This window comes from Stenotrophomonas sp. STEN009 (assembly GCF_056760395.1).
Genome location: NZ_JBRRES010000005.1, coordinates 57,305 through 114,975 on the forward strand (window position 1 = coordinate 57,305; position 57,671 = coordinate 114,975).

Below are 57,671 nucleotides of genomic sequence, written 5' to 3' on the forward strand. Positions count from 1 at the left end.
TACCAAGGGCTCCATGGCTTCCGCAACAGAGCGCTGGAACGCCGGATCCTTGTCGGCATGCTGGGCCAGCAGCCAGGCCGCGTCCGCCCCGTCCTGGCCCACCTGCGCCACGGTCGGCCAGCCATGGGCCGCAACGATCGCCTTCAGCCGAGCGGTATGCACCGCATCGACGGCACTGAGCACCCTCTCCTCGCCCTCCGTGGTCAGCGGAAGGTCCCGGACCGCCTGATCGGCATCCTTCATCCGCAGGAGCTCGCCGCGCAGCTCCGGGTCAGCAGGCGTCCCACCGCTGGCTCCCAGCGGCGCGAAGAGGATCGCAATCACCCACAATGGACCGAATCGCCGCGTCACAGCTCCACCTCCTGCGTGATGTGTCAGCCGATGATGCCCAGTTGGCAGATTTGCCGGTAGGTCAGCTTAAACTTGATGCGTCGGCGGCGCCGGGCATCTGCCTGCGTCGCAACAACCGTATCCATGGTCGATCCGCTGTGTGCCTGTCGCGCCATCAATGTGATCCTGTTTGAGTCACTGCCGCCGGCGTGGCCCCGGATCGACCGCTACAACCGGTAGGAAGCTCTCTTGCAAACCACTGATTCAAAAGCGAAACCGTCTGCATCGAAGGCCAGTGCAGAGCACACGCCCCTCATGAAGCAGTTCTTCGCAGCGAAGTCCGAGTACCCGGATCTGCTGCTGTTCTTCCGCATGGGCGACTTCTACGAGCTGTTCTACGACGATGCACGCAAGGCTGCACGCCTGCTCGACATCACCCTGACCCAGCGCGGCAGTTCCGGCGGCGCCCCGATTCCGATGGCCGGTGTGCCCGTGCATGCCTACGAAGGCTACCTGGCACGGCTGGTGGCGCTGGGCGAATCCGTGGCGATCTGCGAGCAGATCGGCGACCCGGCCCTGGCCAAGGGGCTGGTCGAGCGCAAGGTGGTCCGCATCGTCACCCCCGGTACGGTCACCGACGAAGCACTGCTCGACGAACGCCGCGACACCCTGCTGATGGCCCTGTCGCGCACCCGGCAGGGCTACGGCCTGGCCTGGGCCGACCTCGCCGGTGGCCGCTTCCTGGTCAACGAAGTCGACACCGACGACGCGCTGGAAGCCGAGCTGGCGCGCCTGGAGCCGGCCGAGCTGCTGGTGCCGGACGAGGAGAACTGGCCGGACTTCCTGCGCCAGCGCAGCGGTGTGCGTCGCCGCGCGCCATGGCTGTTCGATGCGGACAGCGGTCGTCGGCAGCTGCTGGCCTTCTTCAAGCTGCATGACCTGAGCGGCTTCGGCATCGACGACAAGCCACGCGCCACGGCCGCCGCAGGCGCCCTGCTCGGCTATGTCGAAGAAACCCAGAAGCAGCGCCTGCCGCACCTGACCTCGATCGCGATGGAAACCGCCGGCGAGGCGATCGCCATGAACGCTGCGACCCGCCGCCACCTGGAGCTGGATACGCGGGTCGACGGCGATACCCGCAACACCCTGCTGGGCGTGCTCGACAGCACCGTCACGCCGATGGGCGGCCGCCTGCTGCGTCGCTGGCTGCATCGCCCGTTGCGCCTGCGCGAGGTGCTGGTACAGCGCCACCATGCGGTAGCGACGCTGATCGATCGCGGCAGCGATGGCGACATCCGCGAACAGTTCCGTCGCCTGGGTGACCTCGAGCGCATCCTCACCCGCGTCGCCCTGCGCTCGGCACGCCCCCGCGATTTCTCGACACTGCGCGATGGCCTGGGCCTGTTGCCTGCGGTGCGCGACGTGCTGGCGCCGCTGGACTCGCCACGCCTGCAGGCGCTGTACGCCGCGCTGGGCGAGCATGACGACTGCGCGCAGCTGCTCGCGCGTGCCATCGCTGAAATGCCGCCGCTGAAGCTCAGCGATGGCGGCGTGCTGGCCGATGGCTTCGACGAGGAGCTGGATGAGCTGCGACGCCTCTCCACGAACGCCGACCAGTTCCTGGTCGACCTTGAGCGGCGCGAGCGCGAAAGCAGCGGCATTGCCACACTGAAGGTCGGCTATAACCGTGTGCACGGCTATTACATCGAGATCAGCAAGGGCCAGGCCGACCGCGCACCGGTGCACTACACGCGCCGCCAGACCCTCACCAACGCCGAGCGCTACATCACCGAAGAACTGAAGGCGTTCGAGGACAAGGTACTGTCCGCGCGCGACCGCTCGCTGTCGCGCGAGAAGTTCCTGTATGAGCAGCTGCTGGACACGCTGGGTGCACAGCTGGAGCCGCTGAAGCAGTGTGCCGCCGCGTTGAGCGAACTGGATGTGCTGGCCGCATTCGCCGAGCGCGCGCAGGCACTGGACTGGTCGCGCCCGGAACTGGAAACGGCACCCTGCCTGAAGATCGAGCGCGGCCGTCACCCTGTCGTGGAAGCCGTGCGCGAGCAGCCCTTCGAGCCGAACGATCTGGACCTGCACCCGGACCGCCGGATGCTGGTCATCACCGGCCCGAACATGGGCGGTAAATCCACCTACATGCGGCAGAATGCACTGATCGTGCTTCTGGCCCACATCGGCTCCTTCGTACCGGCCAGCCGCGCCGTGATCGGCCCGATCGACCGCATCCTGACCCGCATCGGCGCCGGCGACGATCTCGCCCGCGGGCAGTCGACCTTCATGGTCGAAATGGCCGAGACCAGCTACATCCTGCATCACGCCAGCCCACATTCGCTGGTGCTGATGGATGAGATCGGCCGCGGCACCTCCACCTATGACGGCCTTGCCCTGGCCGACGCGGTGGCCCGCCACCTCGCCTACGAGAACCGCTGCTACACGCTGTTCGCCACCCACTACTTCGAGCTGACCGCGCTGGCCGACGAGCAGCACGAGGGCGGCCGCAGCGGTATCGCCAACGTGCACCTGGATGCGGTCGAGCATGGCGAAGCGCTGGTGTTCATGCACGCTGTGAAAGACGGCCCGGCCAACCGCAGCTTCGGACTGCAGGTGGCCGCGCTGGCCGGCCTGCCTCGATCGACCGTGGCACAGGCGCGGCGGCGCCTGGCCGAACTGGAACAACGGGGCAGCGAGAGCCACGCGGCGGAGCTGGCCCCTCAGGCGCTGGATGCCCCGCAGCAGTTCGGCCTGTTCAATGCCCCGTCCAGCAAGGCGCAGGAGGCGCTGGCCGCCATCGATCCGGACGAACTGACGCCCAAACAGGCGCTGGAAGCGCTGTATCGGCTGAAGTCACTGCTGTAACCGGCATGGGACCGGCGCAACGCCGGCCCCCCTCCCGCCCCCGGTCAGAGCGAGCCTGCGCCCGGCAGCCTTCGCATTTCCGTCGTGCAGGCGGCGTTATGCTCGGGCGGTCCTTCCTTCACAGAACGGAGACCGCCATGAACACCGAATCCCTCGCCGCATCCCTCTTCCAGCAGCTGCAGCAGGGGCAAGGCCTGCAGCAGGTTTCCCAGCAGCTCGGCCTGGACAGCAGCCAGACCACCCAGGCGGTGGGCAGCGCCTTGCCGCTGCTGCTGGGCGCAATGGGCCAGAACGCCAGCGAGCCGCAGGGCGCGCAGTCCCTGCTCAATGCGCTGCAGCGTGACCATCTGGGCAGTGGTGGGGGTGGCGGCTTCGACCTCGGCAGCACCCTCGGCGCAGTGATGGGGGGCGGTGGCAGCGGCGCCACCGATGGGGCCGGCATCCTCGGCCACATCTTCGGTGGCCAGCAGCCGCAGGCCGCGCAGGTGCTTGGCCAGAAGACCGGTCTGGACAGCGGCACCTCCGGCAAGCTGCTGGCGATCCTTGCGCCCATCGTCATGTCCTTCCTGGCCCAGCGCTTCGCCCAGCAGGGCAACGCCAGCGAACTCAGCAGCGCCCTCGGCCAGGAGGCGCAGCAGTCCGGCGGCATCGGCAGCATGCTGGGCGGTGTGCTCGATCAGGACGGCGACGGCCAGTTCGGGGCCAGCGACCTCCTGAAGCTCGGCTCGGGGTTGCTCAAGCGCTGATCGCACACACCCGTACAAGCCCCGGACCTAATAGACAGCCACTATCGCATTGGTTGAATCAATCGAATTTACCGATCCACAGGCGCCACCTAATGTGGGTCGGGCCTCCCCCGATTCCACCTTTCGCCAGTCCACAGGTAGAGACCCATGAAAAGCGAAGCGAAGTGCCCCTTCAACCATGCCGTCGTCGGTGACGCGACGACCAACCGCGACTGGTGGCCGAACCAGCTGCGCGTGGACCTGCTCAACCAGCATTCCGCGCGCTCCAACCCGCTCGATGCCGGCTTTGATTACGCATCGGCGTTCAAGAGCCTGGACTATGCCGCGCTGAAGGCAGACCTGAAAGCACTGATGACGGACTCGCAGGACTGGTGGCCGGCCGATTTCGGTCACTACGGCGGCCTGTTCATCCGCATGGCGTGGCACAGCGCCGGCACCTATCGCATCGGTGATGGCCGCGGTGGCGGCGGCCGCGGCCAGCAGCGCTTCGCTCCGCTCAACAGCTGGCCGGACAACGTCAGCCTGGACAAGGCGCGACGCCTGCTGTGGCCGATCAAGCAGAAGTACGGCCAGGCCATCTCCTGGGCCGACCTGCTGATCCTGACCGGCAATGTCGCGCTGGAGTCGATGGGCTTCAAGACACTGGGCTTCGCCGGTGGCCGTCCCGATACCTGGGAACCGGATCAGGATGTGTACTGGGGCCGCGAAACCACATGGCTGGGCGGTGACGTGCGCTACAAGCACGGCTCCGAAGGCGTGGTGGAATCCCACGGCGTGCTGGTGTCCGATGACGATGCCGATGGCGACGTGCATTCGCGCAAGCTGGAGAACCCGCTGGCCGCAGTGCAGATGGGCCTGATCTATGTGAATCCCGAGGGCCCCGACGGCAATCCTGACCCGGTACTGGCTGCACATGACATCCGTGACACGTTCGGCCGCATGGCGATGGACGATGAAGAAACGGTGGCGCTGATCGCCGGCGGGCACAGCTTCGGCAAGACCCATGGCGCCGGCCCGGCAGACAACGTCGGCAAGGAGCCTGAAGCGGCCGATCTGGAGAGCCAGGGCCTGGGCTGGGCCAACAGCTTCGGCAGCGGCAAGGGCGGCGACACCATCACCAGTGGCCTGGAAGTCACCTGGACCCGTACTCCAGCGCAGTGGAGCCATGACTTCTTCGAGAACCTGTTCAAGTACGAATGGGAACTGACCAAGAGTCCGGCCGGCGCGCATCAATGGGTGGCCAAGGATGCCGAGGCGGTCATTCCCGATGCGCACGACGCCTCGAAGAAGCACCGCCCGACCATGCTGACCACCGATCTGTCGCTGCGCATGGATCCCGCCTACGAAAAGATCTCGCGCCGCTTCCTGGCCGATCCGCAGGCGTTTGCCGATGCGTTCGCGCGCGCCTGGTTCAAGCTGACCCATCGCGACATGGGGCCGCGCGCGCGCTATCTGGGGCCGGAAGTGCCGGCCGAAGAGTTCATCTGGCAGGATCCGCTGCCGGCCGCAAAGCACCCGCTCATTGATGCCAGGGACGTGGCCACGCTGAAGCAGGCGATCGCCGCAAGCGGCCTGAGCGTCCCTGAACTGGTCTCCACGGCCTGGGCATCGGCCTCCACCTTCCGTGGCTCGGACAAGCGGGGCGGCGCCAATGGTGCGCGCATCCGCCTGGCACCGCAGAAGGACTGGCCGGTAAACCAGCCCGCCCGTCTGGCCAAGGTGCTGGCCGCGCTGGAAAAGGTGCAGAGCGGGTTCAATGCCGGCAGTGAAAGGCAGGTGTCGCTGGCCGACCTGATCGTGCTGGCCGGTGGCGTGGGCATTGAACAGGCCGCCAAGGCCGGTGGGTACGACATCAGCGTACCGTTCACTCCGGGCCGTACCGACGCCAGCCAGGAGCAGACCGACGTGGAATCGTTCGCGGTGCTGGAACCGGCTGCCGATGGGTTCCGCAACTACCTCAAGGGCGCCTACAGCGTTCCGGGCGAAGCGCTGCTGATCGACCGGGCGCAACTGCTGACGCTGACCGCCCCGGAGCTGACCGTGCTGGTCGGTGGCCTGCGCGTACTGGGTGCCAATGCCGATGGCAGCGCGCACGGCGTCTTCACCGATCGGCCCGGGACACTCAGCAACGACTTCTTCGTCAACCTGCTGGACATGGGCACGCAGTGGAAGGCCACCGGTCGTGAAACCTACGAAGGCCGCAGCCGCAACGACGGCGCCGCACGCTGGACCGCCACCCGTGCTGATCTGGTGTTTGGATCCAACGCGGTGCTGCGTGCGCTGGCAGAGGTCTATGGCAGTGCAGACGGCGAGAAGAAGTTCGTGCAGGACTTCGTCGCGGCGTGGACCCGGGTGATGGAGCTGGACCGCTACGACCTGCACGGCTGATCACCGGCAGGCCCGGCGCTGCTGTCGGAAGGCCCACCGGGCATGGCCCGGCGCTACCACTGAAGGGCTCGCCGGCATGGCCCGGCGCTGCCTTGGGGGCGTTCGCGTTACAGCGCGTCGATGTCGCCCAGCGCGCGGATCAGACGCCGCGCGCGCTTGTCCGGCTTGTGCTCCGGTGGCTGGAAGCCGTCGCGCGCGGCGATGCGCAGTGCGCGCTGCTCGGCGCGCCGTGCCTTCGAGGCCTCGCTCTCGGCATACAGCTGGTGCGCGACCGGGGCAGGCCCGCGCTGGTCGCTCAGGCCCATCACCTGGATCTCGAAATGCTCCTCGCCGCGATCGACCTGCAGGTGCTCACCCACGCGCACCGCGCGCGAGGACTTCGGCCGCTGACCGGCCACGCTGACCTTGCCGGTTTCGATGGCCTGCTTGGCCAGGCTGCGGGTCTTGAAGAAACGGGCCGCCCACAACCAGATGTCCAGACGGACACTGGGCGACAGCGGGGAAAGCTCAGGCATCGGCAGGTACTACTCCGTTCGCTTGTTCAGGGGACGCGGATTGTCGGGGTCGGTGCGGCAGCCGCTGCCCCCGATCAGGGTCGGTGCTCCGGCAGCGAGATCCTGGCGCTGGCTGCCGACCAGACATTCGGGGCGGTCGGTCGGCCGCACCTGGGTATCGCCCAGCCGGTCTCCCGACGAACATGCGGCCAACAGGCCGCCAATCAAGGCCAACGTCATCGACCTCACCTGCTGTCGTTGATGCATTGCCACATCCCGCGAACCGGCTTGGTGCTAGTGTGCGCCTCCCGGGATTCGATCACCACCCCATGGCCAAAGCGCCGCTTGACCTGACCGCCGGCCCGATCGGCCGCAATCTCCTGCTGTTCTCGCTGCCGATCCTGGCGGGCAACATCGCGCAGTCGCTGAACGGTTCGGTGAACGCGGTATGGGTCGGGCGCTTCCTCGGCGAAGCGGCACTGACCGCCACCGCGAACGCCAACAACATCATGTTCTTCCTGATCGGTTCGGTGTTCGGCTTCGGCATGGCCTCCACCATCCTGATCGGCCAGGCCATCGGTGCACGGGATATCGCCCAGGCACGGCGCGTGGTCGGCACCAGTGCCACGTTCTTCATCGGCCTGTCGGCGATCATCGCCATCGCCGGCTGGTTCATGGCCCATCCGCTGCTGGCGGCGATGGGCACGCCGGCGGCCTCGCTGCCACTGGCCGAGGCCTATCTGCGCATCATCTTCCTGGCAATGCCGACGTTGTATGCCTTTGCCTTCCTCAGCGCCGCGCTGCGCGGTGCCGGTGACTCGCGTACGCCGTTCCGCTTCCTGCTGCTGTCGGTGGTGCTGGACATCGCATTGAATCCGGTACTGATCTTCGGCATGGGGCCGTTCCCGGAGCTGGGCATCGCCGGTTCGGCCTGGGCCACGCTGGTGTCGCAGACCCTCTCGCTGGGCGGCCTGCTGCTGTACATGCGGCACAAGCGCCACACGCTGTGGCTGGGTCGCGCCGACATGCGCCTGTTCAAGCTGGACCTGACCATCCTCAAGGCACTGGTGGTCAAAGGCGTGCCGATGGGCCTGCAGATGGTGCTGATCTCGCTGTCGGTGATCCTGCTGATGACCATGGTCAACCAGTACGGCACCGAAACTGCAGCGGCCTATGGCGCCTCGTTGCAATTGTGGAACTACGTGCAGATGCCGGCGATGGCGATCGGCGCGGCCTGTTCCACGATGGCCGCACAGAACGTGGGTGCCCAGCAGTGGGATCGCGTCCGCGGCACCGCACGCAAGGGCGTGCTGTTCAATTTCCTGCTGACCGGTGCGTTGATCCTGCCGCTGGTGCTGCTGGACCAGTACTCGCTGGCCCTGTTCCTGCCGCAGGGCAGCGAGTCGCTGCAGATCGCGCGCCACCTCAACCATGTGGTGATTGGCTCGTTCCTGTTCTTCGGCGTGAGCTTCGTGATTTCCGGCGTGGTGCGCTCGACGGGTGCGGTGATTCCACCGCTGCTGATCCTGGCCGCGTCACTGTGGGGCGTGCGCGTTCCGTTCGCCGAACTGCTGCAGCCCTATTGGGGCGCAGATGCAATCTGGTGGAGTTTCCCGGTCAGTTCTCTGGTGTCGATGCTGCTGTCGCTGGCGTACTACCGCTGGGGGGGATGGCGCAAGGCGAAGATGATCAGCACACCCGCGAAGGCCGAGGCGATTGCCACACCGTCGGAGATTCCCGCCTGCCCGCCGTCACCGGTGGCGGACCCGGATGCCGTGACCCGGTAGCGCCGGGCATGGCCCGGTGCTACCGCTTGTTCTTCGCGGCGTTGTGCTTGGCCGCCGCGCGCATCAGGGTCTTGAACGCCGTGGCATCGGGCATGGTACCTTCATGGATGTCGATCGCGCGCCGCGTGTTGCCTTCCAGGCTGGCGTTGAACAGGCGCTTCGGGTCCGGCAAGGCCGCCCCCTGGGCGAAGGTCAGCTTCACTGCCTGCTTGTAGGTCTCACCGGTGCACAGGATGCCGTGATGCTCCCATACCGGTGTGCCCCGCCACTTCCAGGTTTCCTGCACCTCCGGCAGCGCTTCATGGATCAGCGCCCGAACGCGTGCCAGCGTTTCACCGCGCCAGTCACCCAGTTCCGCGATGCGCGCATCGATCAGTGCGGCCGCGGGTGTTCCGGCGTCGTCGGGGTTCGGTGCATGCGTGGTCATCGTGTGCTCTCGTCGGCGGAACGTCCGGAATGGCGGGCTTACATGCGTTCGCCGGGCAATGCAGCGGCCTGGCGGACCCACTCGAGGAACTGCGCTTCATCCAGCATGCCCTCCTGCGTGATGTGCAGGTAGCGGGTATCGGCGCTTCTGGACGGCTCCGGTGGCATCGGTTGCAGGGCCGCGCCGCGGAAGAACGCAACCTTGATGTAACGGGCGAAGCAATGGAAGCTGAGGAACCAGCCGGCATCGGCGGCCACCGCGTACATCGGCGAGTTCCACTTCACCGCCTTGTGCACGCCGGGCACGGCTTGGCCGATCAGTGCGTCGAGGCGTGCGCCGATGGGCTGCTTCCAGTCCGGCATGGCGGCGATGTACGCCTGCACCGGCGCATCACCCTCGCCCTTGGCGATCTGCGGATTTCCCCCGGACAGGAGCCTGGGTGCAGTGGAAGGTGCGGCTCGCTTGGAAGGCATCGCACGGCGCATGCATGGGAATGAAGCCGCAGACTAGCGCCATCGGCAGCCTGCGGTCACGGCGCACTGCGCCATCGCTTCAGTCCGCCAGCGAGGCCAGGAACTGGCGCCATTCGGGCAGCTGTCGTTGGCGTTGAAGCGAGCGCATCAGGAGCGCCATCACCACACCGAACAGGCCGCCCGCCAGCAATCCGGCACCCAGCAGCAGGCCGAGTGGACGCTCACCGCCCTGCCACAGCAGCAGCCACATCAGGGCGCACCAGAACAGGCCGAACAGCAGCCCCTGCACCAGCGCGTTGATGCGGAAACCGGCCAGGATCGGCGGCGGCACAGCGACGCCCATCCGCCACAGCATCCGATGCAGCAACGGTGCGGACTGCGCGCGCGGCAGCCCCTTGTCGTCCAGCAGACGAAGCGCCGCGCGGATGCGGTCGGGATAGCGCAGGTCGTTCTTGTTCATCGCACGAACCTAGCGGATGCAGGAGCACAAACGCAAACGGCCGCCCGAAGGCGGCCGTCGCGGCAACAACCGGAGTTGTCTATCAGGCCTTTTCGGCCAGACGGGCAGCCTTGGCCTGCGCAGCGGCAGCCAGGTCTTCCTTGATGCGGGCAGCCTTGCCTTCCAGGCCACGCAGGTAGTACAGCTTGCCGGCGCGGACCTTGCCGCGGCGCTTCACTTCGACCGAGTCGATGATGGCGCTGTGGGTCTGGAAGACGCGCTCGACGCCGTAGCCGTGCGAGATCTTGCGGACGGTGAACGAGGAGTTCAGGCCGGCATTCTTGGTGCCGATCACAACGCCTTCGTAGGCCTGCACGCGCTCACGGTTGCCTTCCTTCACCTTCACGTTGACGACAACGGTGTCGCCCTGGCTGAACTTCGGCAGTTCGCGGGTGATCTGGGCGGATTCGAATTCCGCGACGATGGACTTGTTCAGCTTGCTCATGGGTTACACCGATTCTTGTTCGGGTGGGCGTGTCGATTCGACAACATAGGCTCATGCAGTCACCGGACTGTGCTGCACGTTTGTTTTGGGTACTGCGCACGCCAGCCGGGGCCGGCGGGAATTGGCCATGATAGCCGATAACGCCAGCCCTGCGCTAGGGGCTGGCCTTTTGTTTCCGGGCCTGACGGCCCTGCTCCAGCAGTTTGCGGTCGGTCTTGCCCAGCGCCTGTTCATCCAGCAGGTCCGGGCGCCGCTGGGCGGTACGGACCAGGGACTGCTGGCGGCGCCAGGCGGCGATGGCCGCGTGGTTGCCCGAGCGCAGCACCTCCGGCACGTCCCCCAGCGGGTGCTGGGCCGGCTGGCTGTAATGCGGGCAGTCGAGCAGGCCGAGGTCGCCCTCGAAGCTGTCCTGTGCCGCCGATTCAGCGTCGTTCAGGGCCCCCTCCTGCAGGCGGGCCACGGCGTCGATGATGACCGCTGCGCCCAGCTCGCCGCCGGACAGCACGTAGTCGCCGAGGGAAATCTCCTCGTCGACATTGGCTTCCAGGAAGCGCTCGTCGATGCCTTCGTAGCGCCCACAGAGCAGGACCATGCGCGGCAGCGCCGCCAGTTCACGGACCTTGGCCTGGGTCAACGGCGCCCCCTGCGGGCTGAGGTAGATCACCCTGGCCGGGGTCGGATCGGCATTGCGGATCGCCTGCAGGCAGGCCTGCAGCGGTTCGATCAGCATCACCATGCCCGGGCCACCGCCGAAGGGACGGTCGTCCACCCGGCGGTAGTTGCCTTCGGCGTAATCACGGGGATTCCAGCCGTGAAGGCTGAACAACCCTTTCTCCTGCGCGCGTCCGACCACGCCCAGTCCAGCAGACTGGGCGAGGAACTCGGGGAACAGGGTGATGACGTCGAAACGCATGCTCAGAACTCGGGATCCCAGTCGACCACGACCAGGTTCGCCTCGAAGTCCACCGAAACGACGAAGTCCGGCAGCACGAACGGGATCATCCGCTCGCGGTCGCCACGGACCACCACCACGTCGTTGGCACCGGTGCTGAACAGGTGCGAGACCTGGCCCAGGGCAACGCCCTCGGTCGTCTTCACGTCCAGGCCTTCCAGGTCGACCCAGTAATATTCATCCGGATTCGGCGGCGGCAGCGCGCTGCGCGGCACGTAGATCTCGGTGCCACGCATGGCTTCGACCGCGTCACGGTCCTCGACGCCGGGGAAACGCGCGACCAGGTGCTTGCCGCTGTCGCGACCCCGCACACCTTCAATCGTGGTTTCCACGCCGGACGGACTGCGCACGATCCATGGCTGGTAACGGAAAATGGCGGAACGTGGCTCGGTCCAGGACTCGAGCTTGATCTCGCCGCGCACACCAAAAGCGCCGACAATCCTGCCCAGCAGGATGCGGCGCTCGATATCTTTCATCTGCTTCAACCAGGAGGGCCACGCCGGAGCGTGGCCCGTCAGGATCAGGCCGCAGCGGCCTGGGACTTGGTCGCTTCCTTGATCAGGTTGCGGACCTTGTCGGTCGGCTGGGCGCCGTTCTTGACCCAATGGTCAACGCGGGCCAGATCCAGCTCGATGCGCTTCTCGGCGCCCTGGGCGACCGGGTTGTAGAAGCCAACGCGCTCGATGTTGCGGCCGTCGCGCGCGCTGCGCACGTCGGTGACGATGATGTGGTAGAACGGACGCTTCTTGGCGCCGCCGCGGGTCAGTCGAATCTTGACCATGGTGTGTTTTCCTATTGCCCAGTCGCCAGGATGGCGAGGTAAGCGGGCGATTATAGCGGCAGAGCGTGGCCGAGCCAACCCCACGCGTCACGGTAGCGCCGGGCCATGCATCCGTTCAGGAAAGCGGCTGCCAGGGCACACCGGCCAGTACCGCCCTGCCCTGTTCAGCCAACGCCAGCGAGCCACCCAGGGCCCGCCCATCAATGCTCTGCAGCGCCCAGAGTCCGCTGGCGTTGCAGGCAAACGCAGCCTGCACGCCTTGCAACGCGCCTGCCGGCAAGGGCCGGCACACCTGCGGTCCGTTCCAATGCGCACGCAGCAGGGCCTCTGCGGTACCCCGCAGCGCGGCGGCGCGTGGCCAGATCAGCTGGTGCCCATCATGCACGGCCACGTTCCAGGTCGTGCCCTCGCTGACGTGCCCCTGCGTGTCCACGAAAAGCGCGTCGTCAAACCCGTCGGCCATCGCCGCGCGCCGCTGCGCGAACAGGCCGAACGTGCCGACGTGCTTGATCTGCGGCAGCTCCCGCTGCCAGGTGACGCTGCGCACGCGGCGCGGCGTGGACAGCGATACCGGCGCGGATACCGCCACCAGCACATCGACCGCCACGCGGGCCAGTGGATCGCGGAAGTCGAAGTGACGCGAGAACACCGTCACCCGCAGCGAGGCGTCGGCAAGACCGGCCCTCTTCAGCGCCTGCGCCATCCAGCCCCGCACCTGCGCCGTGTCCAGCTCGCTGCCGAACAGGTCTCGTGTGGCCTGCGACAGTCGAGCCAGATGCAGGTCCAATCCCTGCACTGCTCCGCCACGCACCTGCAGCGAGGTGAAGTGACCGTAATTCACCAGCGCCGGCAGCAGATCCTCCACCTGCGCCGGCTGGCCGTTGCAGGTCAGCATCATCGCAGCAGCGCCTGCGCCTGTTCCCACATGCCGCGCAGCACGTCAGCGGCCGGCCGCGCCGGTGCCATCCACGCCGACTGCCCGGCCCAGGCCTGCATCGCCGCCAGCCGGTTCTCGCGTGTGGCCTGCGCGCGCATCGGCCCGGTCAGTCCACGCTGTACCGGGTACGGGCGCGGAGCCGGCGCACCGGCCGCCGCAGCGGCGCGTACATAGGGCGTTGCCAGGCCGCGGCCCAGTCGGCCACTGAACGCACGCGTCGGCCAGGTATCCTCCGGTTCCGTGATCGCCAGCGCGTCGGCCCAGGCCGGCGCCAGTGCTGCCTCCGGTGTGCGCAGGAACGCGGTGCCGATCTGCACCGCGCTGGCACCCAGCGTCAATGCCGCGGCGATGCCACGCCCGTCGGCGATGCCACCGGCCGCGATCACCGGAATTTGAAGATGGTCCGCAAGCCGCGGCAGCAGTGCGAACAGGCCGACCAACTGGCGTTCGGCCAGCGCCGGATCGAAGGCCCCGCGATGGCCACCGGCTTCAGCCCCCTGTGCCACCACCGCATCGGCCCCGGCGTCCTGTGCAGCCCGCGCTTCGGCCAGCGTGGTGGCACAGGCGATCCAGGCAATGCCGGCGTCCTTCAACCGCTGCACATGCGCGGGGGAAAGCACGCCCATGATGGTCGAGGCCACCGCCGGGCGCGCGGCCAGCAACGCAGCGAACTGGTCCTCGAAATCGGCTGGCGTGGCATCGGCCGCACTGGCCGGCACCTCCGGTCCCCACTGCGCGAGGAAGGCACGGCTGGCGGATTCGGCGACCACGTCGCGCGTCGGCGCCGGGTCCGGCAACCACAGGTTCACCTGCGCCGGGCCGGTGGAGATGGCCCGGAACTCATCCATCCACCGCCCGATATCGGCGGCCGAGGAGAGCACCGCGCCCATTGCGCCCATGCTGCCGGCATTGGCCAGCGCCGCCGACAACGGCACCGGACAGGCACCGGCCATGGGGGCGAGGAGGATCGGAAGCTGCAATGAAAAACGCCGACAGAAGGCGTCGGCGCGTTCAAGAATCGGCGATGCGTTCACGCGACATACCTGCGGGAGAGGTCGCCGCCCAGCATACGCCAGTCGTTGCAGGCGGGGTCGGATCCGAACAGGTTCCGCCCCCGATGTTGATCAACGGAACGGCATGCCGCGGCCACCCATGGCGCCCATCATGCCTTTCATGCTGCGCATCATGCCCTTCATGCCGCCGCCGGCCATCTTGCTCATCATCTTTTCCATCTGCATGTACTGCTTCATGAGCTTGTTGACGTCGGCCGGAGTCACGCCCGAGCCCTTGGCGATGCGCGCGCGGCGCGAGCCGTTGAGCAGGTTCGGATTGCGCCGTTCCTTCTTGGTCATCGAACTGATGATGGCGATCATGCGTGGCACTTCCTTGCCCTGGCTGACCTGCTGCTTGAGGTGGTCCGGGATGTTGCCCAGGCCCGGCAGCTTGTCCATCAGGCCGCCGATGCCGCCCATGTTCTGCATCTGCTCCAGCTGGTCGCGCATGTCGTTCAGGTCGAACTTCTTGCCCTTGGCGACCTTCTCGGCCAGCTTGGCCGCCTTGTCCTTGTCGACCTGCTGCTCTACCTGCTCGACCAGCGACAGCACATCGCCCATGTCCAGGATGCGGCTGGCGATGCGGTCCGGATGGAACACATCCAGGCCGTCCGGCTTTTCGCTGACACCGACGAACTTGATCGGCTTGCCGGTGATGTAGCGCACACTCAGGGCGGCACCGCCACGGGCGTCACCGTCGGTCTTGGTCAGCACCACGCCGGTCAGCGGCAGCGCATCCCCGAAGGCCTTGGCGGTGTTGGCCGCGTCCTGGCCGGTCATGGCATCGACCACGAACAGAGTCTCGGCCGGGTTGACCGCTGCGTGCAGGGCCTTGATCTCGGCCATCATCGCTTCGTCGATGGCCAGGCGGCCGGCGGTATCGACCAGCAGCACGTCGACGAACGACTTGCGCGCATCGTCGATGGCGGCGCGGACGATGGCTTCCGGCTTCTGGTCGGCGCTGGACGGGAAGAACAGCACGCCGACCTGTTCGGCCAGGGTCTTCAGCTGCTCGATCGCCGCCGGACGGTAGACGTCGGCCGAGACCACCATCACCTTCTTCTTGCGCTTTTCCTTCAGGTGCTTGGCCAGCTTGCCCACGGTCGTGGTCTTGCCGGCGCCCTGCAGGCCCGCCATCAGGATGATGGCCGGCGCCGGCACGTTGAGGTTCAGGTCGCTGGCTTCAGCGCCCATCACCGCGGTCAGCTCGTCGCGGACGACCTTGATCAGCGCCTGGCCGGGGGTCAGCGACTTCAACACTTCCTGGCCAACGGCGCGCACCTTGATGCGCTCGATCAGCGCCTGTACCACCGGCAGCGCGACATCGGCCTCGAGCAGCGCGATGCGGACCTCGCGGGTGGCCTCGCGGATGTTCTCCTCGGTCAGGCGGCCACGGCCGCGCAGGCGCTCGATGGTGCCGGAAAGGCGCTGGGTCAGGGACTCGAACATGCGGTGCGACCTGTCTGAAAACGGGGGACAATAAGGCACACAGTATAGCCGGTCCGCCCCTGCTCCCGGGCTGCGACACGGCGGCCGTCGCCAGCACCCCGGGGGTATGCGAAACTGCCACGATGACAATCGTTCTCATCGCCGTCCTGCTCTACCTGGCCGCCAGCGTCCTGCTGGTGCGCGCGCTCGGCCGCGATGGTGCCGTAGGTTCGCCCGCCTGGCTGTGGCCGGCGCTGCCAGCCATCGTGCTGCATGGCGGCTATCACGTGATGGTGGCGATGCGCACGAACGGCGGGCCGGACATGCATTTCTTCGCGGCGCTGTCGCTGGTCGGCCTGGGCATGGCCTGGCTGACGTCGCTGGTGGGTGCACGCGGCCGCATGTCCGCGCTGGGCGTGGTGGTGTTTCCGCTCGCGGCACTGTTGCTGCTGGCCTATCACGGCTATGGCCACGAGCCGAGCAAGGTGCTGGGCTGGCGGTTGGCCAGCCATGCCTGGCTGGCCCTGCTGGCCTACGCCACGCTGAGCATCGCGGCATTGCTGGCGATCATGCTGTGGCTGCAGGAACGCGCGCTGCGCCGCCGCGAATTCCGGCCCTGGCTGCGCGCCCTGCCCCCGCTGGCCGATCTGGAAGCGCTGCTGTTCCGGGTCATCGCGGTGGGCTTCGCCCTGCTCACGCTGACCCTGGTCACCGGCGTCCTGTTCGTCGATGACCTGCTTGCACAGAAGCTGGTGCACAAGACCGTACTGAGCGTGCTGTCGTGGATCGTTTTCGGCGTGCTGCTGATCGGCCGCCGCCGCTACGGCTGGCGCGGGGTGAAGGCGGTGCACTGGACATTGACGGCCATGCTGTTGCTGCTGCTGGCCTTCTTCGGCAGCCAGTTCGCTATCGTGGGGTTGTTCGCCCACCCCCGTTCACCGTATCACCGGCCCGCGGGGCAGGGCCCGGCGGCGCAGAGCAGTAGCGCCGGGCCATGCGCGGCGAGCGAGGCGTGCCTACAGGCCGTACCGCTCGATCACGTCCAGATGCGGCTGGCGATCCTGGTCGCAGGCTTCGGCCAGGCGCAGCCAGCACAGCGGATGTGCCCAGCCGGCGGTGGCCTGCTGCAGGAACCGGTGCAGCGCGAGCGGTGCGTGATCCTGAGGCTGGGCGATGGTGAACAGCAGCCCCGGCAGCGTGCCATCCTCGGCCTCCGGGTCGGTCACGGTGTAGTCGGGGCGGCTGTGGGCCCAGATTTTCCAGCCCTGCGCCTCAACCGCCTCGACCAGGGCATTCCAGGCGTCCTCACCCGGATGGGCGCCGTCGATCAGCCAGCTGCGGGCGAAGCCGCCCCGCTCCAGCACATGCACCTGTGCGTAGGTCGGGATGAAGTGCTCGCGTGCCTCCTCGTCTTCCGGTGCCGGATGCACCAGCGCTGCGTCGAACACCACCCAGTCACCCACCTGCTGGGCGCGGTTGGCCGGCGCGTTCTCGACGATGCGGGCGGTCACCGGGCCACTGCGCCGGGCGTAGTACTCCATCGGCTCGCCCTCTTCCTCGCTGCGGATGATCACCCAGCCCCACGGCTCTTCGACCACACCCTCGGTGCTGGACAGTTCCATGCCGATCGCCGCCGCCGACCGCCGCACGGCGTCCCAGTCATGCGCGGCGCTGGCGGCACTCATGTGGTCCCAATGCGCGGCATTGGGCTCCTCCAGCAGTTCGATCAGCTGCGCGTAGCAGGCCTGGGCATCGCTGAAGCGTCCGGTCTCCATGTACATGCGGGCCAGCGTGCCACGCGCGCCATGCGATCCCGGCGACAGCTCCAGCAGTGCCGTTGCCGCCTGCTCCAACGCCGGCCAGTCGGACACCCGGCGCGCGCGCTGCACCTCGCACCAGTGGGCGAACACCGGCACGCTGTCGCGGAAGACATCCGCCAACCGGCGCAGGCCGGCGTCATCGCCCTGTTCGGCCAGCCACCGCATCAGCGTGTAGGCCGCGGCACCATCGTGCTGCGGATGCGCCGCCACGAAGTCCCACAGCAGTGCGCGTGCTTCGGCCTGCGCGCCGCAGGCATTGAGCGCCGAAGCCGCCGTGTCGGCCAACGGCTCATCATCGGGACACTGTGCGTGGGCCTGCAGCAACCATTGCGCCTCCTGCTCGGGATCGCGCGAGTGGTTCTGCTCCCCGCGCGCTTCCAGCCACGCCAGCAGCTCCGTGGCCGGCACCGGCAACGGCGCGACCTCCGGCAGGCTTGCCACGCGTGCAGCCAGGGCGGCCACCAGCGCGGACGCGCCGCGGTCCTGGCGCAGCTGCGGAAGGTGGGCACGGGCCAGGCCCAGCTGCCGCTGCGCCACCCAGCGCGCGCCCCGCTGCAGCGCCAGCTCCAGGCTGAGTGCAGCCACCTCGATCAACAGCCGGTGCGAACCGACGCGGGCGAAATGTTCGATGATGGTGTTGAAGCGCGTACCCAGGTCCCAGGTGTTGCGCGCCGGATCGCGCCGGCACAACGCGGCGGCGGTGTTCGCCCACAGTCGCCAGTAGTTCGGCGTCAGCTCGCTCCACGGCACCATCTGCTGCAGCGCTTCTTCGTCGCGGCCCAGCTGTGCCAGCGCCCAGGCCTTGGACAGGCGGCGCGGCACGGTGCAGTTGGCCGGCTCATACTCGCCCGAAGCGACCACCTCGGCCTCCCGCTTTTCGATCAGCGCCAGCGCTTCCTCAGCGCGGCCCAGGCCCAGAAGGATCTTGATCTGCATCTCCGGGAAGCTGTCGAACACCTCCTTGCCGCAGGCCTCGATCGCGTCGGCCTGTGCCTGCAGGTAATCCAGCGCCTCCTGGCCCCGATCGTCGTCCAGCAGCGCGTCCGCCTTCTCGCAGCTCAGGCACTGGAAGCAGGCCCAGCTCGGATCGATGCGTGCCAGGGTCTCGTCGCAGACCTCGACCCGTTCGGGCACCCAGCCGGGGCCGTCGATGTTGCCGTAGCAGGCGGCCAGATCCTGGGTCACGCAGATCGACTGCGGGCACTCCAGGGTGTCCTCGCGATGCGCACGCTCGAACAGCGCGACCGCCTCGCCCAGTGCACTTTCACCTTCGACGCGGTTGCCCACGCGGTTGCGCAGCGCCCAGTGGCCGACGTAGACATCGACCCAGGGATTGTCCAGCGCCTTGCCCAGCGCACGCGCCTCGGGCAACAGCGCATCGACGCGGTCGACCTGCAGCTCGCTGACGTCGTCTGCAAGGCGGTTCAGCAGGTGCGCGTTCTGCGCCTGCCCGGCCTGGCGCAGGTCGCCCTGCAGTTTTTCTACCCAGTTCCAGATGTCCATGAGGGGATTACGTGCTCCTGTCTAGCGAAGGCTGGATGAGAGCGGGCGTCAGCGCAGCATCTGCTGCAGCGCGCCCGCGATGTCGGTGAAGGCTCCATTGAGGTCGGGGCCTGCGGTTGCCGTCGTCCGCGCCAGGGGCCTGCCCTGCGCGGCGACGATGATCTTCAGGGAGCGCAGCAGGCGTGCGGCCGCTTCGGCCTGCGGGTGGCCTTCGCGCTGTGCGCGCAGCAGCGTCTGCACTGCGGTGTTGTCGAGGTTGAGATACAGCCGCGACGGTGCACGCGATTCGATGCGTGCAGTGAACTGGCGGGCCAGCCGCAGCGCGGCCATCGACACACGCTTGTCGTTCTCGTCGTCCTCCAGCCGCTGCTTCAGTTCGGCCTCGCGGTCGGGCACCACCACCACCGGCAGTGCCTCCGGACTGAAGCGCGCCGGCAGCAGCTGCTCACCATCGCCCAACTGCTCACGCAGCCAGGCCAGCTGCGCCTCATCGAGGCTGTCATCGGTACGGAACAGCGCGCGGTTGCCCTGCTCGGTGCCCAGTTCCACCAGGCGCAGGCCCTTGGCCTGGGCCCAGCGACGCAGGAACGGAACCACCGCATAACGATGGCCATGCGCGACCGGCACCCCCATCGCACGGAACAGCATCTCTTCGAAACCGCCACCGTTGTCGAGGATCACATGCACGGCGCCGCGTGCCGGCAGCGCGCTGGCCGGCAGATCGCCCTGCGAGGTCGGCACGCGCACGTGCTCCACCAGCAGTTCGAACAGGCGGTCATCACACAGCGCCGCGCCCAGCAGCGCTTCGTTGTGGCGGGCCAGCACCCGGCGCCAGGCTTCAGGCTGCTGCCGTGCGACCTCGGCCAGGCCATCGATCAACGCTTCCAGCAGGGCGTGCTGCACGGCGCGGTAATGATCATCGCGCTGCAGATCCTCACGACTGGCGGTGGGCGTCAGCCGTGAGGACTCGATCACGCCACCGATGAAGCCGGCCCAGGGCGGCAGCAGGTCACGTGCATCGTCGTCCAGCAGCATGCCGCGCACGAACACCGACAGATTGCGGTTGTCACTGGTGCCATAGGTGGCGCCATCCTGCACCCACAACAGGCCCGTGGCGTCGCTGACGCCATCGGCGCGCAGCGGCAGGGTGACGATGGGCTCGAAGTCATGCTCGAAACGCGCGGCGAACTGCAGGGACTGCCGGCGCGCCTGCACCGGGTGCAGCGCGACCTCGCCCTGCGCCCGCCACGGCGGCGGCTCCGGATTGATCGCCGAGGTGGCGGCACCGATGAAGATTGGTTCGGACAGCAGCGCGCAGTACCGCCCCAGCACCTCGTGCAGGCGTGCTTCGTTGGCCAGCGGCAGGAAGTCGGGGTGCAGTTCCAGCTCCACTTCGGTTCCGATCTCGCGCGCGGGCACTTCGCTGACCGTGTACTGCTCGGCATTGCTGGACACGTACAGATGGCCGAGTTCCGGCGTCTGGTAGGAGGTGGTGCGAACGCTGACCCGACGCGCCAGCACGAAGGCGGACAGGAAGCCGAGACCGAACATGCCGATCAGGCCATCCTCGTCGGCGCCGCCCTGGCGCAGGCCACGGGTGTAGCCGACACCGACGGTCGCCAGGTAATCGTGGATCTCCTGGCGGGTCAGGCCCGCCCCGGTATCGCTGATGCGCAGCACGCCGGCGGTGGCGTCGACCTGGACGGAGATCCGGGAAGGCACGTCCATGCCCGGCTGCTCGATGCGACGGCGGATGATCGAGTCATGCGCGTTCTGCACCAGCTCGCGCAGGGCCACCATCGGCGTGGAGTACAGGTGCTTGCCCAGCACCGTCATCAGTCCATTGAGGTCGACGCCCGCACGGCGGATTTCGGCGGCGGGGGCGGTAAGCGCGGGGTCCTGCATGTAATCGTTTACTCCTGGGCGCGGAAAGGCGCCACAGGGCGCCTTCGTCGAGCGGGAAAAACTAGCACAGCGAGGCTGACCGTAGCCGCATCTGACGTCTGCAGGGTCTGGCCCATGCCCGGCGGTCCTTCGCCGGTGAAGCAGACGCGCGGGGCCGGCTCAACAGGATCGCGGCCGCCGGCGCGCCTCCGATGGAATCACGCTGCGTCGATCGCCTCGGACAGGCGCTCCACGGCGATCACCTCCATGCCCTTGACCGAGCCCCCCTTGGGCGCATTGGCCTTCGGCACGATCGCACGCCTGAAACCATGGGTGGCCGCCTCGCGCAGCCGGTCCTCACCATTGGGCACCGGGCGGATCTCGCCGGACAGGCCCACTTCGCCGAAGGCGATGGTCTTCTCGGCCAACGGCCGGTCCTGCAGCGACGACAGCACCGCCAGCAGCACCGGGAGGTCGGCGGCCGTCTCCTGCACGCGGATGCCGCCGACGACATTGACGAACACATCCTGGTCGCCCACCAGCACACCGCCGTGCCGGTGCAGCACCGCCAGCAGCATGGCCAGACGGTTCTGCTCCAGGCCTACGGCGACACGGCGCGGGTTGGACAGCGGCGACGCATCGACCAGCGCCTGTACCTCCACCAGCAGCGGACGGGTTCCTTCACGGGTCACCATCACGCAGCTGCCGGGCTGATGCGTACTGCCACCGGACAGGAAGATGGCCGACGGATTGGAGACCTCCTTCAGGCCCTTGTCGCCCATGGCGAACACGCCCAGCTCGTTGACCGCGCCGAAACGGTTCTTGAACGCACGCAGCAGCCGGAAGCGGCTGCCGCTTTCGCCTTCGAAGTACAGCACCGCATCGACCATGTGTTCCAGCACACGCGGGCCGGCGATGCCACCTTCCTTGGTGACGTGGCCGACCAGGAACACGGCGGTGCCGGTTTCCTTGGCGAAACGCACCAGCCGTGCGGCACTCTCGCGTACCTGGCTGACCGACCCCGGTGCGGCGGTCAGGCTTTCCGTCCACAGCGTCTGCACCGAGTCGGCCACGATCAGGCGCGGGCCGGCCTTGGCCGCGTGCTGGAGGATGGACTCGACGCCGGTTTCAGCGAGCGCGTTGACGCCATCCAGGGGCAGTTCCAGCCGATGCGCGCGACCGGCCACCTGGGCCAAAGACTCCTCGCCGGTGACGTAGAGCACCGGCAGCTCGGCCGCCATCCTGGCGACCGCCTGCAGCAGCAGGGTCGACTTGCCGATGCCGGGATCGCCGCCGACCAGCACCACCGCCCCCTCCACCAGGCCGCCGCCGAGCACGCGGTCGAACTCGCCGATGCCGGTGCTGACCCGGCGATGCTCGGTCTGCTCCACGTCCTTCAGGGCGGTGATCTTCGGCGGATCGACCTTGCCCGCCCAGCCGGCCCGCCGCGATGCCGGCGCCTTGGCCGCCGCCGCGCTTTCCAGGACGATTTCCGACAGCGAATTCCAGGCATTGCACTCGGTGCACTGGCCCTGCCATTTGCTGTACTCGGCGCCGCATTCATTGCAGACGTAGGCGGTGCGGGCTTTTGCCATCTGGGAATTTCCTGCGGCGGGGACGGGCGTGGCAGGATAGCCGAGCCCGGTCGCAGGTGCTGCGACCGCTCAAGTACCGCCCACCTGCGCCGATAGGGGTCGCGGGCGTGCGCCTTGCGGGCGCCCCTCCCTTTCCCACTGGATTCAACATGACTGGAAGTTACAGTCAGAGCCTGGTCGCCATCTCTCTGCTGGTGGCCATTCTTGCTTCGTACACGGCCCTGGACATGGCCGGGCGTGTCGCCAGCGCGCAGGGACGCGTCGCCCGCTGGTGGCTGGCTGGTGGCGCCGCCGCGATGGGCCTGGGCATCTGGTCGATGCACTTCATCGGCATGCTGGCGTTCGACCTGCCGATCCCGATCGGTTACGACCTGGCCATCACCCTCTACTCCCTGGCCGTGTCGATCGGCGCATCGGCCTATGCGCTGTGGCTGGTCTCCCGCCCCAGCCTGCCGCGACGGCGGCTGCTGGCCGGTGCGGTGCTGATGGGCACCGGCATCGCCGCCATGCATTACCTGGGCATGGCCGCCATGCGCATGCAGCCTGGCATCGACTACCACCCAGGATGGTTCGCGACATCGATCGTGGTGGCCATCGGCGCAGCCGGCGCTGCGCTGTGGATCGCCTTCCGCCTGCGCACCGAGCAGCGCAACACGCTGCGCCTGCGCCTGCTCGCCTCGCTGGTGATGGGGCTGGCCATCGTCGGCATGCATTACACCGGCATGGCGGCCGCACGCTTCGCGGACGGCAGCATCTGCGGTGCCGTGGTCAACGGCGGCATCGATGCCCGCTGGCTGGCGGTACTGGTCATCGTCACCACCGTAGCGACGCTTGGCATCGCGCTGGTGGCCTCCCTGTTCGATCGCCAGATGCGGGTCCGCACCGGGCTGCTGGCCGATTCGCTCGCGCACGCCAACAACCGGCTGATCCAGGCCGCGCTGCACGACCCGCTGACCCAGCTGCCCAACCGCATGCTGCTGCAGGACCGCATCGAACAGGCCATCGAGAAGGCCTGCCGGCACCAGCACGCGGTGGCCGTGATGTTCTGCGATCTTGACGGATTCAAGGCGGTCAACGACGCCTACGGTCATCAACTGGGTGATCGCCTGCTGGTCGCCGTCGCGCAACGCATCGGCGGCCTGCTGCGACCGCAGGACACCTTCGCGCGCCTGGGCGGGGACGAATTCGTGATCGTGCTGGCGATCGACATCCCGGATGACGCCGTGGTCGTCGCAGAGCGCATCATCGCCGCGGCCAGCGAGCCTTTCATTCTCGACGCGGCAGAGCTGCAGGTCAGCGCCAGCCTCGGCATCGCCCTGTACCCGGATGACGCCGGCAACGAACGCGAGCTGATGGCCCACGCCGATGCAGCCATGTACCACACCAAGGACACCGGCCGGAACGGCTACACGTTCTTCACCCCCTCGATGCAGCTCAGTGCAAACCGCCAGCTGCGGCTGCTGCAGGATCTGCGCAAGGCCATCGCCCGGGACGAACTGGTGCTGCACTACCAGCCGAAATTTCCCGCCGCCGATGCCCCCGCCAGCGGCGCCGAAGCGCTGCTGCGCTGGCAGCACCCGGAACTGGGCCTGCTGGCACCGGACGTGTTCATCCCGATCGCCGAGCGCAGCGGGCTGATCCTGCCGATCGGTGACTGGGTGCTGGATCGCGCCTGCGCCCAGCTGCGTGCGTGGCATGATGCCGGCCATCGCGGCTGGACGATGGCGGTCAACCTGTCTCCCCTGCAGTTCGCCTCGCCGACGCTGCTGGCCAGCGTGCGTGCGGCACTGGAACGACACGCCATCGATCCGCCTCTGCTGACGCTTGAGATCACCGAAACGACTGCGATGAAGAATGTCGACGCGAGCCTGGCGATTCTCAACGATCTCACCGCGATGGGCGTGCACATCGCCATCGACGATTTCGGCACCGGCTATTCCAGCCTGCTCTACCTCAAGCGCATGCCGGCCACCGAGCTGAAGATCGACCGGGCCTTCGTGCACGACCTGGAACGCAATGCCGAAGACGCCGCGATCGTCTCCTCGATCATCGCCCTGGGCCGTACGCTGCAGTTGCAGGTGGTGGCCGAGGGCGTGGAGACCCAGGCCCAGCGCGAGTACCTGAGCGAACTGGGCTGCGACCAGCTGCAGGGCTACCACCTGGGTCGGCCGATGGATGCCGAGGAGTTCCTGCGCAAGGTGGGGTGAGGCCCGTCGTGCGAGGTCGGAGCCCTCGCCTGCGACATGGGGTCCGACCCCATCCACCCGACAACAGAAAGGCCGCCCGGGGGCGGCCTTTCTGCGTGGCAACGTCGCGGGGACGTCAGTGCATCATATGCACGTTCATGTTGTGCATGACCCACAGGGTGCCGACCACGATGATGCCGATCACCACGATGGTGAAGGCAGCAGCGTTGACGTTCCAGCGGCTCTCCGAGGAGCGGTCCAGGTGCAGGAAGAACACCAGGTGGACCAGCATCTGCAGCACGGCGGTGATCGCGATCACCACACCGTTGACGGTGCGGGAGAAGTCGCCCGACATCACCATCCAGAACGGGATGACGGTCAGCACCACTGCCAGCACGAAGCCGATCAGGTACGACTTCACGCTGCCGTGGCTTTCGCCACCGGTGCCATGATCGTGTGCGTGGTTGTCATGTGCCATTACAGCGCTCCATTGAGGTAGACGACGGAGAACACGCCGATCCAGATCAGGTCCAGGAAGTGCCAGAACAGGCTCAGGCACGCCATGCGGGTCTTGTTGGTCGGGGTCAGGCCGTACTTCTTCAGCTGCACGAACATCACCAGCAGCCACAACAGGCCGGCGCTGACGTGCAGGCCGTGGGTACCGACCAGGGCGAAGAACGCCGACAGGAAGGCACTGCGGTCCGGACCATAGCCCTGGTGGATCAGGTGCTGGAATTCCCACACTTCCATGCACATGAAGCCGAAGCCCAGCAGCCAGGTGATTGCCAGCCACAGGTACATCTGGCCCACCTGCTTGCGGTGCAGGGCGATCATGCCCAGACCGAAGGTCAGCGAGGAGGTCAGCAGCAGCGCGGTTTCCCAGGCCACGAACGACAGTTCGAACAGGTCCTTCGGACCGGGGCCACCATCGGTGCCGCCGGCCAGCACCACATAGGTGGCGAACAGCGACGCGAAGATGAGGCAGTCGCTCATCAGGTACACCCAGAAACCGAAGACGGTGTTGCCGCCGGTGTCGTGATGCTCGTGGTCGTCATGGCCATGGGCCGCCGCATGCGCGGCGTGCCCGTGGCTCAGGGTCGAGGTATTGGTGCTCATGCCTTCAGCTCCGACTTCACCAGGCCCTGGGCTTCCAGGTGCTTGCGGTGTTCGTTCTCGATGCGTTCCACCTCGGCGGCCGGGACCCAGTAGTCCACGTCCTGGTCGAAGGTGCGGTAGATGAACGTGGCGATCATGCCGACGAAGCCGACGATGGCCAGCCACCAGATGTGCCAGATCATCGCGAAGCCGAACACCAGGCTGAAGGCACCGATGACAACACCCGTGCCGGTATTGCGCGGCATGTGGATGTCGGTGTACTTCGCCGGCTTCGGCCAGGCCTCACCGCGCTGCTTGCGCTCCCAGAAATCGTCCAGCTCGGTGACGTCCGGCAGCGTGGCGAAGTTGTAGAACGCCGGCGGCGAAGAGGTTTCCCACTCCAGCGTACGGGCATCCCACGGATCGCCGGTCAGGTCGACGGTCTTCTTGCGGTCGCGGATCGACACGGCCACCTGGATGATCTGGCACAGGATGCCGGCACCGACGATGAAGGCACCTGCAGCAGCAACCAGCAGCAGCGGCTCATAGGCCGGATTGACCGTGCTCTGCAGGCGACGGGTCATGCCCATGAAGCCCAGCACGTACATCGGCATGAAGGTCACGTAGAAGCCGATGAACCAGCACCAGAACGCACACTTGCCCCAGAACTCGTTGAGGCGGAAGCCGAACATCTTCGGCCACCAGTAGGTGATGCCCGCGAACATGCCGAACACCACGCCGCCGATGATCACGTTATGGAAGTGCGCGATCAGGAACAGGCTGTTGTGCAGCACGAAATCGATGGCCGGGATGGCCAGCATCACGCCGGTCATGCCGCCGATGGTGAAGGTGACCATGAAGCCGATCGTCCACAGCACCGGCGTGGTGAACTGCACGCGCCCGCGGAACATGGTGAACAGCCAGTTGAAGATCTTCACGCCCGTGGGAATGGAGATGATCATCGTCGTGATGCCGAAGAAGGCATTGACGTTTGCACCCGAACCCATGGTGAAGAAGTGGTGCAGCCACACGATGAACGACAGCACGCCGATGCAGGCGGTGGCGTAGACCATGCCCTTGTAACCGAACAGGGCCTTGCGCGAATACGTGGCGATCACTTCCGAGAACACGCCGAACGCCGGCAGGACCAGGATGTACACCTCCGGGTGGCCCCAGATCCAGATCAGGTTGATGTACAGCATGGCGTTGCCGCCACCGTCATTGGTGAAGAAGTGCGTACCCAGGTAACGGTCCAGGGTCAGCAGCACCAGGGTGATGGTCAGCACCGGGAAGGCAGCGACGATCAGCACGTTGGTCACCAGGGCAGTCCAGGTGAACACCGGCATCTGCATCAGCTTCATGCTCGGCGTGCGCATCTTGAGGATGGTGATGAAGAAGTTGATACCACTCAGCGTGGTACCCAGACCCGCCACCTGTAGACCCCAGATGTAGTAGTCCATGCCTACGCTTGGACTGTATTCGATCCCCGACAAGGGCGGGAATGCCAGCCAGCCGGTGGCGGCGAACTCACCGATCCACAGCGACAGCATGATCAGCACCGCACCGGCGACGAACAGCCAGAAGCTGAGCGAGTTGACGAACGGGAACGCGACGTCGCGCGCACCGATCTGCAGCGGCACGGCCAGATTCATCAGGCCGGTGATCAACGGCATCGCCACGAAGAAGATCATGATCACGCCGTGGGCGGTGAAGATCTGGTCGTAGTGGTGCGGCGGCAGGTAACCCTCGGAGCCACCGACGGCGATGGCCTGCTGGGTGCGCATCATGATCGCGTCGGAGAAACCGCGCAGCAGCATGACGAAGGCGACGATGAGGTACATCACGCCGATCTTCTTGTGATCCACCGAGGTGAACCACTCCTTCCACAGATAGCCCCACAGCTTGAACTTGGTGATCAGGGCGACGACGCCCAGGCCACCCAGCACCGCACCGACCAGTGTGGTCAGCACGATCGGATCGTGGGGGATCGACTCAAGAGAGAGTTTTCCCAGCATGTTCATTCTCCCGAGCCCGCATGACCGGCGTGGCCGGCGTGCTCGTGTTCAGTGGCATCCAGGTTTTCCCCGGACTCCTTGGACTTGTGCTCTTCGCTCGGGGCGTGGCCTTCGTGCCCTTCATGGCTGGCAGCATCGGCGGCAGCGGCGCCCGCATGGGCGTGCTTCATGCCGTAGTGCTTGTTGTCGCCCATGTGCTTGGCGATGACCCAGTCGAACAGGCCCTCCTCGGACCGGCCGTAGTAGGTCACCGGATACCACTCGGCATTGCGCGCTTCACCCAGGGCCTTGAACGAAGCCTTGTCCAGCGTCTGCTCACCGGCGCGGACCTGGTCCAGCCACTGGCGGTACTCGGCATCGGTGACCGAATAGGCAGTGAAGTGCATCTTGGCGAAGCCCGCACCGCTGTAGTGCGAGGACATGCCCGGGAATTCACCGGTTTCGTTGGCGATCAGGTGGAGCTTGGTCTCCATCGCCGCCATCGAATAGATCATGCTGCCCAGGTGCGGGATGAAGAAGGCATTCATCACCGTGTCGGAGGTGATCTTGAAGTTCAGCGGAGTGTTGACCGGGAACTTGATCTCGTTGACGACCGCGATCTTCTCTTCCGGATAGATGAACAGCCACTTCCAGTCCAGCGAGATCGCCTCGATGGTGACCGGCTTGACGTCCGATTCCAGCGGCTTGTACGGATCCAGCGCGTGCGAGGAGCGCCAGGTCAGCACGGCCAGCACCAGCACGATCATGCAGGGGATCGACCACACCACCACCTCGATCGCCGTCGAGTGCGACCACTTCGGCTCGTAACGGGCCTTGGTGTTGGAAGCGCGGTACTTCCACGCGAAGGTCAGGGTCATGATGATGACCGGGATGACGACCAGCAGCATGAGCACGGTGGCCGTGATCAGCAGGGTCTTCTCATCCTGGCCGATCTGGCCCTTCGGACTGAGGATGGCCACGGCATCGCAGCCGGTGAGCATCACCAGCACTGCGAGCAGCAGGCCCGGGCGCAGCCAGCGCCCAAGGGTTTTCAACGGAATCATCGGTCGATCCAATTGCGAGGGAATGCCGTTCCCCGTCCTGCCCGCTCCGGCCAAAGCCGGTCCCACCCGTCCGGAGACAGGCAGGGAGGTGGGGTCGAGTCAGCCTTGCAATTTTAGGCCGTCACCCACCATTTAAGAAAGGCATTGACAATGATCCTCCGCAGGAAAGGCCCCATTCTGGCTGCGACACGTTGTCGCACCGTGCGCGCAATGGGGCGCGGAGCATCGCAGCCGCAGGTGTCGCCACGCCGGAATCCCTCGTTCGGCAAAGTCGAATGAACGCATTCAGGAACTGTGGCATGCTGACGCGCGTGCGATGCTGTCCGTCTACTGGAGATCTCCAATGGGCAAAGTCGATTTCAAGACGCTTGACCGCACCCTGTACCGGGCGCCGACCGGCGACTTCGTCCTGCTCCAAGTGCCCTCCCTGCCGTTCGTGATGGTTGACGGCCGCGGCGACCCCAACACGGCAATCGCCTACGCCGAGGCCGTACGCTGGCTTTACTCCGTCAGCTATGCGTTGAAGTTCGCCCTCAAGGCGGTGGGACAGGACCATGTGGTTGCGCCGCTGGAGGGGCTCTGGAGCGCTGAGGATCCGGGCAGCTTCGTCGCCCGCCGCAAGGACGAATGGACCTGGACCCTGATGATCCGCACCCCGGATGCCGTCGACACGCCGCGGTTCGCTGCAGCAACGGAGAAGGTGAGGGCGAAGCTCGGTGCGCCACCCTCCAGCCTGCGCCTGCAGCGGCTGGAGGAGGGTCTCTGCCTGCAAACGCTGCACGTGGGCCCCTATGAGGATGAAGGCCCGACACTCGCGAGGCTGCACCAGGAGGTGATGCCATCGCTGGGCTACACGTTTGCCGGCCCGCACCATGAGATCTATCTGAGCGACCCACGGAAGACCGCTCCTTCGCGACTCAAGACACTCCTGCGCCAACCTGTGCGGGCGGTAGAGGCGGATGAGCCGCCGGTGGACGCCCCCGCCCGGCGGGCGAGGACGTCCTCCCTGCATCAGAACCGGTAACCCAGCCCCAGCTGCACGCCATTCTGCAGCTGGCCGTCGCGGCGCTCGCCCACATAGTCGACCATCACCGACAGCCGCTCGCTGGCCCGGCTGGTCACACCCAGGTTCCAGCTCAGCACCTGCTCCCCCACCGTCTGGCTGTTGCTGCCGAACATCATCCGCATGGGCCAGATACGCAATGACGTCCGCCTCAATCGGCGGGGGAACCGCGGATGAAGGCAGTCAGCGAAGCACGGGGGGCTCGCCACCCGATGGCAGGAACTCGACTGCCACCCCTCGCCGCTCCCCGCCAGCCGGTACCTTGACTGCGCTGCGCCAGCGCGCCGCCGCCGCCCGCGCAGCCTGGTCCAGCGCCAGGACGCCGCTGCTCCTCTGCACAAGGACCGAGGTCACCTGCCCGTCCTCCCAGACATCAACCACCAGCAACACACGCACGTTACGGGCAACGACGGTGCCTTCCGGCAAAGGCGGCAACGGCTCGGGTGTGAAGCCGGCCGCGGCCAGATCCACACGTAGCGTTCCCCGATCGCCCTCCGCCGTATTGGGCGGCCCGCCGTCTTCCTGCGCAGGGGCTGCGGGCGCCCGGGGCCGCGGCGGCACCCACAACCCTGTGCCATCGGCCAGCGTTCCGCGTGGCGGCAGCGCTCGCTCTGCGTCGGGCTCATCCGAGGGCGACGTCACCGACACCACTGGCACGCCCGGCTCTGCCATCCCGCCAGGCGAGGCCGCCGTGTCGCCGCCAGCGTCATCACTTGTACCCTCAGAAACCTTGTCGGCAGCCGGCCCGAGCAGCGCCGAGGCCCGCGCCTCCAGAATGCGGGAGCGCTCCCTGCTGCCGCGCGACATCATGATGGCCCCCAGGCGCACGTCGCTGCCCAGCAGGATGTTGCCGGTATTGAGGTAGTCACGCGAGTCCACGCCGCTGCGCAGCCGTCGTTCCAACTGGCCGGCTACCACGCGCGCGCCCAGCGCCAGTTCCTCGTCCTGGTCGGCCATCACTTCGCTGTAGGCCTCCCATACAGGAACTTCGTTGGGCGCATAGGCCAGCGCCTGTTCCAAGAGGGTCTGTATCCGATACAGGCGCTCCTGCAATGACAACTCGTCCAACGCAGGGGGCAGCTGCCGCCTGCCGAAGAAGCTGCGCACCGACAGCGCTCGCATGTCCTCGGTCAACAGCGCCAGAGCAATGGCCGGGCGGCGTGGCGACGCAGCCCACATCTGCCGAAGCAGTTCGGTCGATTCCGCGTCCAGCGCCCTGTATTCCGGGCTCCTCCTTGCCTCCAGCACACTGCGATCGATGGCACCGGTACGGCTGGGCGGAGAGAGCGCGTTCATCTTGCCCACCACGGCGCTGTACTGGTCGCGCAGGCGCGCGAACTCGCGCGTATGGTCAGACGTGCGCGGCCAGAGCCGAGCAGATGCCTTCAGCTCGCTCAACAGGTGATCGACCTGCGCCACGTCTCTGCGGGCACCAGCGCGCATCGCCGCCTCCACTGTCTGCAGCGAGTCCTGCTCGAACGCCTCGCGCGAACTCCATTGCCGCTGCCCGCGCGCCAAGTCGTTCGCCGCTATGTAGACCTGGCGCGGTGCGTCGCGATCAGCAGAGCCTCCGCCACCAGAGATCACTACCACCACGACGAAACCCAAGCCCAGCATCAGAGCCGCCACCAGGTAATTGCCGGACCGATCCAGCCAGGCCACGCGCAGCAGCGACAGCACCGAAGCCGTGCCGCCCAGCATCACCGCCGCGCGGAAGGCAGCGCGGCCATCGCTGATGGATGGGCGAGCACCCAGATGGCCCAGGACATCAAACGTGGAGTAAACCAGACCGCCCAGCCACGCCCACAACGGCGTCAGGCCAATCAGAACCGCCAGCAGCACGGCAAGCCAGCCCAGCCACTTCACGGCCGCCTACTCATGATCAAGCCCGGCACGCACAGGATGTAGAACAGCACGCCCAGCAGGAGCATGCCGGACTGCACGGCCAGCTCAAAGCCATCCCACCAGCCCGGCGAGGGCAGCGCGTCGTAGGCACGCCAGGCCGGCATGCCCCAGCCGGCCACCCAGCCCAGCACCAGGGTGCCGACCGCCGCCATCGTAACCCGCGACCCCAGGCCGGGAAGCTGACTGGTTGTGGCAGCAGCGCCCGGAGCGGCCGGCCTTGCCACCGGGCGGGCGGCTGCCGCCTGCCGCAGTGGCTGGGCCGTGCGGGTACGTTTCCGCTTGCGACCGCGGCCCTTGCCGCCGTTCGTCTGCTGTGCCACGCGCGCACTGCGTGCGACCAGGCCGGCGCGCGCGCACGCCGCGCAGGGTAGCCCGGCAAAGTGCTGGTGGCTGGCATCCTGACTGCACGCCACCAACTGGCCGCCGCTTCGCTGCGCGTAGCCCATCAGCAGCGACGACCACTCCTGCGCCGATGGACGGCGCTGCGGCTGCGCCGAGAACGCGCGATCAAACAGATCGCGCAGAGCCGGCGGGAACATTTCATGGCCACTGACCGGTGCGGGCAGCAGGCGGCTGATGCCGCGCCGGCCGTAGGGATACAACCGCGCAGCGATGCGCCCAGGCAGGTCGTTGGGCACGTCGCCCCCCTGGGGGCGCCCGGCGTACGGATGCAGGCCCGAATTGAGCAGCTGGAATACGATCACCGCCAATGCGAAGCGATCCTGCGCCTCTTCCTCGCCAGGCGTGACCCCACGCTGCTGGAACTCGGCCGCCAGATAATCGGTGGTCACCTGGCCGGCCGGGAAACGCTCGTCCTTGCCCTGGATGCTGAAGCCATCGCAATCAAGCATGGCGATGAACAGCGAATCGCGGTAGAAGCGGACATTCAGCGGCTTGAGATCGACCACGTAGTGCTGACAGCGGTGCAAGGCAGCCAAGGTCGCCGCCAGATTCGCAGCCAGGGTCATCTTCGCGCCCAGACCGGTGGGCAGCTTTTCAACGCGTGCCTGCCGTTCCTGCAGTACATGCTCAAGATCGGTGGTGGCCGACACGTCCAGGATCGGCATGCTGAAGCCGATGAAGCGCCCGCCACGGTCACGGAGCAGACCGGTCGGCCATGCGATCTGCACACGTTCGCGCCCACCCTCACGGAGCGTCGGCAGATCCGGCTGCAGTTCCAGCATTGCCCGCAGCTTGCGCTCGTAGAACGGCACGTCCTTGGCCGAGTGATACAGCTTGGCGACCTCGCGCGGACGCTCCTTCAGAGTGAACACACTGCCGGCGCCACCACTCTTGAGAAGGCGCAGCAGGGTCAGCGGCTGGCGCCGCTGGTCGAAGATGATTTCTCCACTGCGGCCAGGCATGTGCTCAGCCCGGCAATGCGATCAGCAGCGTCTTGTCATCGCCGGTAATGCCATCCGTGCGCGGGTCGGACAAGGTCGCCTGCAAGGCCTGGCTGCCATGTGCTTCATCCACGGCAGAGAGATAGCGCAGCACCGGCCCGAAAAACGGCTGGAACAAGGTGTCCCCTCTGCGTCCCATCGCAAAGGGCTGCACGCCGTCGGACATCAGCACCAGCGCCTGCACCGCCCCTTCGAAACGGGTCAGCCGCAACTGTTGACGCCAATTGGCTCCGGTAACGAACCAGGTTTCGTTGGCGTACTCGCCGTTGGCCGGCAGCGACACTGCATCGGCGGTGCCATCGCTGAACGCGCAGGCGGCGACCCCATCGCCGATATGGAGGAACCAGCCACCACGCGCATCGGCTACTACCCCCACAAGGGTGCAGGCATGGTCGGACAGGCGCAGGCCACGTCCGGCGGCCAACAGCGCCAGTTGACCGCGCGCGTCATCGATGGCCGTTTCGATGATCGGCCGCAGCGCGTCCACGGGCACCGTCAGCGGTGCGTCGCCCAACGCCATTGCCGCCGCCAGTGCAGCGGCGACGCTGCACGACATGTGTTGCGCCCCGACATCGCTGTGCGAGGCCGAGCCGGCACCATCGCAGACCACCGCCACCAGCAGCGCACCGCTGCATACCGCGGCATGCGCGTCCTGGCAGGGCTGCCCGCGATCCACGTGCGACCGCCCCGTAGCCGAGGCAGCCATAACGCGCCAACTCACGGTCAGACCGGCACGTGCGACCAGCTATCGGTCGCCGGCAACTGGACCTGCCCGCCGGGCGTCGAATTGGACACCACGCGCATGCTCGCGCTGAGCCACAGGAACAGCTCCTTGAACTGCAGGCCCTGCAAACGCTTCACCCCGCGCTCGCCATTGCGGCTGAACCGGGCAAGCACACCGAGGTCGGCATTACCCACTGCAATTGGAAACACCGCCACCCTGTTCTGTTCCTCGGCACTGCGGCACTGTTCGGCCACCGCCTCCCAGGCATCGGTCGGTTGGCCATCGGACATCAGGAACAACCATGGCCGCGTGTAGGCCACGCCAGCCTGCCGGAAGCGCTGCTTCTCATCTTCGATTTCCTGCAGGGCAAGCTCCACCGCCGCGCCGGTGGGGGTGGTGCCGTTGGCCTTCAGGGTGGGCGCAGTGAAATCCATTGCATCGCACCAGTCACCACGTACGGCGGCAGTGTCCATGCCACCGTATTCCACCAGCAACACGCGCACACGCTTGGCCGCTATCACATCGTCCTTCAGCTCCTTCTCCAGCAGCTTCAGACCAACGTTGAGCTGTTCGATCGGGCTACCATCCATGCTGCCGGAGCAGTCCAGTACCAGTATCAGCGGTGTGCGCTGTTCGCTGTTATCGACCAGAGAAACGTCAGGAATCGCGCCAATGGACATCGTGGTAAGCCTCCGTGCTATGGATCGGGCCGCTGTATGCGTTGCATCGAGTATAGGCACAGGGGAGAAGGGAAACCATGAGCCGACTTCCGACCCCCCGTGGCAATGCTTGCCACATTTGCCGACGTGCCCGGAATCCGACTCTGTCCAGGGATTATGGAGAGCCAACCGACTCCCTGCCGATACCGTCGTTCTGGAACATCTGTTCAGCAGCAGGAGGGTCTTTTCGGTGCAAATGCGACACTGGCGTGGGATGTCGCATGTGCTGAAGCAGGGCCATGAAGGCTTCGCTCAGCAATCAGGACTGCCAGCCGTGGGCTGGCACTACTGGGGAATTCGCATTCCGCCGGGCATGGCCCGGCGCTACCAGACCAGGCTACACGTTTGCCGGCCCGCACCATGAGATTCCATCTGAGCGATCCACGGAAGACCGCTCCTTCGCGACTCAAGACACTTCTGCGCCAACCTGTGCGGGCGGTAGAGGCGGATGAGCCGCCGGTGGACGCCCCCGCCCGGCGGGCGAGGACGTCCTCCCTGCATCAGAACCGGTAACCCAGCCCCAGCTGCACGCCATTCTGCAGCTGGCCGTCGCGGCGCTCGCCCACATAGTCGACCATCACCGACAGCCGCTCGCTGGCCCGGCTGGTCACACCCAGGTTCCAGCTCAGCACCTGCTCCCCCACCGTCTGGCTGTTGCTGCCGAACACCAGATCCGGCGCCGCCGCAAAGCCGGTGCTGTAGCGGGCCTGCGTATCGCCCAGCTCCTTCTGCCACACCACCCGCGCCCGCGGGGTGATGCGCTCGCCGTTGTTGCCCTCGAAGGTCTTGAACAGCTGCAGGCCCGCACCGACCCGGATGCTCTCCAGGCTGCCGCCACGCCCGGCCAGCGCCGCCACGCCCTGCCCTTCGTTGAACCGCGTCGCGGAGGTGCGCGCATAGTCCACCACCGGCAGCAGCGGCTGGATCACCACGCCCTTGCCGCTGGTGAAGGAGAACGCATGTTCCACCCGCGCGGAGATCGCATCGTTGCTGTACTTCGCACGCAGCGGGTCCTGCAGGCCCTCGATGCCGGCGATGCTGCGCCGGGTGTCGTGGCGCAGGTCGGTGTAGCGCACCGCCGCGGACAGATAACCGCGTGCGTAGATCGCGTCCAGGTAACCGCCCACATCCAGCGCACGCACGTCGCCGGTGAAGCTGGAGGCGCCACGGGCCTTGGTCGACATATCCGCGGCCGCCACGCTCACGCCCAGGCCGACACGGTCATCGGCCAGGCGCGTATCGGCACCGACCACGATGCCGCCCACGGTATGGCTCATCCCGGCCACGCCAGCATCGGCATCGATGCGGCCATGGCTGGCGAAGCCGCGTGCCCACAGACCGTGGCCACGCTGGCCATCACCGCTGGCCCCCGCACCTGCTGCCGTCGGCTCGACCAGATGCATTGCCAGCTGGTTGAACAGGGTGCCATGGCGCATGCCCGGCTGTGCCGACATCGACTGCGCGACCTGCGCGGCCAGGCCATCGGCATCGCCACCGGCACTGCGCATCGCCGCCTGATGCTGCTGGACCACGTTGCCGATGCTGCCCAGCAGGGCGTTGTCGGCCAGGCGCAGGGTGGCGTGCGCATCGCCACGCAGCGCGCCGGCCTGCTGCGCGACCACGTCGCGGTCGGCAAACTGCAGTGCGCCCAGCAGCGGCTCCAGCGCCGACGCCGGCTGCGACGCGGCCGTCCTCAATGCCTGGCCGAGGCCCGCGCCCGACGCCACGTTGGCGAACGGAGACACGTCATCGAAGGCCGGATTGGCGACCGCCCAGATGCCGTCGCCGGTCTGCACGATATTGAACGTGAGCAGCGAGTTCTCGCGCGGATGGAACCTGCGCTGTGCCGTGTCGGCACTGGTCAGATCGGCACTGTAGCCCGAGCCGTCCTGCCGCTCGGCACGGGTGAAGGCGACCTGTCCGGCTTGCAGCTGCGGCACGCTGGCGTCGAACTCGCTGTCACTGTCGTTCAACAGCGCGGTGGTCAGCTCGTTGCCTTCCTTGCTGCCATAGATACGTCCCTGTACCAGCGGGATCGAAAGATCCTGGCGGTAGTAGCCCGGTGCGATATCCAGCGCGAGCTTGCCGACCGTGCCGCCGATCAGGAAGCCCGGCGCCGTGGTGGCCGCCCCGTTTCCGCAATAGTAGTAGCTGCCTTGGCTGTCGCAGCGATGGACTTCGAATGCGTCCAGTACAAGGCCCGCCTGGCGCGTCTCCGGGGTGATGTCGAACAGCAGCCGGCCGGCATTGGGATAGGCGAAGCTGACATAGCCGTTGACCGTCAACGGGCCGCCCTGCGGATGAAGATCGCCACCGGCCACCCTCACCCGCGCCACCTGCGGAACATTCCAGGGGAAGTCGGGATAGTCCGGGTCCCCGACATAGGCCGTCGCGCCGATGGTTCCATGCCCCTTCAGTGCGGCCCCTGGATCCAGCGTCACGACGGCCGTGGAGATTCGACCACCGGCCATCGCCACCTCACCTCCACGCCGGACCAGCAGCGTATCGCTGTTGTCCAGTTCGCCGGTCGAGGCGAGGGACAGCGAACCGTCCACGATCGTGCTCCCGGCCTTCAGCAGACCGTCCCTCACATCGACGGCACCGTTGCGTCCTATCACGCTGTTGCCGGTAAGCAGGCTGCTCTGCGCTGTGATGTCCAGCCTCCCCGAGTCCACCCACAGAATCGACGCACCGCTGTCTTCCGTCGCGGACCAATGGGCGCCCGCGGTGAGCTTGATCACGCCAAAGGCATCGCCGCCGACGACCTTGTCCACGTCCACATCGCGCACATAGGAGAACTGCGCGGGATCGAATGCCGGATTGATGTTTCCGCTCACCTGCTTACCATCGATGATCAGGACATCGTTGGTCGTTGCATAGTCCATCGAGGTCGCCACCCTGTCGCTGAACAGCGTCACGTCCGGATAGGCCGTGCAGCCACCGTCCTCGCTGGTGTCGCGCGTCGGGCAGAAGCGGGTCGCGATGGCCATCGTGGCCGGATCGAAATAGCGCAGGAAGCCGGAGCTTTCCGTCAGTTCGTAGTGGGCCTGGGTGATCCGGCCTTCAATGACGGCAAAGTCCCTGGCGCCAAACATGTCCCGGTAGTACTGGATGTACTTCTCCTGGCCCGGGTACGGCGTGGGAACACCATCCCGGGCTTCGCCATGAATCCCCAGCACGGTCATGTCGTAACCGTCATACACCGGCAGGGCGAAGCGGGTGATCCGACGATTGACACCGGCGACGAATGCATCGGCACACGCCGAGTAGCAACCACCATCCAGCACGGTATCCAGGCCATTGCGACGGATGACCTCGCCCATGCCAACGCCACCGCTGGCAGCACCACCGGGTGAATTGCGGAAGACGATCTGGCGGATGGTCCGTCCCTGCCGGTTCGCCGCGCTGAGAATGCGCTCCAAGGTCCTGGGATCGCTGCTCTCGACGCCGCCGGAGTAGTAGATCGTGTCGCCGTTAAGATGGAAGGTGCTTGCCTGCGCATCGAGCGTGGAGAGTCCCGCCATCAGAGCGAACGACATCGCCATGCTCAGCCTGGACCGGGAAGTGAGGGGGGAGATCGACGAGTTCGACATGCGGGTTACCTGTGTTCGAGAGAGTGCCGCCCCGCCAACGCCCCTGCCGATGCAGGGCCACTGGACGTCGCAGTGCCATCCGTCGCGCCTGTGGCCGACGACAGGAAGCACTAACGGCCGAAGGTCGCCCTCACCCCCAGTCGGGCGGCGAATCGCGCCACCTGCCCTCGCATTCCGCCGGGCATGGCCCGGCGCCACCAGACACAAAAAAGCCCCGACCAGGGCCGGGGCTTTTCATCAAACATGGTGCCGGAAACAGGAGTCGAACCTGCGACCTACGCATTACGAATGCGCCGCTCTACCAACTGAGCTATTCCGGCCGAGCACGCGATTTTACGGGCTCCCCTGCCCGGTGGTCAATCCACCCTCGGTCAGCCTGCCTCCACCCGGTTCGCGCACGCCCGCCCGGCTGCGAAATCCGCCAGGTTGCCCAGCGTGATCGCCGAGATCTCCTGCAGGGCCTCCACGGTGAAGAAGCCCTGATGGCCGGTCACCAGTACGTTGGGGAAGGTCATCAGGCGCTGGAACGCTTCATCGTCGATGATTTCCCCGGAGAGATCCTGGAAGAACAGCGCGCTTTCCTGCTCGTAGACGTCGATGGCCAGGTGGCCCAGCCGGCGTGATTTCAGCGCGCGGATGACCGCATGGGTGTCGACCAGACCGCCACGCGAGGTGTTGACCAGCATGGCACCCGCCTTCATCTGCGCCAGCGACGCATCGTTGATCAGGTGATGGGTATCCGCCGTCAATGGGCAGTGCAGCGACACGATGTCGGCGCGGGACAACAGCTCGGCCAGAGCCACGTTCTCTCCCAACGCGGCGAAGGATGCCGATGGATAGGGATCATGGCCCAGCACCGTGCAGCCCAGGCCCTTGAAGATGCGCGCCGTCGCCACACCGATCTTGCCGGTGCCGACGATGCCGACGGTGCGGCCATGCAGGGTGTGCCCAAGCAGGCCATCGAGCATGAAGTTGCCTTCGCGCACGCGGTTGTAGGCGCGATGTGTCTGCCGGTTGAGGGTCATCACCAGGGCCAGTGCGTGCTCGGCGACGGCTTCAGGCGAGTAGGCCGGCACGCGCGCGACGAACAGGCCCAGCGACGTCGCAGCGGCGAGATCGACGTTGTTGAAGCCGGCGCACCGCAGCAGCACGGCACGCACGCCCTGCGCGTGCAGGGCCTGCAGCACAGGGGCATCAAGACGATCATTGACGAACACGCAGACGGCGTCGCAGCCCTGTGCCAGCGTGGCGGTATGCAGGTCGAGCGAGGCATCGAAGTAGACGAACGCGAAATCCTGTTCTGCGGCGCCGCGCTGATTGGCCTCGTCAAGAAAGCGACGATCATAGGGCCGGGCGCTGAAGACTGCGATCTGCATGGAGGGGCCTGGGTGGAATTCCATGCCGAACGATACCGCAGCAGCGTGCGTCCTGGGACGGCACCGGCGATGCAGACATCGCCGGTGCCGCCGGCCACTCAGAACCGGTAACCCAGGCCCAGCTGCACACCATTCTGCAGCTGTCCGTCGCGGCGCTCGCCCACATAGTCGACCATCACCGACAGCCGCTCGCTGGCCCGGCTGGTCACACCCAGGTTCCAGCTCAGCACCTGTTCGCCCACCGTCTGGCTGTTGCTGCCGAACACCAGATCCGGCGCCGCCGCAAAGCCGGTGCTGTAGCGGGCCTGCGTATCCCCCAGCTCCTTCTGCCACACCACCCGCGCCCGCGGGGTGATGCGCTCGCCGTTGTTGCCCTCGAAGGTCTTGAACAGCTGCAGGCCCGCACCGACCCGGATGCTCTCCAGGCTGCCGCCACGCCCGGCCAGCGCCGCCACGCCCTGCCCTTCGTTGAACCGCGTCGCGGAGGTGCGCGCATAGTCCACCACCGGCAGCAGCGGCTGGATCACCACGCCCTTGCCGCTGGTGAAGGAGAACGCATGTTCCACCCGCGCGGAGATCGCATCGTTGCTGTACTTCGCACGCAGCGGGTCCTGCAGGCCCTCGATGCCGGCGATGCTGCGCCGGGTGTCGTGGCGCAGGTCGGTGTAGCGCACCGCCGCGGACAGATAACCGCGCGCGTAGATCGCGTCCAGGTAACCGCCCACATCCAGCGCACGCACGTCGCCGGTGAAGCTGGAGGCGCCACGGGCCTTGGTCGACATGTCCGCGGCCGCCACGCTCACGCCCAGGCCGACACGGTCATCGGCCAGGCGCGCATCGGCACCGACCACGATGCCGCCCACGGTATGGCTCATCCCGGCCACGCCGGCATCGGCATCGATGCGGCCATGGCTGGCGAAGCCACGTGCCCACAGACCGTGGCCACGCTGGCCATCACCGCTGGCCCCCGCACCTGCTGCCGTCGGCTCGACCAGATGCATTGCCAGCTGGTTGAACAGGGTGCCATGGCGCATGCCCGGCTGTGCCGACATCGACTGCGCGACCTGCGCGGCCAGGCCATCGGCATCGCCACCGGCACTGCGCATCGCCGCCTGATGCTGCTGGACCACGTTGCCGATGCTGCTCAGCAGGGCGTTGTCAGCCAGGCGCAGGGTCGCGTGCGCATCGCCACGCAGCGCACCGGCCTGCTGCGCGACCACGTCGCGGTCGGCAAACTGCAATGCGCCCAGCAGCGGCTTCAGGCCACTGTCCTGGCGATCGGATGCAGCTCCCAGCACACGCCCCAGGTCATCACCGGACGGGCCGTTGGCGAACAGATCCCACTGGTCGAAGCCCGGGTTGGCGGTCAGCCACAGACCGTCGGCCGTCTGCCTGACATTGAAACTCAACAGCGAGTTGTGGCGCGGACGGAACACCTCACCGCCGCTGATGCTGGCGCGGTAGCCAGTGTCGCCCAGCCGCACGACCTCCTGGAAGCCATCCTGGTAGATCGGGCCTTCAACCAGATCGCGACGGAAGTCCTTGCTGTAATAGCCCTGCGCCACGTTCAGTTCAAGGAAGGCGCCCTTGGAGATCACCAGCGCGCCATCGAGCACTTTGTTGGTGGACGGGTCGAAGAAATTACCCACGCGCACGCGACCACCGGCACTGCCGCCGCTCTCGGTCACGTCGAACAGCACTTTGCCGCCGGGCATGATGTTGACGTAGCCATGGGTGACCAGATCACCTCCGCGCGGCATCAGCGTGCCGAACACGCGCAGGCGGTTGAAGCCATCCTCGCGCCAGGACGGGCCGGTGCCACCCAGCAATGCAGTGCTGTCCATCGCCGTGCCCGCCACGTCGCCGTGGCCGACCAGCATGCCCGCACCGAGCACACGCACTTCCGGGGCACGCAGGGCGCCACCTTCCAGGGCGATGGTGCCATTGTCGACCAGCATGAAGTCCGCACCGGTGGTTGCGGACGAGCGCCAGACAGCGCCATTGGCAATCCGGATCACGCCCATCGAATCGTCCAGCGTGGACGCGTCCAGATCGCCCAGCCGAAGCTTGGACAGCAGCAGGGCCTGCACGCCGGGATCGCTCAGATAATCCTGCACCGAACCAGCGCCGATGCCCTGCGGACCCGTGCTGGAAAGGTTGTAGATGGTCAGTGCGTAGGAAAAGTACGCCGACGGTCGATCGGTGCTCCAGCGCGCGAAATCATCATCGACGAACGTCTGCAGCTGGCGTCCCGTCCGCAGGTAGCCCGGATTGATGTCACCGGTGACGTCCGCAGTGACATTCAACGTATCGCCCGGATCACGATAGCCGGTTGCGGTGATGATCCGGTTGCTGTGAATGTCCTGCCCAGGGAACGACTCCAGCGCGCTGCCGCTGCCATCCGGATCGAACGTGACCGACGTACCGGGGGTGCGCGCAGGATCGCGAAACACCAGCAGACCGTTGGGCTTGACCACTTCGTACATCGCCTTGTGCAGCAGCCCAGCATCCATGCCGCCGCCGTAGTTGCCGGTGTAGATCTGGGTCATGCGCGGCGACGGCTCGTAGATCACATTGCTGCCGTTGTTGGCCGCATGGATCTCCACCGAATCGACAATCGGCAGATCACCGGCAAGATAACGCTCCACGCCACCGGACTGCATGATCGAGCAGGACGAGATGCAATGGCCCGACACGATGGTGTTCAGGCCGGACGTGCGGATCACCCCCTGCAGCCACTCGCCGGCGATCAGCGCGCCACCGTTGGAGGTACGCAGCACCACCTCCCGGATCGGCCGCCCCTCGGCCTGCGCCTTGGCCAGCAGCGCCGGCAGCGAAACGACGTCGGCGAAGGTGACGCCACCGCTGAGGAAGATGCGGTCTCCCTGCACGTGATAGTTCATTGCCATGGCGTCATCAGCCTTGACCATGACGCCAACACCAATCAGGCCGGCCAGGGCCAGACTCAACTTGGACTGCTTCATACCGTTCTCTCTCCCCCCGCAACACGCGGACGGCAAGCTAAACGTCAGAGCGGGAGGCCCTCCCCCGCTGCATGCCATGGAAAAAAATGAACGGATTCAGATCAAGTTGGCAGTTAAAACTGTGGCTGAGTTAGCGCTCTTGAACGCTTTTACAGGAGAAATACAGCCTCCGGCAAAGTTAAAAACGCAGAAAGGGCGGTAACACCCCCAGTGGCCATCCGGGTGAAAGGTGAACGAATTCATGATCGACACGTGCAGGCTGGCGGCTCTTCCCCATCCGGTCATCGTCGCGTAAAACTCGGTGACGCCCCCCCCCATCGTTGCCCGAGGCCAGCCCTGTCCGCTTCGTCCCCCCTGATCCATCGCGCACCGGATCCGCCTGGGCCTCCGGACGCCTTCATCACGTTCGTAAGGGAAGAGCGCGCGCCGTTGTGCACTTTCCTGCGTACCCGTGGGGTGGGCCCGGAGGATGCGGAGGACATCGCCCAGGACTGCATGGAACGGTTGATCCGCTATCGCGCGCACGGCACCGAGGAACTGCGCCTGCTGCTGTATCGTATCGCCCGCAACCGCCTGGCAGACCGCGGCCGCTCGCCGCAGGCGAGACCGCATCTGTCGCTGGCCGAGCGCGATGGCAGCGACGAGCCCTCCAGCACGTCAGCCGACCCGCTGCGCCAGGCCGAATCCGGGCAGATGCTCGCCCTGCTCCGGCAGGCCCTGTTCAAACTGCCGGAGCGCGCGCGCGAGGTGTACCTGCTCAACCGGATCACCGGGATGAGCTACACGCAGATCGCGCAGCACTGTGGCATCACCGCCAAGACCGTGGAAAAACACATCGCCCGTGCACTGCAGGGCCTGCGCCAGGAGCTGGGGCCACACCCGCTGCACAACGACAGGGACAACGAATGATCAGCACCCGGCACACGGAAGAGGCGGGAGTGTTCGAGCGCGCCAGCGCCTGGGTGGCGCGCCTGGAGGCACACGACTGCACGCCCGAGGAACGCGAGCGCTTCGAAGACTGGCTGGCGGAGGACACTCGCCACGTCAAGGCGTGGGTACAGGCCGAAACGCTCTATCAGCAGAGTGCGGGCCTAGCCCAGGATCCCTGGCTGCGCACGGCGGCGGCGCGCGCCGCGCATCCGGCCCGGCGCCGCTGGCTGCCCGGCGTCGCTGCTGCGGCGGCGCTCTGTCTGGCCATCGGCATGGGCTGGATGGTCGCCACCGATGGCAATCCCACGCCCCGCATCTATGCCAACGACAGCCTTGCTCCCCGCCAACAGACGCTGGCCGATGGCAGCTCCGCCATCCTGGACGCAGGGACCACGTTGACCGTGCGCATGGGCTGGCGCCATCGGGAACTGGTCCTGGAGCAGGGTCGGCTGCAACTGCAGGTGGCACCGTCGCGCAAGGCCCTGCGCGTGCAGGCAGGCAACAGTTCGATCCGCGATATCGGAACCACCTTCCAGGTGGAGCGCCTGCGCGACGGCCATGTCGAGGTCGCCCTGCTGGAAGGCGCAGTGGAGGTCACCAGCGGCAGCGCGCAGCACACGCTGGCCCCGGGCCAGCAGCTGCAGGTACTGCCCTCCGGGCGGATCCAGCCGGGCCCTGCGCTCGCCTCGACCGAAGCGGCTGAGGCGTGGCTGCAGGGACGGCTGGTGTTCGATGCCACTCCCCTGGCGACCGTGGTCGAACGCATGAACCGCTACGGCCGCACGCAGATGGTGATCGCCGATCCGGAGATCGCCAATCTCGCGGTCAGCGGCACCTTCCGTGCAGGCGACGCAGAGGAACTGCTGTCTGCACTGGAGCTGGGATGGTCCGTTGCCGGCCAGGCGCGCCCGGATGGCGCGCTGGAACTGCGGCGTACCTACTGAGGAGAAAGGCGGTGATGGCAGGACCGGGCGCGCTGCAGTGGGGGCTGCTCCGGGGGCTGCTGTGGGTCATGTTCGGCGCTGCCAGCGCCGCGCCGGCCCACGCCGGCCAGCAACCCGCCAATGTCGACTACCACATCGCACCCGGCCCGCTGGCACCGGCACTGCAGCAATGGGCACGCCAGAGCGGCATCGCCCTGGTATTCGACGCCCGCGAGCTGACGGGCCTGCACACCCCCGGCGCCGACGGCCGACAGGCACCGGCGATCGCTCTCAAGCAGCTGGTCTCCGGGATGCCGGTGAACATCCTGCGCACACCCTCGGGGGCGTTCGTCATCCGCCGCGTCGCTGCTTCTGCCGCGCCCCCTGCACGTGCCCCGACCGTGACGTCGCCCAAGCCGCCGCCGCCCGTCGCACTGGCCCCCGCGCAGGTGGAACTGGCACCGGTACACGTCACCGGCAGCCGCCTGCCGCGCACCTCCGTGCAGACGACGCTGCCGATGACGATCATCGATCGCGAAGACATCCTGCGCAGTGGTTACGGCAGCCTGTTCGACCTGTTGCGACACCTTCCCGGCATGAACGGCCACCCGGCGATGACCACGTCGCGCGGCGGCGATTCGCAGTATCTGCCGGTGGGCGCTGCAGCCACCACCAGCCTGGATGGCATGGGGCCGCGTGCGACCCTGTTCCTGGTCAACGGCCGGCGGTTGCCACGCTATCCGATGGTGTCGCTGGAACAGGGCGGGCTCACCGATCTGGGCGGCATTCCCCTGAGTTTCATCGAACGCATCGAGCTGGTGCGCGGAGGCGCGTCGGCCATCTATGGTGCCGACGCGATGTCCGGCGTGGTCAACATCATCCTGCGCGAACAGGCCGAAGGCCCGGAGGCGACGGTGCAATCGGGCATCAGCAGCCGCGGCGACGCGCAGCAGAATCGCCTGCAGATCGCCAACGGCGGCGTACGCGAAGGTGGGGACCGCTGGTTCGCCGGCCTGGACCTGCATCGCATCGAGCACGTGGCCGGCGATCGCCGTGCGTGGCATGCGGAAACGTCGTTGTATCAGATCGGCGCGTTCTACGACGGCGCGTACATCCCCGCCGAACTCTGCGAAGGTCCCTTGATGCAGCGTGAGGATGGCTGCTGGTTCGACAGCGCGCGGCCGCGCTCGCTGCAGCCCGCGTCGGATACTGCCTCGGCCTACCTGCGTTACCGGCACGAGCGTGGCGAAGGACGCTACGCCTATCTGGAAGCACGTGGCAGTCACAATCGGCAGCGTTTCGACCTGGGGCCGACCGCCGTTGCCATCGGCCTGTACGGCATCACGTTCAACAGCGTCCTGCGCGAGGCCGGAAGCGTGCGCCCGCACGTGCGCGCCAGCGATGCCGACATCACCCTGGGTATCGGTCGCGAGCAGCAGTCACGCAGCTGGGATGCGGGCATCAGCGCGCAACGCAGCCAGGTCACCCTGGTCACGCCGGGCACCGTGCGCACCGAACCGCTGCTGCACGCCGCCGAGACACTGGACTACCTTCCCGGCTTCACCTCGCTGCGTGCGGACAAAGCGCAACAGCTGTTCCCCTCGATCCGCAATCGTGGACGCACTGACCAGTGGCAGGGCTGGTGGGGCATGCAGCGGCAACTGATGCAGTTGCCCGGAGGGCCGGCCCAGCTGGCCACCGGCGTCGATCTGCGCTACGAAGCATGGGCCTCGTTACCCGATCCGTTGTTGATCCAGGGCGATCTGGCACTGGGCCTGCCCCAGCAGCAGCGACGCCTGTCACGTCGCAGCGGAGCCACCTATGCCGAGGTCGGCCTGCCGCTCAGCCGCTCGCTGCGCATGGACGTGGCCGCACGCTGGGACCGCGATGGCGATTACCTGGCGTTCTCACCACGCGCGGGACTGCGTTGGAGTCCAACGCCCCACTGGTCGTTCCTGCTGACCAGCGGACAAGGCTACCGTGCGCCCAGCCTGTTCGAGCAGCGACGCCCCCCTGGCTACTTCGGCCTGGTCGCGCTGCCGGCCTCGCCGGGCCTGCCGCCCTGCGCACAGCCCGCGATCGACGGCAGCTGCCTGGTCAACGTGGAGGTCGCCGAGAACGACGCGCTGAAGGCAGAGCGTTCACGCAGCCATTCGCTGGCAGCCACGTGGACGCCCAACGACGTGTTCTCGCTGTCACTGACCCACAACATCGTCGAGCTGCGCAACGAGATCCTTGCCCTGCGGCCCACCGACGCGGCATGGAACCGCAGCACGTGGGAGCTGGATGACGAAGGGCGGCTGAGCAGTCTTCGCCTGTCCTTCGACAACATCGGCCGCACGACGTCGCGCAATTGGGTGATGCGCGGCGAATACCGCGTCGACACCGATGACACCGGCCAGTGGCTTTTCTCACTGGACGCGCTGAAACAGCAGGCGCTGCGCCGCGAACGAGGGCAGGATGGCAGCGTGGATCTTCGCGGCCATGCCACGCCGGCAATGGCCGCGATCCTCACCGTGCAATGGCAGAACACGGCATGGGACGTGGCATTGCGCGGCAACCAGGTGGGACGCACGCGCGCCTGGCTGCCCGGTGCGGAATGCCCCGATGACCAGCGCGAGATGAACCATTGCATGAATCCACGGCAGCTGCGCTGGAACCTGCACATGGCGCGCAGGTTGGGGCCGCGGGTGATCGCCGCGCTGGACGTGCACAACGTGCTTGACCGGCAGCCGGTGAACTATCTGGTCGGCAACGGCGGACAGTTGCCGGGTTTGGATGATCCGCTGGGCCGCTATTTCCTGCTGACCCTGCAGTTCCGTTGAGGCCGCTGGCATCCACACGCGGGTGACACGGGCGGCACGCTAGGGTGGGCGCACGCCCACCGTGAGGTACGTCATGCGTCCTTCGATCCGCCCGGTCGTCTGCGTACTGGCCCTGTTGCTCAGTGCCGGCGCGGCATGCGCCGACTCGCCCGCTTCGACCCCTGCGCCACCGGACCAGGCCTGGCAGCCGCTTTTCCAGCAGGTCCAGCGCGCACATCTGTTCCCCGACCAGAAGACCTTTGCCGATGCTGTGCCGCGGCAGTCGCCGGCTGCACTGCTGGCTGACTGGCAGCGCGCGCAGCGAGAGCCTGGCTACACGCTGCAGGCCTTCGTCGACAGGGCCTTCGACCTGCCCGGTGGACCTGCGCCCTACGTCTCACCCGCCGGCCAGAGCCTGCGCGCGCATATCGAAAGCCTGTGGCCCGTGCTGACCCGGCAGTCCACGGCGGTCGATCCCCATGGCTCGCTGCTGCCGCTGCCGCACGCGTATGTGGTGCCCGGTGGACGCTTCCGCGAGGTGTATTACTGGGACAGCTACTTCACGATGCTGGGACTGGCCTCCAGTGGCCGCTGGCCCCAGGTCCGCGCGATGGTCGACAACTTCGCGTGGCAGCTCGACCAGTACGGGCACATTCCCAACGGCAACCGCAGTTACTACCTGAGCCGCTCGCAGCCGCCGTTCTTCAGTCTGATGGTGACCCTGCTGGCCGCGCACGAAGGCGATCAGGCGTACCGCCGCTATCTGACACAGCTGCGCACCGAGCACGACTTCTGGATGCGGGGCGCCGATGGCCTTGCGCCCGGCCAGGCACGCGAGCGCGTGGTGCGCATGCCCAATGGCGACCTGCTCAACCGCTACTGGGATGCTCGCGCGGTGCCGCGTAGCGAATCGTGGACGGACGATCTGGCGACGGCGGCACAGGCACCGCAGCGGGCACCCTCGCAGGTGTACCGCGACCTTCGCGCCGGCGCCGAATCCGGCTGGGATTTCAGCTCGCGATGGATGGACGACCCCAGTGCACTGTCCAGCATCCAGACCACGTCGATCGTTCCAGTCGACCTGAACAGTCTGCTGTACCACCTCGAGCAGACCATGGCCCGGGCCAGCCGCGTGGCCGGCGACCGCGCATCGGCCCGCGACTACTCGGCCCGGGCCGAGGCCCGACGCACGGCCATCAATCGCCTGCTGTGGGATGCGGCGCAGGGCTGGTATGCCGATCATGATCTGCGCAGCGGACAGCTGCGCCCTGCCCTGACCGCTGCCGCGCTGTATCCGTTGTGGTTGAAGATCGCCACCGATGAGCAGGCGCGACGCAGCGCCGACGCAGCCGAAGCACAATTGATGCGTGAGGGCGGCCTGCTGACCACCACCCTCGTCAGCGGCCAGCAGTGGGACGCGCCGAACGGGTGGGCACCGCTGCAGTGGGTGGCCGTCGATGGCCTGCAGCACTACGGTCAGGAGCGCCTGGCGCGGCAGCTGGGAGTGCGCTTCCTGCGCACCGTGCAGTCCGTCTACGATCGGCAAGGCAAGCTGGTGGAGAAGTACGTGGTCGATGGCTCCGCGGGCGGAGGGGGTGGCGGCGAGTATCCGCTGCAGGATGGCTTCGGCTGGAGCAACGGGGTGACACTGGCACTGCTGGATCGCCTGTGCCCGCGGCAGCAGACCTGCGAGAACGCGGGCGACGTCGAGTAGCTAGCGCACTGATCGTGCGATTGCGTACTGCGCCGCGTAGTAGGTGGACAGCACCAGCAGGCTTGCCAGCGGCAGGCCACCGGCGAAGCGGTCCCAGGCCAGCAGTGAATCGCTGGCGACGAACAGCAGGGCGCCGGCTGCCGCCCAGCGCGCACTGCCCGCTTCGACAGCGTCCGGTCGCGGGCGGGTCCACTGCCGTGCCAGCGCCAGGATCGCCATGCACGCCAGTACCACCACATAGGCCAGCACAGGGATGCGCATCGGCGCCGGCAGATGCGGCCATAGACCGGACACGTTGAGCGCGGCGAACACACCCAGAAGTCCCCCTGCGGCGACCAGGCCGCGACCCGCGCGCAGACCATCGCGGAAGGCGACGATGTAGCAGAGGTGGGCCAGCAGGAACGCCAGCAGGCCGGGGACGAAGGCATCCATCGGCAGCATGAGCGCGATGTCGCCTGCGCACGAGAGCAGCATGCCCGCCAGCACCGCGCGCCGGTACGATGGCGATCCAGCAGGACGCACCTGCCATACCATCGCCGCGATCAGCAGGGTCGCTGCCGGCTTTGCCAGCCAGTGCAGCCAGCGGCCTTCGCCGGGCAGGAATGCACCGACGATGGCCAGCACCGCCAGCAGCAGGACCGCACTGCCGCCCAGGCGTGGTCTCATCGCGGCTTCCACAGCTCGGCCAGCTGATCCGGGCGGCCGGGAATGCGCTCCAGCACCGGATACTGCAGGCCACCGTGATAGTCGATCCGGATCGGCACGATGCGGTCGAACTGCTTGACCAGCAGCGTGATCGGCGCCTTGTTGGTGGCGGCAACGGCAACCGCGTCCTTCAACCGCTCGCTGCTGTACTCGCGGTCACCGATGGCGATCACCTTCATGCCCGGCGCCAGGCCTGCGTTGAAGGCGGGACTGTCCCAGATCACGTCGCCGACCACACCGCTGTCCATCACCGTCGCACCGAGCGAGTACGCCAGCAGCGCCGCCTTGGCGCGTTTTTCCTGTGCCTTGTAGGCATCGTTCGGCGCGTCGCGGTAGACCAGCTTCCAGCCGGCCAGTTCCAGACCGCCGGTCAGCGATCCGTGGCCGTCCAGGCGCTGCCGCAGGAAGCCGGCCCAGTCGTACGGAGCAATGGCGTTCAAGGTCGCCACCACGTCGTCGAACGTATACGGATTGACGTCCCAGTCACCGTTGCCTACGCCAAAGAAGGCACGGGCAAAATCATCCAGGCTGCGCCGGTTTCCGGTCAGCGCGCGCAGCCTGCCCTCCACTTCCAGCCACAGCATCTGGCCGCCGGAGTAGTAGTCCTCGCTCATCTGGTAATTGCGATACGGCAGTGTGCGCCGCTGGGCGATGGTCGGGTCGTTGGTGGTGTCCTGCAGTGGCCGCCAGGCCAGTCCCGGGCGACCGCGATCATAGGTCGCCGCAACATTGGCCAGCATGTCGCGCGCCTGATCGGTGGACCACAACCCCGAGCGGGCGGCCAGCACCTGGCCCCAGAACTGGGTCTGGCCTTCGTACACCCACAGCAGGCTGTCACCCATCGGAACGTTGAAGTTGTCGGTTGCCAGGTCCGCGCCACGGCGATACTTGCCGTTCCAGGAATGCGTGTACTCGTGCGGCAGCAGGTCACGCATCCAAGCCGAGTCATCCCACTCGGTGAAGTAGCCCGGCGCAGCGCTGTTCTCGCTGGAGCGATGATGCTCCAGCCCGATGCCGCCCAGACGGTCGGTCAATGCCAGCAGGAACTCGTAATGGTCGTAGTGGCGCGCGCCGTACAAGCGGTCAGCCTGCTGCACCAGGGCGCGGTGCGCCTTGATCTGTGCCTCGGTCGGCTTCAGCGACTTCGCTTCATCGGCGAACACGTTCAGGTGCACCGGCGCCTTGGCGCCCGGGTCCAGATCGATGCGCTGGTAATGCTCACCGGCGAACAGCGGCGAATCGACCAGATGGTCGAAAGTGATCGGCTTGAACACCACCGTGTCACCGTCGCGCCGGACTGTTTCGAGCGCGGTGGCATAGCTCCAGCCCTTCGGCAGGGTCACGCTGGCCTGGGCCTGCAGATGGCGTGCATCAACTCCGGCCGGATACAGCGCGTTGGCGTTCCACTGCAGGTTGAGCATTTCCGGCGTCATCACCACGCGGCCCTGGTTGCCGCCCTGCGAGGACAGGAAATCGAACTGCGCCACGATCTCGCTGACGCCCTCCGGCACATCGACCTTGAACGCATAGACGTTGTACTGGTCGCGCTGCCAGGCCAGCGGCTTGCCATTGGCCGTGACGCGCAGGCCAGCGAGCTTGTCGATCGGGCCGGTGGGCGAATGGTTGCCGGGAATCCACTGCGGGTACAGCAGGGTCATCGGGCCGGGTTTTGCCGGCACGGTGGCGGTCACCTTGAAGATGCGCCGGGCCAGATCGCGCGCGTCCACGTCGATGCGCAGCAGGCCGTGCGCAGCGGCATCGGCCGGCGGCGGGCTCTGCGCCAGCGCGGGTGTGGCCGCCAGCGCGAACAGCACGGACATCACCAGGGCACGGGTCTTCATCGGGCGGCTTCCAACAGCGGAGAATCCTCCGATGCTAGGCCTGTGTGGTGCGCGGCCCCATGGCCAAAGGTCATGGGCGGGCTGCCCATCCGCGCATGCCCAAAAGCGTGCGAACCAAGGTTCGCACCCACCTTGTGCTGGTTTGCACCCACCAGAGCGGTTTTTGCACCCACCAGAGCGGTTTCAGTAGATCCACGCCGTGCGTGGACGAGGCCTTTCCCGGTCAGTCGATCAGGCGCAGGCGCAGTTCCTTCGGCAGCGCGAACACCATCGATTCCGGCTCGCCATCAAGCTCGGACACACTGCCCGCGCCCAGTTCGGCCAGGCGCGCAAGCACGCCATCGACCAGCACCTGCGGTGCCGACGCACCGGCGGTGACGCCGATGTGCTGCTTGCCCTGCACCCAGGCCGGGTTGATCTCATGGGCGCCGTCGATCAGGTAGCTCTCGACGCCTTCGCGCCGTGCCAGCTCGCTCAGCCGGTTGGAATTGGAGCTGTTCGGGGACCCGACCACCAGCACCAGATCGCAGCGCTTGGCCAGGTCACGTACCGCGTCCTGCCGGTTCTGCGTGGCGTAGCAGATATCGTCGTTCTTCGGCCCCTGCATGGCCGGGAAGCGCTCGCGCAGCGCGTCGATGATGCCGCGCGTATCGTCCACGGACAGCGTGGTCTGGGTGGTGTAGGCGAAGTTCTCGGGCTGGTTGATCTGCAGCGTGGCGACCTGCTCCACATCCTCCACCAGGTAGATCTGGCCGGTACCGGCTTCCTGGTTCCACTGCCCCATCGTGCCTTCCACTTCCGGATGGCCCGCGTGGCCGATCAGCACCACGTCGCGGCCCGCACGGCAATGGCGCGCCACTTCGAAGTGGACCTTGGTGACCAGCGGACAGGTAGCATCGAATACCTTCAGGCCACGACGCTCCGCTTCCAGGCGCACTGCCTGCGATACACCGTGGGCACTGAAGATGACGGTGTTGTTGTCCGGCACCTCGTCCAGTTCCTCGACGAAGATCGCACCGCGCTGCTTCAGATCATCGACCACGAAGCGGTTGTGCACCACCTCATGACGGACGTAGATGGGCGCGCCGAGCGTTTCGATCGCGCGCTTCACGATCTCGATCGCACGATCGACACCGGCACAGAAACCACGCGGGTTGGCGAGCAGCACATCCATCAGTTCAATCTCCCGGCAGCGGCCGGCTTACGGTTTCGGAGTGGCATTATCCGCCTTTTTGGCGGACCTGCCGTCGAACAGGCCGGTCAGGGCGATGCCGATGGCACCGACCACGATGGCCGAGTCGGCGATGTTGAACGCCGGCCAGGTATAGCTGCCAACGTACCACTGGATGAAATCGACGACATGACCGTGCACCTGGCGGTCGATCACGTTGCCGATCGCCCCGCCGATGATCAGCGCATAGGGAACGGCGGCCTTCCAGTTGCCACGGGCGGTGCCACGCAGCCACCATGCCATCAGGCCGCTGATGGCGATCGCCAGCGCCGTGAAGAAATACTTCTGCCAGCCACCGGCGTCGCTGAGGAAACTGAATGCGGCACCGGTGTTGTAGGTGCGATACCAGTTCCAGAAGCCATCGATGACCACCACCGGCTGGAACTCCGGCAGGCTCGACAGGACCCAGGCCTTGGACCACTGGTCCAGGCCGATGATGGCCGCCGACAGCAGCAGCCAGACCAGAGCGTTGGGATGCGGACGGGCGGCGCTCATCAGAACCAGCTCCGAACTTCGCCAGCGCCGTCGATGTTGCTCACGCAACGGCCGCACAGTTCCGGGTGATCGGCATGACTGCCGACGTCGGCGCGGTGATGCCAGCAGCGCACACACTTGGCCTTGGTGGTCGGCTGGGCACTGACGAACACCTCGTCGGTGGTTGCCGGACGCACCTGCACGTCACCGCTGATGAACAGGAAGCGCAGTTCGTCGGCCAGCGGCTGCCAGCGCGCCGCCTGCTCTTCGCTGGCGGCCACGGTGATCTCGGCCTCCAGGGCGGCGCCGATCGCGCCGTTGGCACGCATCGGCTCGAGCACCTTGGCCACCTGCTCGCGCACGGCCAGCAGCTGGTCGAAATCGGCAGCGTTGAGCTGGGCATCCGCCGGCAGCGGCGCCAGGCCCTCGTACCAGGTGGTGAACAGCACGTGGCCGGTGCGCGTGCCCGGCAGGTAGCCCCACAGCTCGTCGGCGGTGAAGGTCAGGATCGGTGCCACCCAGCGGGTGAACGCCTCGGCGATGTGATACATCGCGCTCTGCGCCGAACGGCGACCGTGCGAGTCGGTCGGCATCGTGTACAGGCGGTCCTTGGTGACGTCCAGGTACAGCGAGCCCAGGTCCACGCTGCAGAAGTTCAGCAGCAGCTGCACGATCTCGGCCATGTTGTAGCCGTCGTAGGCCGCCTTGATCTTCTCCTGCAGTTCCCACGCGCGATGCACGATCCAGCGGTCCAGCGCGACCATCTGGTCGAGCGGGCGCAGGTCCCGGGCCGGATCGAAACCGTCCAGGTTGCCGAGCAGGAAGCGCGCGGTGTTGCGCAGGCGACGGTAGGCGTCGGCATTGCGCTTGAGGATTTCCTGCGACAGCGACATCTCGTTGCTGTAGTCGGCCGAGGCGATCCACAGGCGCAGGATGTCCGCGCCCAGCTTGTTCATGATGTCCTGCGGCTCGATGCCGTTGCCCAGCGACTTGGACATCTTGCGACCGTGCTCGTCCACGGTGAAACCGTGGGTGAGGCACTGCTTGTAGGGCGCGCGCCTGTCGATTGCCACGCCGGTCAGCAGCGACGACTGGAACCAGCCGCGGTGCTGGTCCGAGCCTTCCAGGTACAGGTCGGCCGGCTTGCCGAAGCCACGCGCGGCCAGCACGCCTTCATGGGTGACACCCGAGTCGAACCAGACGTCGAGGATGTCGGTGACCTTCTCGTAGTCGGCCGCTTCTGCGCCCAGCAGTTCGGTTGCATCCAGCGAGTACCACACGTCGATGCCCTCGGCTTCGACACGGTCGGCAACCTGCTGCATCAGCTCCACCGAGCGCGGGTGGATCTCGCCGGTCTGGCGATGGGTGAACAGTGCGATCGGCACGCCCCAGGTGCGCTGGCGCGAGATCGTCCAGTCCGGACGGCCATCGACCATGCTCTGGATGCGCGCCTTGCCCCAGGCCGGGAACCAGCCGACGGTGTCGATCGCGGCCAGCGCATCGCTGCGCAGGTTGGCCTTGTCCATCGAGATGAACCACTGCGGGGTGGCACGGAACACCACCGGCGTCTTGTGGCGCCAGCAGTGCGGATAGCTGTGGCGGATCGGGTGGAAGGCCAGCAGCGTGCCGTTGTCGCGCAGCACGCCGATGATGGCCTCCTGCGCCTTCCACAGGTGCTGGCCGGCCAGTACCACGTCACCGGCCGGCGGCGTCGATTCCAGGTACACGCCACGGCCATCGATCGGCGTCACCTGGCCGGCGTTGTACGTGTCGAGCAGGCCGTACTTCTGGCTGACCACGTAGTCTTCCTGGCCATGTCCGGGAGCGGTGTGCACCGCACCGGTACCGTCTTCGTCGGACACATGGTCGCCGTTGAGCAGCGGGATCGCGCGCCCGGCATAGAACGGATGCGACAGCAGCTGGTTTTCCAGTGCAGCGCCCGTGGTTTCGCCGTGCAGTACCACCTCCTCGACGCCGTAGCGCTGCAGCGCACGTCCAGCCAGCGCAGCGGCAAGCACCAGCCAGCGGCGCTTGCCGTTGTGCGCCGGACCTTCGGCCAGCACGTAACGGATGTCCGCACCCAGCGACACGGCCAGCGACGCCGGCAGCGTCCACGGCGTGGTGGTCCAGATCGGCACCGCCACGTCCACATCGGCCGGCACGCTCACGCCGAATGCCTGGCCGATGGCCTGCGGATCGCGCGCGGGGTATGCCACGTCGATCGCCGGCGATTCCTTTTCCTGGTATTCGATCTCGGCTTCGGCCAGCGCCGAACCGCAGTCGAAGCACCAGTACACCGGCTTGGCACCCCGCACCAGGTGGCCATTGGCCACCACCTTGGCCAGTGCGCGGATCTCGTTGGCCTCGAAGTCGAAGCTCAGGGTCTTGTACGGGTTGTCCCAGTCACCGGTCACGCCCAGACGCTTGAAGTCCACGCGCTGGATGTCGATCTGCTCTTCGGCGAACTCACGGCACTTCTGCCGGAATTCAACCGCATCGAGCTTCACGCCGACCTTGCCCCACTTCTTTTCCACCGCGATCTCGATCGGCAGGCCGTGGCAGTCCCAGCCGGGCACGTAGGGCGCATCGAAACCGGCCAGGTAGCGCGACTTGACGATGATGTCCTTCAGGATCTTGTTGACCGCGTGGCCCAGGTGGATGCGGCCGTTGGCATACGGCGGGCCGTCGTGCAGCACGAACAGCGGGCGGCCGGCGGCGTTGTCGCGCAGCTGCTGGTAGAGCCCCTGCTCCTCCCACCGCGCCAGAATGCCCGGCTCGCGCTTGGGCAGGTCGCCGCGCATCGGGAAATCGGTGGCTGGCAGGTTCAGGGTGGTCTTGTAGTCCTGGCTCACGCAGTGGCTCGCAATCTATGTTCGGAAAGGATGGCGCGCGCCTGCTCGGCGTCGCGGTGCATCTGGTCGGTCAGTGCCGCCAGATCATTGAACTTCTCTTCGTCACGCAGCTTGGCGACGAATTCAACGTCGATGTGGCGACCGTACAGGTCACCCTGGAAATCGAACAGGTGGGCTTCCAGCAGCGGCTCCACGCCCTCTACCGTCGGCCGCGTGCCGAAGCTGGACACCGACGGCCAGGGCTGGTCGAACACACCGTGCACCCAGGTCGCGTAGATGCCCGACAACGCCGGGGTCTTGGGGAAACGCAGGTTGGCGGTCGGGAAGCCCAGCGTGCGGCCGAGCTGGCGACCACGCACCACGCGCCCGCTGATCGCGTAAGGGCGACCGAGCAGATCGCCGGCCCGGGCGAAATCGCCGGACTGCAGCAGCTGGCGGATGCGGGTACTGGAAATGCGCTCGCCGTGCAGGTCGACCGCCTCGATCTCGCCCGCGCTGAAGCCCAGCTCGCCACCCAGCTTCTGCAGCAGGGCCAGATCACCGCGGCGACGGTTGCCGAAGCAGAACTCCGGCCCGATCCACACTTCGCGGGCATTCAGTCGCCGCACCAGCAGCTGGCGGACGAAGGTTTCGGCCGGCATCGCCGCCATCGCTGCATCGAAGCGCAGCAGCCCCACCGCGTCCACCCCCAGCTCGCGCAGCATCTCGACCTTGCTGCGTGCCAGCGTCAGGCGCGGTGGTGGTGTGCCCTGGGCGAAGAACTCACGGGGCAACGGTTCGAACGCCACGGCCACCGCAGCCACGCCCAAGGCGCGCGCGCGCGCAACGGCATGCCGCACCAGTGCACGATGCCCCAGATGGAGGCCGTCGAATGCACCGATGCAGACCACGCTTCCGTTGGGGAACAGCTCCCCGCCCTCGACGCTTCTGAACAGCCTGCTCATCAACTCCCGTTCCGGCCCACCCGGGGCCGCCGCTTCAATGGTGTAACCCTGAAGTATAGCCGCCGCAGGCGACGATCAATGCCCGCGCAGGTCGCGCGGGCGGAAGCCCATGGCCAGCATCGCCAACAGATAGGTCAGGCCACCGCCCCCCACCAGCAGGATCAGGCCGCCGATCCGGTGCCATTTGTCCATCCCGGTGAAGGCCGGCATCCAGTACAGCAGGGCCAGCAGCACGCCGACCATGCACGCGCACGCCACCAGCAGCCGCACGAGGTAGCTGCCCCAGCCCGGCAGGCGCTGGTAGACATCGGTCTTGCCCAGCCAGTACCACAGCAGGCCCAGGTTCAGGTAACTGGACAACGCACTGGCAATGCCCAGCGCCAGATGCAGGCCGGGCTGCTTGCCGATGGCCGTCATCACACCCTGCGCCTTCAGCGCGTCCGGCACCATCACCTGATACAGCACGGCCAGCAGGACGAAGTTGAACACCATGTTGGCCACCAGCGCGGCCACGCCGGCACGTACCGGGGTGCGGGTATCCTGGCGGGCATAGAAGGCCGGCAGGACCACCTTCAACAGGGCGAAGGCCGGCAGGCCGAAGCTCAGGCCATACACCGACAGCGCGGTCATGCGGGTGTCGAAGGCGGTGAACTGGCGGTACTGGAACAGCGTGGCGATCAGCGGTTCAGCCAGCAGCACCAGGCCCAGCATGGCCGGCACCGAGATCAGCAGGGT

At 66.9% G+C, this 57,671-nt stretch carries 45 protein-coding genes, 1 tRNA gene and 1 pseudogene (2 of these 47 running past the window's edge); 11 read left to right on the top strand and 36 right to left on the bottom strand.

Annotated features, from left to right (window positions below):
* Window positions 1-351 carry the 5' portion of a DUF6624 domain-containing protein gene (locus ACVOMM_RS03650; RefSeq protein WP_283219449.1) on the bottom strand. Its footprint begins 225 nt before the window's first position, so 351 of the gene's 576 nt are visible here — the first part of the coding sequence; the start codon lies at window positions 349-351; its stop codon lies beyond the left edge, outside the window.
* 294 nt (window positions 352-645) lie between these two features.
* On the opposite strand from ACVOMM_RS03650, the gene mutS reads away from it, so the two are divergent.
* The 3 genes from mutS (at window position 646) to katG (ending at window position 6,335) form a co-directional block, all read left to right on the top strand.
* Window positions 646-3,201, top strand: coding sequence for a DNA mismatch repair protein MutS (mutS, locus tag ACVOMM_RS03655; RefSeq protein WP_065181133.1), 2,556 nt, complete (start codon window positions 646-648; stop codon window positions 3,199-3,201).
* Window positions 3,202-3,338: 137 nt separating this feature from the next.
* Entirely contained in the window at window positions 3,339-3,947 is a 609-nt protein-coding gene (locus tag ACVOMM_RS03660) for a DUF937 domain-containing protein (protein WP_481525900.1), read from the top strand.
* A 147-nt stretch (window positions 3,948-4,094) separates the two neighbouring features.
* Window positions 4,095-6,335 (top strand): catalase/peroxidase HPI, encoded by a 2,241-nt coding sequence (gene katG, locus ACVOMM_RS03665; RefSeq protein ID WP_481525901.1) that lies wholly within the window; start codon window positions 4,095-4,097, stop codon window positions 6,333-6,335.
* Between the two features lie 107 nt (window positions 6,336-6,442).
* Here the strand turns inward: katG and ACVOMM_RS03670 are convergent, their stop codons facing one another.
* Window positions 6,443-6,850, bottom strand: coding sequence for an RNA-binding S4 domain-containing protein (locus tag ACVOMM_RS03670; protein ID WP_053518953.1), 408 nt, complete (start codon window positions 6,848-6,850; stop codon window positions 6,443-6,445).
* A 9-nt stretch (window positions 6,851-6,859) separates the two neighbouring features.
* Window positions 6,860-7,096: a hypothetical protein gene (locus ACVOMM_RS03675; RefSeq protein WP_053518955.1), complete on the bottom strand. Its 237-nt coding sequence runs from the start codon at window positions 7,094-7,096 to the stop codon at window positions 6,860-6,862.
* A 62-nt stretch (window positions 7,097-7,158) separates the two neighbouring features.
* On the opposite strand from ACVOMM_RS03675, the gene ACVOMM_RS03680 reads away from it, so the two are divergent.
* A complete protein-coding gene (locus ACVOMM_RS03680; RefSeq protein ID WP_065174644.1) occupies window positions 7,159-8,616 on the top strand; it encodes an MATE family efflux transporter in 1,458 nt (485 codons plus the stop codon).
* A gap of 19 nt (window positions 8,617-8,635) precedes the next feature.
* Here ACVOMM_RS03680 and ACVOMM_RS03685 read toward each other — a convergent pair whose 3' ends face one another.
* From ACVOMM_RS03685 to ffh, 10 genes are all read right to left on the bottom strand, one after another.
* A complete protein-coding gene (locus ACVOMM_RS03685; protein ID WP_053518959.1) occupies window positions 8,636-9,043 on the bottom strand; it encodes a DUF1801 domain-containing protein in 408 nt (135 codons plus the stop codon).
* Between the two features lie 38 nt (window positions 9,044-9,081).
* Window positions 9,082-9,516 carry a DUF1801 domain-containing protein gene (locus ACVOMM_RS03690; RefSeq protein ID WP_053518995.1) on the bottom strand — a complete coding sequence of 145 codons (435 nt, stop codon included), beginning with the start codon at window positions 9,514-9,516 and terminating at the stop codon, window positions 9,082-9,084.
* A 79-nt stretch (window positions 9,517-9,595) separates the two neighbouring features.
* Entirely contained in the window at window positions 9,596-9,976 is a 381-nt protein-coding gene (locus ACVOMM_RS03695) for a DUF6404 family protein (RefSeq protein WP_065174641.1), read from the bottom strand.
* Window positions 9,977-10,058: 82 nt separating this feature from the next.
* Complete coding sequence (rplS, locus tag ACVOMM_RS03700) at window positions 10,059-10,460, bottom strand: 50S ribosomal protein L19 (protein WP_053518963.1); 402 nt, start codon at window positions 10,458-10,460, stop codon at window positions 10,059-10,061.
* Window positions 10,461-10,614: 154 nt separating this feature from the next.
* Window positions 10,615-11,373, bottom strand: coding sequence for a tRNA (guanosine(37)-N1)-methyltransferase TrmD (gene trmD, locus ACVOMM_RS03705; RefSeq protein ID WP_053518966.1), 759 nt, complete (start codon window positions 11,371-11,373; stop codon window positions 10,615-10,617).
* Between the two features lie 2 nt (window positions 11,374-11,375).
* Window positions 11,376-11,888 carry a ribosome maturation factor RimM gene (gene rimM / locus ACVOMM_RS03710; RefSeq protein WP_053518968.1) on the bottom strand — a complete coding sequence of 171 codons (513 nt, stop codon included), beginning with the start codon at window positions 11,886-11,888 and terminating at the stop codon, window positions 11,376-11,378.
* A 44-nt stretch (window positions 11,889-11,932) separates the two neighbouring features.
* Window positions 11,933-12,193, bottom strand: a complete 261-nt coding sequence (rpsP, locus tag ACVOMM_RS03715; RefSeq protein ID WP_005415733.1) for a 30S ribosomal protein S16 — start codon at window positions 12,191-12,193, stop codon at window positions 11,933-11,935.
* A 115-nt stretch (window positions 12,194-12,308) separates the two neighbouring features.
* Window positions 12,309-13,091 (bottom strand): aminotransferase class IV family protein, encoded by a 783-nt coding sequence (locus tag ACVOMM_RS03720; RefSeq protein WP_481525902.1) that lies wholly within the window; start codon window positions 13,089-13,091, stop codon window positions 12,309-12,311.
* Window positions 13,088-14,164: a nitronate monooxygenase gene (locus ACVOMM_RS03725; RefSeq protein WP_180875442.1), complete on the bottom strand. Its 1,077-nt coding sequence runs from the start codon at window positions 14,162-14,164 to the stop codon at window positions 13,088-13,090. The genes ACVOMM_RS03720 and ACVOMM_RS03725 overlap by 4 nt, the downstream gene beginning before the upstream one ends.
* 90 nt (window positions 14,165-14,254) lie before the next feature.
* Complete coding sequence (gene ffh / locus ACVOMM_RS03730) at window positions 14,255-15,631, bottom strand: signal recognition particle protein (RefSeq protein ID WP_053518973.1); 1,377 nt, start codon at window positions 15,629-15,631, stop codon at window positions 14,255-14,257.
* A 122-nt stretch (window positions 15,632-15,753) separates the two neighbouring features.
* Here ffh and ACVOMM_RS03735 point away from each other — a divergent pair.
* Window positions 15,754-16,545 (top strand): annotated as a pseudogene (locus ACVOMM_RS03735) (cytochrome C assembly family protein); the annotation flags it as partial.
* An 81-nt stretch (window positions 16,546-16,626) separates the two neighbouring features.
* On the opposite strand, the gene ACVOMM_RS03740 reads toward ACVOMM_RS03735, so the two are convergent.
* The 3 genes from ACVOMM_RS03740 to radA all read right to left on the bottom strand — a co-directional run bounded on the left by ACVOMM_RS03740 (window position 16,627) and on the right by radA (window position 22,412).
* Window positions 16,627-18,933, bottom strand: a complete 2,307-nt coding sequence (locus tag ACVOMM_RS03740) for a tetratricopeptide repeat protein (RefSeq protein ID WP_180875441.1) — start codon at window positions 18,931-18,933, stop codon at window positions 16,627-16,629.
* Window positions 18,934-18,981: 48 nt separating this feature from the next.
* Entirely contained in the window at window positions 18,982-20,838 is a 1,857-nt protein-coding gene (locus ACVOMM_RS03745; RefSeq protein WP_180875440.1) for an ATP-binding protein, read from the bottom strand.
* A gap of 197 nt (window positions 20,839-21,035) precedes the next feature.
* Entirely contained in the window at window positions 21,036-22,412 is a 1,377-nt protein-coding gene (gene radA / locus ACVOMM_RS03750; protein WP_053518980.1) for a DNA repair protein RadA, read from the bottom strand.
* Between the two features lie 149 nt (window positions 22,413-22,561).
* On the opposite strand from radA, the gene ACVOMM_RS03755 reads away from it, so the two are divergent.
* Window positions 22,562-24,619 carry a putative bifunctional diguanylate cyclase/phosphodiesterase gene (locus tag ACVOMM_RS03755; protein ID WP_053518982.1) on the top strand — a complete coding sequence of 686 codons (2,058 nt, stop codon included), beginning with the start codon at window positions 22,562-22,564 and terminating at the stop codon, window positions 24,617-24,619.
* A gap of 115 nt (window positions 24,620-24,734) precedes the next feature.
* On the opposite strand, the gene cyoD is transcribed toward ACVOMM_RS03755, so the two are convergent.
* From cyoD to cyoA, 4 genes are read right to left on the bottom strand one after another with little or no spacing between them, the layout of a single operon-like run.
* The gene (gene cyoD / locus ACVOMM_RS03760) at window positions 24,735-25,076 is read right to left on the bottom strand and encodes a cytochrome o ubiquinol oxidase subunit IV (RefSeq protein WP_053518984.1); all 342 of its coding nucleotides are present in this window, start codon (window positions 25,074-25,076) and stop codon (window positions 24,735-24,737) included.
* On the bottom strand, window positions 25,076-25,714 hold the full coding sequence (gene cyoC / locus ACVOMM_RS03765; RefSeq protein WP_065174633.1) for a cytochrome o ubiquinol oxidase subunit III: 639 nt from the start codon (window positions 25,712-25,714) through the stop codon (window positions 25,076-25,078). The genes cyoD and cyoC overlap by 1 nt, the downstream gene beginning before the upstream one ends.
* Complete coding sequence (gene cyoB / locus ACVOMM_RS03770) at window positions 25,711-27,708, bottom strand: cytochrome o ubiquinol oxidase subunit I (protein WP_053518988.1); 1,998 nt, start codon at window positions 27,706-27,708, stop codon at window positions 25,711-25,713. The genes cyoC and cyoB overlap by 4 nt, the downstream gene beginning before the upstream one ends.
* A gap of 2 nt (window positions 27,709-27,710) precedes the next feature.
* Window positions 27,711-28,751: a ubiquinol oxidase subunit II gene (gene cyoA, locus ACVOMM_RS03775; protein ID WP_053518989.1), complete on the bottom strand. Its 1,041-nt coding sequence runs from the start codon at window positions 28,749-28,751 to the stop codon at window positions 27,711-27,713.
* A gap of 343 nt (window positions 28,752-29,094) precedes the next feature.
* Between cyoA and ACVOMM_RS03780 the strand changes: the two genes are divergently transcribed.
* On the top strand, window positions 29,095-29,775 hold the full coding sequence (locus tag ACVOMM_RS03780; RefSeq protein ID WP_180875439.1) for a GyrI-like domain-containing protein: 681 nt from the start codon (window positions 29,095-29,097) through the stop codon (window positions 29,773-29,775).
* Here the strand turns inward: ACVOMM_RS03780 and ACVOMM_RS03785 are convergent.
* The 9 genes from ACVOMM_RS03785 to ACVOMM_RS03825 form a co-directional block, all read right to left on the bottom strand.
* Window positions 29,763-29,939, bottom strand: coding sequence for a hypothetical protein (locus tag ACVOMM_RS03785; RefSeq protein ID WP_263177825.1), 177 nt, complete (start codon window positions 29,937-29,939; stop codon window positions 29,763-29,765). The genes ACVOMM_RS03780 and ACVOMM_RS03785 overlap by 13 nt on opposite strands.
* A 58-nt stretch (window positions 29,940-29,997) precedes the next feature.
* Window positions 29,998-31,680 (bottom strand): TonB family protein, encoded by a 1,683-nt coding sequence (locus ACVOMM_RS03790; protein WP_481525903.1) that lies wholly within the window; start codon window positions 31,678-31,680, stop codon window positions 29,998-30,000.
* On the bottom strand, window positions 31,677-33,083 hold the full coding sequence (locus tag ACVOMM_RS03795; protein ID WP_368865778.1) for a hypothetical protein: 1,407 nt from the start codon (window positions 33,081-33,083) through the stop codon (window positions 31,677-31,679). The genes ACVOMM_RS03790 and ACVOMM_RS03795 overlap by 4 nt, the downstream gene beginning before the upstream one ends.
* Window positions 33,084-33,087: 4 nt before the next feature.
* A complete protein-coding gene (locus tag ACVOMM_RS03800) occupies window positions 33,088-33,828 on the bottom strand; it encodes a PP2C family serine/threonine-protein phosphatase (RefSeq protein ID WP_081279709.1) in 741 nt (246 codons plus the stop codon).
* Between the two features lie 17 nt (window positions 33,829-33,845).
* Window positions 33,846-34,526: a vWA domain-containing protein gene (locus ACVOMM_RS03805; RefSeq protein WP_065174626.1), complete on the bottom strand. Its 681-nt coding sequence runs from the start codon at window positions 34,524-34,526 to the stop codon at window positions 33,846-33,848.
* 539 nt (window positions 34,527-35,065) lie between these two features.
* Window positions 35,066-38,104 carry an autotransporter domain-containing protein gene (locus ACVOMM_RS03810; RefSeq protein WP_481525904.1) on the bottom strand — a complete coding sequence of 1,013 codons (3,039 nt, stop codon included), beginning with the start codon at window positions 38,102-38,104 and terminating at the stop codon, window positions 35,066-35,068.
* 298 nt (window positions 38,105-38,402) lie between these two features.
* A tRNA-Thr gene (locus ACVOMM_RS03815) sits at window positions 38,403-38,478 on the bottom strand.
* 51 nt (window positions 38,479-38,529) lie between these two features.
* A complete protein-coding gene (locus ACVOMM_RS03820; RefSeq protein ID WP_481525905.1) occupies window positions 38,530-39,534 on the bottom strand; it encodes a 2-hydroxyacid dehydrogenase in 1,005 nt (334 codons plus the stop codon).
* Window positions 39,535-39,632: 98 nt separating this feature from the next.
* Window positions 39,633-42,518, bottom strand: a complete 2,886-nt coding sequence (locus tag ACVOMM_RS03825) for an autotransporter domain-containing protein (protein ID WP_481525906.1) — start codon at window positions 42,516-42,518, stop codon at window positions 39,633-39,635.
* A 429-nt stretch (window positions 42,519-42,947) separates the two neighbouring features.
* Between ACVOMM_RS03825 and ACVOMM_RS03830 the strand changes: the two genes are divergently transcribed.
* The 4 genes from ACVOMM_RS03830 (at window position 42,948) to treA (ending at window position 48,889) form a co-directional block, all read left to right on the top strand.
* Window positions 42,948-43,427 (top strand): RNA polymerase sigma factor, encoded by a 480-nt coding sequence (locus ACVOMM_RS03830; RefSeq protein WP_229765781.1) that lies wholly within the window; start codon window positions 42,948-42,950, stop codon window positions 43,425-43,427.
* Entirely contained in the window at window positions 43,424-44,392 is a 969-nt protein-coding gene (locus ACVOMM_RS03835) for a FecR family protein (RefSeq protein WP_128989422.1), read from the top strand. Before ACVOMM_RS03830 ends, ACVOMM_RS03835 begins: the two co-directional genes overlap by 4 nt.
* Window positions 44,393-44,406: 14 nt before the next feature.
* Window positions 44,407-47,196: a TonB-dependent receptor plug domain-containing protein gene (locus tag ACVOMM_RS03840; protein WP_180875435.1), complete on the top strand. Its 2,790-nt coding sequence runs from the start codon at window positions 44,407-44,409 to the stop codon at window positions 47,194-47,196.
* A 73-nt stretch (window positions 47,197-47,269) separates the two neighbouring features.
* The gene (gene treA, locus ACVOMM_RS03845) at window positions 47,270-48,889 is read left to right on the top strand and encodes an alpha,alpha-trehalase TreA (RefSeq protein ID WP_481525907.1); all 1,620 of its coding nucleotides are present in this window, start codon (window positions 47,270-47,272) and stop codon (window positions 48,887-48,889) included.
* Here the strand turns inward: treA and ACVOMM_RS03850 are convergent, their stop codons facing one another.
* The 7 genes from ACVOMM_RS03850 to murJ all read right to left on the bottom strand — a co-directional run.
* Window positions 48,890-49,555, bottom strand: coding sequence for a lysoplasmalogenase (locus tag ACVOMM_RS03850; protein WP_481525908.1), 666 nt, complete (start codon window positions 49,553-49,555; stop codon window positions 48,890-48,892). It abuts the gene before it with no gap.
* Window positions 49,552-51,435, bottom strand: a complete 1,884-nt coding sequence (locus ACVOMM_RS03855) for a M61 family metallopeptidase (protein ID WP_481525909.1) — start codon at window positions 51,433-51,435, stop codon at window positions 49,552-49,554. Before ACVOMM_RS03855 ends, ACVOMM_RS03850 begins: the two co-directional genes overlap by 4 nt.
* A 223-nt stretch (window positions 51,436-51,658) precedes the next feature.
* Window positions 51,659-52,609 (bottom strand): 4-hydroxy-3-methylbut-2-enyl diphosphate reductase, encoded by a 951-nt coding sequence (gene ispH / locus ACVOMM_RS03860; protein ID WP_053516117.1) that lies wholly within the window; start codon window positions 52,607-52,609, stop codon window positions 51,659-51,661.
* Window positions 52,610-52,636: 27 nt separating this feature from the next.
* Window positions 52,637-53,161, bottom strand: coding sequence for a signal peptidase II (gene lspA / locus ACVOMM_RS03865; RefSeq protein WP_065174616.1), 525 nt, complete (start codon window positions 53,159-53,161; stop codon window positions 52,637-52,639).
* Complete coding sequence (gene ileS, locus ACVOMM_RS03870) at window positions 53,161-55,992, bottom strand: isoleucine--tRNA ligase (protein WP_065181117.1); 2,832 nt, start codon at window positions 55,990-55,992, stop codon at window positions 53,161-53,163. The genes lspA and ileS overlap by 1 nt, the downstream gene beginning before the upstream one ends.
* Window positions 55,989-56,936: a bifunctional riboflavin kinase/FAD synthetase gene (locus ACVOMM_RS03875; RefSeq protein WP_053516122.1), complete on the bottom strand. Its 948-nt coding sequence runs from the start codon at window positions 56,934-56,936 to the stop codon at window positions 55,989-55,991. The genes ileS and ACVOMM_RS03875 overlap by 4 nt, the downstream gene beginning before the upstream one ends.
* A gap of 75 nt (window positions 56,937-57,011) precedes the next feature.
* Window positions 57,012-57,671, bottom strand: partial view of a murein biosynthesis integral membrane protein MurJ gene (murJ, locus tag ACVOMM_RS03880; protein ID WP_481525914.1) — the 3' end only. 945 nt of this gene lie beyond the right edge of the window; the window shows 660 of its 1,605 coding nt (coding positions 946-1,605); its start codon lies beyond the right edge, outside the window; the stop codon is at window positions 57,012-57,014.

Excerpts from the sequence above, each read along its gene's own strand:
- ACVOMM_RS03810 (WP_481525904.1), bottom strand. The coding sequence starts at position 38,104 with ATGTCGTTCGCTCTGATGGCGGGACTCTCCACGCTCGATGCGCAGGCA.
- ACVOMM_RS03840 (WP_180875435.1), top strand. The coding sequence starts at position 44,407 with ATGGCAGGACCGGGCGCGCTGCAGTGGGGGCTGCTCCGGGGGCTGCTG.
- ACVOMM_RS03670 (WP_053518953.1), bottom strand. The coding sequence starts at position 6,850 with ATGCCTGAGCTTTCCCCGCTGTCGCCCAGTGTCCGTCTGGACATCTGG.
- radA (WP_053518980.1), bottom strand. The coding sequence starts at position 22,412 with ATGGCAAAAGCCCGCACCGCCTACGTCTGCAATGAATGCGGCGCCGAG.
- ACVOMM_RS03720 (WP_481525902.1), bottom strand. The coding sequence starts at position 13,091 with ATGATGCTGACCTGCAACGGCCAGCCGGCGCAGGTGGAGGATCTGCTG.
- ispH (WP_053516117.1), bottom strand. The coding sequence starts at position 52,609 with ATGGATGTGCTGCTCGCCAACCCGCGTGGTTTCTGTGCCGGTGTCGAT.
- katG (WP_481525901.1), top strand. The coding sequence starts at position 4,095 with ATGAAAAGCGAAGCGAAGTGCCCCTTCAACCATGCCGTCGTCGGTGAC.
- ACVOMM_RS03740 (WP_180875441.1), bottom strand. The coding sequence starts at position 18,933 with ATGGACATCTGGAACTGGGTAGAAAAACTGCAGGGCGACCTGCGCCAG.
- ACVOMM_RS03755 (WP_053518982.1), top strand. The coding sequence starts at position 22,562 with ATGACTGGAAGTTACAGTCAGAGCCTGGTCGCCATCTCTCTGCTGGTG.
- ACVOMM_RS03660 (WP_481525900.1), top strand. The coding sequence starts at position 3,339 with ATGAACACCGAATCCCTCGCCGCATCCCTCTTCCAGCAGCTGCAGCAG.
- rimM (WP_053518968.1), bottom strand. The coding sequence starts at position 11,888 with ATGAAAGATATCGAGCGCCGCATCCTGCTGGGCAGGATTGTCGGCGCT.
- ACVOMM_RS03850 (WP_481525908.1), bottom strand. The coding sequence starts at position 49,555 with ATGAGACCACGCCTGGGCGGCAGTGCGGTCCTGCTGCTGGCGGTGCTG.
- ACVOMM_RS03855 (WP_481525909.1), bottom strand. The coding sequence starts at position 51,435 with ATGAAGACCCGTGCCCTGGTGATGTCCGTGCTGTTCGCGCTGGCGGCC.
- ACVOMM_RS03785 (WP_263177825.1), bottom strand. The coding sequence starts at position 29,939 with ATGCGGATGATGTTCGGCAGCAACAGCCAGACGGTGGGGGAGCAGGTG.
- ACVOMM_RS03675 (WP_053518955.1), bottom strand. The coding sequence starts at position 7,096 with ATGCATCAACGACAGCAGGTGAGGTCGATGACGTTGGCCTTGATTGGC.
- ACVOMM_RS03820 (WP_481525905.1), bottom strand. The coding sequence starts at position 39,534 with ATGCAGATCGCAGTCTTCAGCGCCCGGCCCTATGATCGTCGCTTTCTT.
- trmD (WP_053518966.1), bottom strand. The coding sequence starts at position 11,373 with ATGCGTTTCGACGTCATCACCCTGTTCCCCGAGTTCCTCGCCCAGTCT.
- ACVOMM_RS03825 (WP_481525906.1), bottom strand. The coding sequence starts at position 42,518 with ATGAAGCAGTCCAAGTTGAGTCTGGCCCTGGCCGGCCTGATTGGTGTT.
- cyoA (WP_053518989.1), bottom strand. The coding sequence starts at position 28,751 with ATGATTCCGTTGAAAACCCTTGGGCGCTGGCTGCGCCCGGGCCTGCTG.
- rplS (WP_053518963.1), bottom strand. The coding sequence starts at position 10,460 with ATGAGCAAGCTGAACAAGTCCATCGTCGCGGAATTCGAATCCGCCCAG.
- ACVOMM_RS03835 (WP_128989422.1), top strand. The coding sequence starts at position 43,424 with ATGATCAGCACCCGGCACACGGAAGAGGCGGGAGTGTTCGAGCGCGCC.
- ACVOMM_RS03680 (WP_065174644.1), top strand. The coding sequence starts at position 7,159 with ATGGCCAAAGCGCCGCTTGACCTGACCGCCGGCCCGATCGGCCGCAAT.
- ACVOMM_RS03685 (WP_053518959.1), bottom strand. The coding sequence starts at position 9,043 with ATGACCACGCATGCACCGAACCCCGACGACGCCGGAACACCCGCGGCC.
- ACVOMM_RS03875 (WP_053516122.1), bottom strand. The coding sequence starts at position 56,936 with ATGAGCAGGCTGTTCAGAAGCGTCGAGGGCGGGGAGCTGTTCCCCAAC.
- cyoD (WP_053518984.1), bottom strand. The coding sequence starts at position 25,076 with ATGGCACATGACAACCACGCACACGATCATGGCACCGGTGGCGAAAGC.
- treA (WP_481525907.1), top strand. The coding sequence starts at position 47,270 with ATGCGTCCTTCGATCCGCCCGGTCGTCTGCGTACTGGCCCTGTTGCTC.
- ACVOMM_RS03800 (WP_081279709.1), bottom strand. The coding sequence starts at position 33,828 with ATGGCTGCCTCGGCTACGGGGCGGTCGCACGTGGATCGCGGGCAGCCC.
- lspA (WP_065174616.1), bottom strand. The coding sequence starts at position 53,161 with ATGAGCGCCGCCCGTCCGCATCCCAACGCTCTGGTCTGGCTGCTGCTG.
- cyoC (WP_065174633.1), bottom strand. The coding sequence starts at position 25,714 with ATGAGCACCAATACCTCGACCCTGAGCCACGGGCACGCCGCGCATGCG.
- ACVOMM_RS03780 (WP_180875439.1), top strand. The coding sequence starts at position 29,095 with ATGGGCAAAGTCGATTTCAAGACGCTTGACCGCACCCTGTACCGGGCG.
- ACVOMM_RS03745 (WP_180875440.1), bottom strand. The coding sequence starts at position 20,838 with ATGCAGGACCCCGCGCTTACCGCCCCCGCCGCCGAAATCCGCCGTGCG.
- ACVOMM_RS03805 (WP_065174626.1), bottom strand. The coding sequence starts at position 34,526 with ATGTCCATTGGCGCGATTCCTGACGTTTCTCTGGTCGATAACAGCGAA.
- ffh (WP_053518973.1), bottom strand. The coding sequence starts at position 15,631 with ATGTTCGAGTCCCTGACCCAGCGCCTTTCCGGCACCATCGAGCGCCTG.
- rpsP (WP_005415733.1), bottom strand. The coding sequence starts at position 12,193 with ATGGTCAAGATTCGACTGACCCGCGGCGGCGCCAAGAAGCGTCCGTTC.
- ACVOMM_RS03795 (WP_368865778.1), bottom strand. The coding sequence starts at position 33,083 with ATGCCTGGCCGCAGTGGAGAAATCATCTTCGACCAGCGGCGCCAGCCG.
- mutS (WP_065181133.1), top strand. The coding sequence starts at position 646 with ATGAAGCAGTTCTTCGCAGCGAAGTCCGAGTACCCGGATCTGCTGCTG.
- ACVOMM_RS03690 (WP_053518995.1), bottom strand. The coding sequence starts at position 9,516 with ATGCCTTCCAAGCGAGCCGCACCTTCCACTGCACCCAGGCTCCTGTCC.
- ACVOMM_RS03695 (WP_065174641.1), bottom strand. The coding sequence starts at position 9,976 with ATGAACAAGAACGACCTGCGCTATCCCGACCGCATCCGCGCGGCGCTT.
- cyoB (WP_053518988.1), bottom strand. The coding sequence starts at position 27,708 with ATGCTGGGAAAACTCTCTCTTGAGTCGATCCCCCACGATCCGATCGTG.